Source organism: Comamonas sp. DB36 (genome assembly GCF_057914905.1).
On record NZ_CP196631.1, the window covers coordinates 3,017,694 to 3,071,164 of the forward strand.

The 53,471-nt window shown below is 60.9% G+C and carries 65 protein-coding genes, 7 tRNA genes and 1 pseudogene (2 of these 73 cut by a window edge); 27 read left to right on the plus strand and 46 right to left on the minus strand.

Annotated elements, in window-relative coordinates; translation table 11 throughout:
* From ACSVDO_RS14080 to ACSVDO_RS14165, 18 genes are all read right to left on the minus strand, one after another.
* A protein-coding gene (locus ACSVDO_RS14080; protein WP_489592895.1) for a glycine-rich domain-containing protein crosses the window boundary here: on the minus strand, positions 1-201 show its 5' portion. Its footprint begins 942 nt before the window's first position; the window shows 201 of its 1,143 coding nt (coding positions 1-201); it begins with the start codon at positions 199-201; its stop codon lies beyond the left edge, outside the window.
* Positions 198-1,133, minus strand: a complete 936-nt coding sequence (locus tag ACSVDO_RS14085; RefSeq protein WP_489592897.1) for a hypothetical protein — start codon at positions 1,131-1,133, stop codon at positions 198-200. Before ACSVDO_RS14085 ends, ACSVDO_RS14080 begins: the two co-directional genes overlap by 4 nt.
* Entirely contained in the window at positions 1,130-6,400 is a 5,271-nt protein-coding gene (locus ACSVDO_RS14090; protein WP_489592899.1) for a phage tail length tape measure family protein, read from the minus strand. Before ACSVDO_RS14090 ends, ACSVDO_RS14085 begins: the two co-directional genes overlap by 4 nt.
* A 506-nt stretch (positions 6,401-6,906) precedes the next feature.
* The gene (locus tag ACSVDO_RS14095; RefSeq protein WP_489592901.1) at positions 6,907-7,158 is read right to left on the minus strand and encodes a DUF1799 domain-containing protein; all 252 of its coding nucleotides are present in this window, start codon (positions 7,156-7,158) and stop codon (positions 6,907-6,909) included.
* Positions 7,159-7,220: 62 nt separating this feature from the next.
* Positions 7,221-7,670 (minus strand): phage tail assembly chaperone, encoded by a 450-nt coding sequence (locus tag ACSVDO_RS14100; protein WP_489592903.1) that lies wholly within the window; start codon positions 7,668-7,670, stop codon positions 7,221-7,223.
* Positions 7,671-7,767: 97 nt separating this feature from the next.
* Entirely contained in the window at positions 7,768-8,415 is a 648-nt protein-coding gene (locus tag ACSVDO_RS14105) for a phage tail protein (protein WP_489592905.1), read from the minus strand.
* Between the two features lie 99 nt (positions 8,416-8,514).
* Positions 8,515-8,871, minus strand: coding sequence for a tail completion protein gp17 (gp17, locus tag ACSVDO_RS14110; protein WP_489592907.1), 357 nt, complete (start codon positions 8,869-8,871; stop codon positions 8,515-8,517).
* Complete coding sequence (locus ACSVDO_RS14115; RefSeq protein ID WP_489592909.1) at positions 8,861-9,430, minus strand: HK97 gp10 family phage protein; 570 nt, start codon at positions 9,428-9,430, stop codon at positions 8,861-8,863. Before ACSVDO_RS14115 ends, gp17 begins: the two co-directional genes overlap by 11 nt.
* Positions 9,430-9,753 (minus strand): phage head closure protein, encoded by a 324-nt coding sequence (locus ACSVDO_RS14120; protein WP_489592911.1) that lies wholly within the window; start codon positions 9,751-9,753, stop codon positions 9,430-9,432. Before ACSVDO_RS14120 ends, ACSVDO_RS14115 begins: the two co-directional genes overlap by 1 nt.
* A 1-nt stretch (position 9,754) precedes the next feature.
* Positions 9,755-10,090, minus strand: coding sequence for a head-tail connector protein (locus ACSVDO_RS14125; protein WP_489592913.1), 336 nt, complete (start codon positions 10,088-10,090; stop codon positions 9,755-9,757).
* The gene (locus ACSVDO_RS14130; RefSeq protein ID WP_489592915.1) at positions 10,087-10,506 is read right to left on the minus strand and encodes a hypothetical protein; all 420 of its coding nucleotides are present in this window, start codon (positions 10,504-10,506) and stop codon (positions 10,087-10,089) included. Before ACSVDO_RS14130 ends, ACSVDO_RS14125 begins: the two co-directional genes overlap by 4 nt.
* Positions 10,507-10,555: 49 nt before the next feature.
* Positions 10,556-11,749 carry a phage major capsid protein gene (locus tag ACSVDO_RS14135; RefSeq protein ID WP_489592592.1) on the minus strand — a complete coding sequence of 398 codons (1,194 nt, stop codon included), beginning with the start codon at positions 11,747-11,749 and terminating at the stop codon, positions 10,556-10,558.
* A gap of 9 nt (positions 11,750-11,758) precedes the next feature.
* A complete protein-coding gene (locus tag ACSVDO_RS14140) occupies positions 11,759-12,616 on the minus strand; it encodes a head maturation protease, ClpP-related (protein ID WP_489592594.1) in 858 nt (285 codons plus the stop codon).
* A 3-nt stretch (positions 12,617-12,619) separates the two neighbouring features.
* Positions 12,620-13,915 (minus strand): phage portal protein, encoded by a 1,296-nt coding sequence (locus ACSVDO_RS14145; RefSeq protein WP_489592596.1) that lies wholly within the window; start codon positions 13,913-13,915, stop codon positions 12,620-12,622.
* Entirely contained in the window at positions 13,912-15,600 is a 1,689-nt protein-coding gene (locus ACSVDO_RS14150; RefSeq protein WP_489592917.1) for a terminase large subunit, read from the minus strand. The genes ACSVDO_RS14145 and ACSVDO_RS14150 overlap by 4 nt, the downstream gene beginning before the upstream one ends.
* Positions 15,597-15,782, minus strand: a complete 186-nt coding sequence (locus ACSVDO_RS14155; protein WP_489592919.1) for a hypothetical protein — start codon at positions 15,780-15,782, stop codon at positions 15,597-15,599. Before ACSVDO_RS14155 ends, ACSVDO_RS14150 begins: the two co-directional genes overlap by 4 nt.
* 336 nt (positions 15,783-16,118) lie before the next feature.
* Positions 16,119-16,571, minus strand: a complete 453-nt coding sequence (locus ACSVDO_RS14160; protein ID WP_489592920.1) for a hypothetical protein — start codon at positions 16,569-16,571, stop codon at positions 16,119-16,121.
* Between the two features lie 23 nt (positions 16,572-16,594).
* Positions 16,595-16,912, minus strand: a complete 318-nt coding sequence (locus tag ACSVDO_RS14165; RefSeq protein WP_489592921.1) for an HNH endonuclease — start codon at positions 16,910-16,912, stop codon at positions 16,595-16,597.
* 99 nt (positions 16,913-17,011) lie between these two features.
* Between ACSVDO_RS14165 and ACSVDO_RS14170 the strand changes: the two genes are divergently transcribed.
* Positions 17,012-17,368 (plus strand): hypothetical protein, encoded by a 357-nt coding sequence (locus ACSVDO_RS14170; RefSeq protein WP_489592922.1) that lies wholly within the window; start codon positions 17,012-17,014, stop codon positions 17,366-17,368.
* Positions 17,369-17,404: 36 nt separating this feature from the next.
* Positions 17,405-17,761, plus strand: coding sequence for a hypothetical protein (locus tag ACSVDO_RS14175; RefSeq protein ID WP_489592924.1), 357 nt, complete (start codon positions 17,405-17,407; stop codon positions 17,759-17,761).
* Positions 17,762-17,936: 175 nt separating this feature from the next.
* On the opposite strand, the gene ACSVDO_RS14180 is transcribed toward ACSVDO_RS14175, so the two are convergent.
* The 7 genes from ACSVDO_RS14180 to ACSVDO_RS14210 are packed head-to-tail and all read right to left on the minus strand — an operon-like array spanning position 17,937 to position 22,130.
* The gene (locus ACSVDO_RS14180) at positions 17,937-18,344 is read right to left on the minus strand and encodes a hypothetical protein (RefSeq protein ID WP_489592926.1); all 408 of its coding nucleotides are present in this window, start codon (positions 18,342-18,344) and stop codon (positions 17,937-17,939) included.
* A complete protein-coding gene (locus ACSVDO_RS14185) occupies positions 18,338-18,925 on the minus strand; it encodes a recombination protein NinG (RefSeq protein WP_489592928.1) in 588 nt (195 codons plus the stop codon). Before ACSVDO_RS14185 ends, ACSVDO_RS14180 begins: the two co-directional genes overlap by 7 nt.
* On the minus strand, positions 18,922-19,611 hold the full coding sequence (locus ACSVDO_RS14190) for a phage antirepressor KilAC domain-containing protein (RefSeq protein ID WP_489592930.1): 690 nt from the start codon (positions 19,609-19,611) through the stop codon (positions 18,922-18,924). Before ACSVDO_RS14190 ends, ACSVDO_RS14185 begins: the two co-directional genes overlap by 4 nt.
* Complete coding sequence (locus tag ACSVDO_RS14195; protein WP_489592931.1) at positions 19,611-20,201, minus strand: deoxynucleotide monophosphate kinase family protein; 591 nt, start codon at positions 20,199-20,201, stop codon at positions 19,611-19,613. Before ACSVDO_RS14195 ends, ACSVDO_RS14190 begins: the two co-directional genes overlap by 1 nt.
* Entirely contained in the window at positions 20,198-20,791 is a 594-nt protein-coding gene (locus tag ACSVDO_RS14200) for a hypothetical protein (RefSeq protein ID WP_489592932.1), read from the minus strand. Before ACSVDO_RS14200 ends, ACSVDO_RS14195 begins: the two co-directional genes overlap by 4 nt.
* Entirely contained in the window at positions 20,788-21,654 is an 867-nt protein-coding gene (locus ACSVDO_RS14205) for a hypothetical protein (protein ID WP_489592934.1), read from the minus strand. Before ACSVDO_RS14205 ends, ACSVDO_RS14200 begins: the two co-directional genes overlap by 4 nt.
* Positions 21,651-22,130, minus strand: coding sequence for a phage regulatory CII family protein (locus ACSVDO_RS14210; RefSeq protein WP_489592936.1), 480 nt, complete (start codon positions 22,128-22,130; stop codon positions 21,651-21,653). The genes ACSVDO_RS14205 and ACSVDO_RS14210 overlap by 4 nt, the downstream gene beginning before the upstream one ends.
* Before the next feature lie 153 nt (positions 22,131-22,283).
* Here ACSVDO_RS14210 and ACSVDO_RS14215 point away from each other — a divergent pair, with 153 nt between their 5' ends.
* A complete protein-coding gene (locus tag ACSVDO_RS14215) occupies positions 22,284-22,487 on the plus strand; it encodes a hypothetical protein (RefSeq protein ID WP_489592938.1) in 204 nt (67 codons plus the stop codon).
* A 131-nt stretch (positions 22,488-22,618) separates the two neighbouring features.
* Here the strand turns inward: ACSVDO_RS14215 and ACSVDO_RS14220 are convergent, their stop codons facing one another.
* Positions 22,619-22,876: a YdaS family helix-turn-helix protein gene (locus ACSVDO_RS14220; RefSeq protein ID WP_489592940.1), complete on the minus strand. Its 258-nt coding sequence runs from the start codon at positions 22,874-22,876 to the stop codon at positions 22,619-22,621.
* A gap of 79 nt (positions 22,877-22,955) precedes the next feature.
* Between ACSVDO_RS14220 and ACSVDO_RS14225 the strand changes: the two genes are divergently transcribed.
* The 11 genes from ACSVDO_RS14225 to ACSVDO_RS14275 all read left to right on the plus strand — a co-directional run bounded on the left by ACSVDO_RS14225 (position 22,956) and on the right by ACSVDO_RS14275 (position 29,985).
* A complete protein-coding gene (locus tag ACSVDO_RS14225) occupies positions 22,956-23,705 on the plus strand; it encodes a S24 family peptidase (protein ID WP_489592941.1) in 750 nt (249 codons plus the stop codon).
* A 22-nt stretch (positions 23,706-23,727) separates the two neighbouring features.
* On the plus strand, positions 23,728-24,132 hold the full coding sequence (locus ACSVDO_RS14230; protein ID WP_489592943.1) for a hypothetical protein: 405 nt from the start codon (positions 23,728-23,730) through the stop codon (positions 24,130-24,132).
* 4 nt (positions 24,133-24,136) lie between these two features.
* On the plus strand, positions 24,137-24,757 hold the full coding sequence (locus ACSVDO_RS14235; RefSeq protein ID WP_489592945.1) for a BRCT domain-containing protein: 621 nt from the start codon (positions 24,137-24,139) through the stop codon (positions 24,755-24,757).
* Positions 24,758-25,656: 899 nt separating this feature from the next.
* A complete protein-coding gene (locus ACSVDO_RS14240) occupies positions 25,657-26,037 on the plus strand; it encodes a hypothetical protein (RefSeq protein WP_489592947.1) in 381 nt (126 codons plus the stop codon).
* A gap of 650 nt (positions 26,038-26,687) precedes the next feature.
* The gene (locus ACSVDO_RS14245) at positions 26,688-26,852 is read left to right on the plus strand and encodes a hypothetical protein (protein ID WP_489592948.1); all 165 of its coding nucleotides are present in this window, start codon (positions 26,688-26,690) and stop codon (positions 26,850-26,852) included.
* Positions 26,853-26,894: 42 nt separating this feature from the next.
* Positions 26,895-27,794 (plus strand): ParB/RepB/Spo0J family partition protein, encoded by a 900-nt coding sequence (locus ACSVDO_RS14250; protein ID WP_489592950.1) that lies wholly within the window; start codon positions 26,895-26,897, stop codon positions 27,792-27,794.
* Between the two features lie 58 nt (positions 27,795-27,852).
* Complete coding sequence (locus tag ACSVDO_RS14255; protein WP_489592951.1) at positions 27,853-28,188, plus strand: hypothetical protein; 336 nt, start codon at positions 27,853-27,855, stop codon at positions 28,186-28,188.
* A complete protein-coding gene (locus tag ACSVDO_RS14260; protein WP_489592953.1) occupies positions 28,185-28,400 on the plus strand; it encodes a hypothetical protein in 216 nt (71 codons plus the stop codon). The genes ACSVDO_RS14255 and ACSVDO_RS14260 overlap by 4 nt, the downstream gene beginning before the upstream one ends.
* A gap of 51 nt (positions 28,401-28,451) precedes the next feature.
* On the plus strand, positions 28,452-29,387 hold the full coding sequence (locus tag ACSVDO_RS14265) for a recombination-associated protein RdgC (RefSeq protein ID WP_489592955.1): 936 nt from the start codon (positions 28,452-28,454) through the stop codon (positions 29,385-29,387).
* A complete protein-coding gene (locus tag ACSVDO_RS14270) occupies positions 29,384-29,752 on the plus strand; it encodes a hypothetical protein (RefSeq protein ID WP_489592957.1) in 369 nt (122 codons plus the stop codon). The genes ACSVDO_RS14265 and ACSVDO_RS14270 overlap by 4 nt, the downstream gene beginning before the upstream one ends.
* Entirely contained in the window at positions 29,749-29,985 is a 237-nt protein-coding gene (locus ACSVDO_RS14275) for a hypothetical protein (RefSeq protein ID WP_489592959.1), read from the plus strand. The genes ACSVDO_RS14270 and ACSVDO_RS14275 overlap by 4 nt, the downstream gene beginning before the upstream one ends.
* Positions 29,986-30,128: 143 nt before the next feature.
* On the opposite strand, the gene ACSVDO_RS14280 is transcribed toward ACSVDO_RS14275, so the two are convergent.
* Entirely contained in the window at positions 30,129-30,695 is a 567-nt protein-coding gene (locus ACSVDO_RS14280) for a hypothetical protein (RefSeq protein WP_489592961.1), read from the minus strand.
* A gap of 82 nt (positions 30,696-30,777) precedes the next feature.
* On the opposite strand from ACSVDO_RS14280, the gene ACSVDO_RS14285 reads away from it, so the two are divergent.
* The 8 genes from ACSVDO_RS14285 to ACSVDO_RS14320 all read left to right on the plus strand — a co-directional run bounded on the left by ACSVDO_RS14285 (position 30,778) and on the right by ACSVDO_RS14320 (position 36,296).
* On the plus strand, positions 30,778-32,625 hold the full coding sequence (locus ACSVDO_RS14285) for a DNA cytosine methyltransferase (protein WP_489592963.1): 1,848 nt from the start codon (positions 30,778-30,780) through the stop codon (positions 32,623-32,625).
* Positions 32,626-32,675: 50 nt separating this feature from the next.
* A complete protein-coding gene (locus ACSVDO_RS14290) occupies positions 32,676-33,560 on the plus strand; it encodes a hypothetical protein (protein ID WP_489592964.1) in 885 nt (294 codons plus the stop codon).
* Positions 33,557-34,075 carry a DUF1643 domain-containing protein gene (locus tag ACSVDO_RS14295; RefSeq protein ID WP_489592966.1) on the plus strand — a complete coding sequence of 173 codons (519 nt, stop codon included), beginning with the start codon at positions 33,557-33,559 and terminating at the stop codon, positions 34,073-34,075. The genes ACSVDO_RS14290 and ACSVDO_RS14295 overlap by 4 nt, the downstream gene beginning before the upstream one ends.
* Entirely contained in the window at positions 34,072-34,521 is a 450-nt protein-coding gene (locus ACSVDO_RS14300) for a hypothetical protein (RefSeq protein ID WP_489592968.1), read from the plus strand. The genes ACSVDO_RS14295 and ACSVDO_RS14300 overlap by 4 nt, the downstream gene beginning before the upstream one ends.
* Positions 34,518-35,123: an ASCH domain-containing protein gene (locus ACSVDO_RS14305; RefSeq protein ID WP_489592970.1), complete on the plus strand. Its 606-nt coding sequence runs from the start codon at positions 34,518-34,520 to the stop codon at positions 35,121-35,123. Before ACSVDO_RS14300 ends, ACSVDO_RS14305 begins: the two co-directional genes overlap by 4 nt.
* Entirely contained in the window at positions 35,123-35,368 is a 246-nt protein-coding gene (locus ACSVDO_RS14310; protein ID WP_489592973.1) for a hypothetical protein, read from the plus strand. Before ACSVDO_RS14305 ends, ACSVDO_RS14310 begins: the two co-directional genes overlap by 1 nt.
* Before the next feature lie 9 nt (positions 35,369-35,377).
* Positions 35,378-35,956, plus strand: coding sequence for a Lar family restriction alleviation protein (locus ACSVDO_RS14315; protein ID WP_489592975.1), 579 nt, complete (start codon positions 35,378-35,380; stop codon positions 35,954-35,956).
* 94 nt (positions 35,957-36,050) lie between these two features.
* Positions 36,051-36,296, plus strand: a complete 246-nt coding sequence (locus ACSVDO_RS14320; protein WP_489592977.1) for a helix-turn-helix transcriptional regulator — start codon at positions 36,051-36,053, stop codon at positions 36,294-36,296.
* Here ACSVDO_RS14320 and ACSVDO_RS14325 read toward each other — a convergent pair whose 3' ends face one another.
* From ACSVDO_RS14325 to tig, 12 genes are all read right to left on the minus strand, one after another.
* Positions 36,297-37,310: a tyrosine-type recombinase/integrase gene (locus tag ACSVDO_RS14325; protein WP_489592979.1), complete on the minus strand. Its 1,014-nt coding sequence runs from the start codon at positions 37,308-37,310 to the stop codon at positions 36,297-36,299. It lies immediately after the preceding gene.
* Positions 37,311-37,468: 158 nt separating this feature from the next.
* Positions 37,469-37,560 (minus strand) — tRNA-Leu (locus tag ACSVDO_RS14330).
* A 118-nt stretch (positions 37,561-37,678) separates the two neighbouring features.
* Positions 37,679-37,754 (minus strand) — tRNA-Gly (locus tag ACSVDO_RS14335).
* A 130-nt stretch (positions 37,755-37,884) separates the two neighbouring features.
* Positions 37,885-38,226, minus strand: coding sequence for a PaaI family thioesterase (locus ACSVDO_RS14340; protein ID WP_489592981.1), 342 nt, complete (start codon positions 38,224-38,226; stop codon positions 37,885-37,887).
* Between the two features lie 224 nt (positions 38,227-38,450).
* A tRNA-Cys gene (locus tag ACSVDO_RS14345) sits at positions 38,451-38,524 on the minus strand.
* Positions 38,525-38,572: 48 nt separating this feature from the next.
* Positions 38,573-38,648 (minus strand) — tRNA-Gly (locus ACSVDO_RS14350).
* 64 nt (positions 38,649-38,712) lie between these two features.
* Positions 38,713-38,788: transfer RNA gene (locus ACSVDO_RS14355), tRNA-Gly, on the minus strand.
* 66 nt (positions 38,789-38,854) lie between these two features.
* Positions 38,855-38,930: transfer RNA gene (locus tag ACSVDO_RS14360), tRNA-Gly, on the minus strand.
* 104 nt (positions 38,931-39,034) lie between these two features.
* Positions 39,035-41,452 (minus strand): endopeptidase La, encoded by a 2,418-nt coding sequence (gene lon, locus ACSVDO_RS14365; RefSeq protein WP_332549690.1) that lies wholly within the window; start codon positions 41,450-41,452, stop codon positions 39,035-39,037.
* A 144-nt stretch (positions 41,453-41,596) separates the two neighbouring features.
* Entirely contained in the window at positions 41,597-42,859 is a 1,263-nt protein-coding gene (gene clpX / locus ACSVDO_RS14370; RefSeq protein WP_332539942.1) for an ATP-dependent Clp protease ATP-binding subunit ClpX, read from the minus strand.
* Between the two features lie 101 nt (positions 42,860-42,960).
* Positions 42,961-43,569: an ATP-dependent Clp endopeptidase proteolytic subunit ClpP gene (clpP, locus tag ACSVDO_RS14375; RefSeq protein ID WP_283771304.1), complete on the minus strand. Its 609-nt coding sequence runs from the start codon at positions 43,567-43,569 to the stop codon at positions 42,961-42,963.
* A gap of 126 nt (positions 43,570-43,695) precedes the next feature.
* Positions 43,696-45,006 carry a trigger factor gene (gene tig, locus ACSVDO_RS14380; RefSeq protein ID WP_332539943.1) on the minus strand — a complete coding sequence of 437 codons (1,311 nt, stop codon included), beginning with the start codon at positions 45,004-45,006 and terminating at the stop codon, positions 43,696-43,698.
* Positions 45,007-45,428: 422 nt separating this feature from the next.
* On the opposite strand from tig, the gene ACSVDO_RS14385 reads away from it, so the two are divergent.
* A tRNA-Pro gene (locus ACSVDO_RS14385) sits at positions 45,429-45,505 on the plus strand.
* A gap of 129 nt (positions 45,506-45,634) precedes the next feature.
* Here the strand turns inward: ACSVDO_RS14385 and ACSVDO_RS14390 are convergent.
* The 3 genes from ACSVDO_RS14390 to ACSVDO_RS14400 all read right to left on the minus strand — a co-directional run bounded on the left by ACSVDO_RS14390 (position 45,635) and on the right by ACSVDO_RS14400 (position 47,239).
* Positions 45,635-46,270: a hypothetical protein gene (locus tag ACSVDO_RS14390; protein WP_489592985.1), complete on the minus strand. Its 636-nt coding sequence runs from the start codon at positions 46,268-46,270 to the stop codon at positions 45,635-45,637.
* 80 nt (positions 46,271-46,350) lie between these two features.
* Positions 46,351-46,554 (minus strand): hypothetical protein, encoded by a 204-nt coding sequence (locus tag ACSVDO_RS14395; protein ID WP_332539945.1) that lies wholly within the window; start codon positions 46,552-46,554, stop codon positions 46,351-46,353.
* A 544-nt stretch (positions 46,555-47,098) separates the two neighbouring features.
* Entirely contained in the window at positions 47,099-47,239 is a 141-nt protein-coding gene (locus tag ACSVDO_RS14400; protein ID WP_332539947.1) for a hypothetical protein, read from the minus strand.
* Positions 47,240-47,397: 158 nt separating this feature from the next.
* Between ACSVDO_RS14400 and ACSVDO_RS14405 the strand changes: the two genes are divergently transcribed.
* Positions 47,398-47,802 (plus strand): hypothetical protein, encoded by a 405-nt coding sequence (locus tag ACSVDO_RS14405; RefSeq protein WP_489592987.1) that lies wholly within the window; start codon positions 47,398-47,400, stop codon positions 47,800-47,802.
* 31 nt (positions 47,803-47,833) lie between these two features.
* Here ACSVDO_RS14405 and ACSVDO_RS14410 read toward each other — a convergent pair whose 3' ends face one another.
* Positions 47,834-48,094, minus strand: a complete 261-nt coding sequence (locus ACSVDO_RS14410; RefSeq protein ID WP_489592989.1) for a hypothetical protein — start codon at positions 48,092-48,094, stop codon at positions 47,834-47,836.
* Positions 48,095-48,193: 99 nt separating this feature from the next.
* Between ACSVDO_RS14410 and ACSVDO_RS14415 the strand changes: the two genes are divergently transcribed.
* From ACSVDO_RS14415 to ACSVDO_RS14425, 3 genes and pseudogenes are all read left to right on the plus strand, one after another.
* Positions 48,194-48,775, plus strand: coding sequence for a DUF4124 domain-containing protein (locus tag ACSVDO_RS14415; protein ID WP_489592991.1), 582 nt, complete (start codon positions 48,194-48,196; stop codon positions 48,773-48,775).
* Positions 48,776-48,972: 197 nt separating this feature from the next.
* Positions 48,973-49,756, plus strand: a pseudogene (locus tag ACSVDO_RS14420) (integrase core domain-containing protein).
* Between the two features lie 329 nt (positions 49,757-50,085).
* On the plus strand, positions 50,086-50,424 hold the full coding sequence (locus tag ACSVDO_RS14425; RefSeq protein ID WP_489592993.1) for a hypothetical protein: 339 nt from the start codon (positions 50,086-50,088) through the stop codon (positions 50,422-50,424).
* A gap of 737 nt (positions 50,425-51,161) precedes the next feature.
* Here ACSVDO_RS14425 and ACSVDO_RS14430 read toward each other — a convergent pair.
* The 3 genes from ACSVDO_RS14430 to ACSVDO_RS14440 form a co-directional block, all read right to left on the minus strand.
* A complete protein-coding gene (locus tag ACSVDO_RS14430) occupies positions 51,162-51,782 on the minus strand; it encodes a hypothetical protein (protein WP_489592995.1) in 621 nt (206 codons plus the stop codon).
* Between the two features lie 67 nt (positions 51,783-51,849).
* A complete protein-coding gene (locus tag ACSVDO_RS14435; RefSeq protein ID WP_489592997.1) occupies positions 51,850-52,431 on the minus strand; it encodes a hypothetical protein in 582 nt (193 codons plus the stop codon).
* A gap of 177 nt (positions 52,432-52,608) precedes the next feature.
* Positions 52,609-53,471, minus strand: the 3' portion of a protein-coding gene (locus ACSVDO_RS14440; protein ID WP_489593000.1) for a hypothetical protein. Its footprint extends 112 nt past the window's final position; the window shows 863 of its 975 coding nt (coding positions 113-975); the start codon falls outside the window, past its right edge — the gene reads right to left on this strand; its stop codon occupies positions 52,609-52,611.

Sequence of the window (53,471 nt, forward strand, 5' to 3'; positions counted from 1 at the left end):
GCCGGCCGCCAGCGCCGCTTCATAAGCGGCCACTGCGTTTGTGTACGCGGTCAAGGCAATCTCACGATCGCGCACCGATTGCGCGCGCGTCGAGTCGCCCCAGGCCACCACCTTCGGGTTGAACGTTCCTGCGGTGCGATCTGCGTTCGTCGGGAACTCCGTCGAATGGATGCCCGCAGGAACCGGAACGATGTCGGTCATATGTAGCCCTTGCCTGTAATTTGAAGTTTTGCCGTGCGCCAGGTGTCAGCCGTGACGTTCCCGGAGATCAGGCCGAACGTGTTGAGGTACTCGTAGCGCGGCAGGCCGCTCAGGACGATGGCCACAGGCTTCGCCAAGACCTGCGTCAGGACGTCCGCCGCCTTGTTGGCCTGATCCGCGTCAATGACGACGCTGCAATTGATGTTCGTCGCCGACGCCCGTGGCACGATCGAGGTCGAGCCGTCTTCCTCGGTTTTGATGTAGCTGTAGGTCTTGATTTCGGCTGATGCGCCGTACTCGACGCCGCCGAACTCGCCCGTCCCAAGCAGCGTTTCCCAGAAGCCGCAAACCACCATGCCAACGCCGCAGACCCCGCTGCCGGCAGCCGTGATCCGGACGGTCAACTCGGCATCGGTGCCCATTGCGAGATCGGCGGCCAGGCGCTTGGTGATCTGGCGCAGCGGCATGTAGAGGTACTCGAACAAGCCGAAAGGCTGCTCGAACATGTCGCCGATCCACTGGTAAATGATCGTGCCGCCCGGGGTGTTGCGCAGCGTGATTTCCAGCTGCTCGCCGACCAAGCCATAGAGCGCCAAGCCGTTGAAGAACCCAGGCTTGATGACCAGCTTCAGCTCGCCCGCGCCAATGCTCTTGGTGCTGAGCTTGTCGTCAAACGCCGCCATGCGATTGCTGGGCCCGGTCTCGCGCCACTTGGTCGTGTCGGTGCCCGGCTTCACGCCGGTGCTCGCGGCCACAGCGGCCCACAATTTCCCTCCGTCGTTGATCTTGGTTTCCACGCCCGTGTAGGCCGTGCCGATGCTCCATGCGACCTCGCCACGCGCAGAATCGACAACGGGCACCGAGGTGCCCGTGGTGATCATTGCCGCCGTGATTTGGTTTGGCAGGAGCAGCATTGCGCTGCCCTTTGTCATGCAAATGCCTCCGTTGCCATGGCGTTGCCGCCTGCCGTGACGTTGTCGAACTGATCGGCCAGCTTCTCGGTGGCGGCGGCAACACGATTCATGATGGATTCCAACCGCTCCACTCGCTCGCGCAGGGCACGGTTCTCGGCCACCAGCTCCGCGCTGCTGCCACCACCAAGAGCGCCAGCCAGCTGCGCCTGGTTCCAGATGCGGCTTGGCCCCGTGGCCTCGAGTTCTGGCCCGCGCTCGCCTACGATCCGGAGACCGCCGGCGTGGAAGCCACCCTCGGCAAACTGCGGCACGCTGATGCCTGCAGCCGATGACATGGCCGAAGCCAGGCCGGCGATCGCGGGGATCAGCGATGCACCGATGGCGCCGGACAGCTCAGCGGGAAGGCCTTTCAGCACCTCCACCGTCAAGCCGCCCTGGTCGATCAGCTTCTGCGTCAGCGTCGACTCGGTCTCGAAAGCAGTGGCCGACTCCACCAGCAGATCGTCAATCAGCTTCTGCGTCGCCGCGCTGACCTTGAACTGCTCTGCGGAGCTGGACGCAACCGACTCCGCCGCGGCAATCTGGCGCTCGAGCTGGCTGACCTGGCTGGATGCCGAGGCCTCCTGAATCGCCGCCGTGGCCGCCAGCTCTGCCGCGATGCGACCCGACAGGACCGAGTAGTCCTGCTGGCTGACCGCCATCTGCTGCTCCAAAGCCAGATAGCTGTTCGTAATGCCCTGCAGCTCTTGCATGGCGCCCATATCGCCTGTGTTGACCTTTGCCAACAAGCCTTGGCGCTGGGCATCCAGTGCAGCCAGGCGCTCCTTGTCGCCCAGCCCAGACGCCTCACTGAAGCCCAAAGACTTCGCGTAATCGCCCAAGCCCTGCGCCGCGCTCAGCAGCTGCTTTGCCGCGTTGACCTGCTCGCGCGCCGCATTGGCCCGCGCCGTCGCCGCTGCGGCTTCCGCCTGGCGCGCTGCCTGCTGACCATTCCAGAGCCCCTGCTCGAGGTTGATGATCTGCTGCAGCGCCGCCACGCGGCCGTCCGTGGTTGTCGCGTTGGCATAGCTGCCCTGCACGACGCCCAGCTGCTGCGACAGGCCCGAGGTGTTGCCGGTGTACTGCGCGGCCAGGCCCGCCATCGTGCCGAAGTTCGACCAGGCGCCGGACATGGACTGAGCGGCAGTCTGCGCGGCCACTTCAGCAGCGGATTTCGCCGCCGCCTCCATGTCCTCGAACATCTGCTGACCGTAGTCGGCTGTCGAGGCGAAGTCCCCGGACATCGCCAGCAGCTTGGCCGCCAGTTCAGTCTGGCCCGATGCCATCGCTTCTTCGACCGTGCTGCGGAACAGCTCCTTAGCCTTGTCGCCCTCGGCGGGATCGATGTACAGCCCCATCTCAGCCAGGGCAGCCATCTGCTGCGCACGCTGAGTCAGGGCCCGCTCACCCTCGCTGTAGAAGCCTTGGTTGAAGGCATCCACATTGCTGACAAGCGGGTCCATGCCACCAGAGGCCGTCACCAGACCCGACTGCACCTCGGCCGAGAGGCCGGAGAACATCGCCAGCACCTTGCCCAGACCCGTCCACGATGTCGCCGCGGCCGCCGCTTCTTGCGCCGCATCCTTGGCCGCTGTCGCGGTCGCGTCCAGAAGGGTTTGGCCGTAATCAGCGGTCTCCGCGAACGATGCCGACATGGCCAGGAGCTTCCCTGCCAAAGCCACCTGCCCCGAAGCCATGGCCTCTTCCACCGTCAGCCGGAACATCTCCTTTGCAGCATCGCCCTGGAAAGGATCGATGTACAGGCCCATGTCGCCCAGCGCGCCCATCTGCAACTCGCGTTGCGTTTGCGCGCGATCGCCCTCGGTGTAGAAGCTCTGGTAGAACGCCCCTGCGTTGGCGCCGAGTGCTTCGATGCCACCGGATGCGGCCAGCAATTGAGTCTGCAGCTCTCCGGAGAGGTCCGCAAACATGCCCATGGTCTTGCCCAGGCCCTCGAACACCGATTTCACGGTGGCGATCTGCTGCAGCGCCGTGTTCAGCGTGTCGATGTCGGTTGCAGTCTTCAGGATCTGGCGGCCCCAGCCCGCCATATCCATCTTCTCGATCTCGCCTTTGACGGACTGGAAGATTTCGTTCTGGTACTGCTTGAAACCCTCTTCGCCGTCAGCAAAAGTCTTTGGCGCCCACTTGCTAGAGCGAGAGTCTTCCCAGTTCACCAAAACATTGCCCAGGGCGTCTGCGATCTTGAGCGAACCCCAAGAGCCATCCTTGCTCGAGTCGTCAGCAAACGCCGTGGCCACGCTGTAACCCGCAGTCTTGCCGAAGGAGACTGCGAATGCGTCGAGCGTTTGGCCCAGGCCCTGTGCAATGCCGCTGATGCCGGCCTGCATCGCTTCGCTGTACTCGTCGCGATGGCCCATGCCGAAGGTGGACTGGTTGTAGATCTCCGCGCCCGACTGCACGCCCGTTGCTTTGCTGTAGACCGCGCCCGCGCCGCTGTGCGGTGTGCCGGAATCGTCAAAGCCCTTGATGACGCTCAACAGCGCGACCGCCCCGGCGACCCAGGGCGCCGCAGCCATAAAGCCAGACATCAACGAGCCAGTTGAGGCGGCTGCTCCCGATGCGGCAGCGCTCAGCGTGCCCGCTTCCAGCGCAACCGCCGTGCCTGCCTCCATGGCCAGGTTGGCAGCAACCGCAGCTTGCGAGGCCGAGGTCGCTACGCCCGCCCACATGCCGTTCGCAGCTGCGAGGGTTCCGATTGCATCGCCGCCCATCAGGCCGACAGCATTTGCGCCAAGCAAGCTTGCGGAGGAGGCGCCAACGGACGCGCCGTAGAGCGCTTGGTAGCCCGCGCCGATCGCGCCCGCATTGTTCAGTACCTTCGAGCCGACGTTGCCGCCAGCCAGCACCGACTGCACGGCGGAGCCCTGCTGCCCCATGCCCAGCGCACCCATGACCGAGTTCACCCCGTACTGAACCACTGGCTGCAAGATCAGCGTGGCAAACAGGCGCTTGAGGTACTGGGCCGCGTCCTTGCCGCCACCCATGATGTAGTCGCTGAGCGAGCGACCGATAAGCTCGGCCGTCTTGTCCCACTCTCTCTCTATCTCCTTGGCCGCCTTCTCATTGGCCTCGCGAACGCCCTTCTGCTGAAGCACGCCCTGCAGTTCCTTGCGGGCGCGCAGCTCGCGCTCCAGCGCGTCGATGGTGGCCTGCGATTCAGCACCAGCTCGCGCCTGGGCCAGATGGTCCTCAAGGCGGGCAATCGTGAGACGCTCCATGGCCTCGGCCAGCGTGATGTTCGCCGCCGCTGCGAGGGCGTGAGCTTCCTCTTCCTGGCGCGCCTTCAGCAGCGCATCCTCGATCGACTTGATGCCAGCCTGGCGCTTGTCGGCCACCCGATCGGCCTGCTTGATGTCGTCCTCGATGGCCTTCTGTAGGTCCTTGCGCGCCTTTTCTTCTTCCTTGGCCAGGGCAATGGCGAAAGGCTGCTTCTTGATCAGGTCCTCGACATACTTGATGTACTGGTCGCGGGTGATCTCCCCTTTGGCAAGCTGCTTTTCCCCGCGCGCCAAGTCGTCGTAATACGTGCTCGACACGCCTGCAAGCTCTGCGTACACCTTGGACTGGTCGGCAAGCTCTTTCTTCGCTGCCCTGGCCGCCGCAGCGCTACCCTTGTTGGCCTTGTTGTGCTCTTCCGTCACATAGGCAAGCACGCGCTTGGTGTCGGCCTCGGATTTGCCGGCTTCTTTGGCCTCATTTCGGGCCTTAGTCAGCTTTTCCTGAAGAGTTGCCTCCTTGTCGAGCGCCTTGGCGTACTCCTTATCAAATGCCACGCGCGCGCCCATCACCCTCGCAGACTCCGCAGACACTGCGGCAGCCATCTTTTCAGCATCGGCTTTTTCTTGTAGCGCCCAGATTTCCTTTCGCAGGCTTTCGATGCCCTTCTCGCGAGATGCGCGCATCGCAGCGTTGTCGACCGCCAGCGGCTCCGTCAATTTCCGATCGAGCTCAGCAGTCGCTTGGCTGAGACGGTCGCCAATAGTGGAGGCGCGGCCCACATTAAGCATCGAATCCCAAGCTTCAGCTGCAGCACCCTTGATGGCGTTCCACCCTCGCTCGATGTAGCCCAAGGACTCACGAATTGTCTTGCTGCGCTCACGCATCGCACCGTCGAGGGCCTCCATCGCGACCTTGGACGCATCCGCCTTGCGCCCTTGATCATCGAGCGCCTTGATCTGCTCATACACGCTCGCCGTCAGGAAGTTGGTTCCTTCGTTGAGCTTAATTACTGCAGTTAATGGATCCTTCTGCAGATCGGCAAACTGCTCCGCCGTTTTGCTAACAGCTTGACCTGTTGCCTTCTCCCACTCGATCGCAGTTTGCGTGTAGCGGCGCAACTCATCGGCACCGCGCACGCCGGCAGCAACAAAGTCAGCAAGCCCCGATGCGGCTTGAGCCTGAGTTCCGACAACGCTGTCGATCTCTCGGGCGTACTCTCGCAACTGACTCATGGTGACACCCGAGGCGTTGCCAGTGAGCACAATGGAACGAGTAAATGCATCAGCCTCTTGGCTGCCCTGGTGGTACGCAATCCCGAGTAGCGCCACCACGCCAGCAGCTACCGTCATGGGGTTGACCATACCAAGGACGTATCCGCTCATGGCTTTGGCCGCCTCCCCAGCTCCGCCGAACGAATCCTTTATTTGCGCGCCTTGCTGCAAGAAGACGGTAAGCGGCGCCTGTCCGCCCTGCAGCGAAACAAAGATGTCTGAGAACTGCGCTGGCAACTGGCGAAGGGCAGCCTGCGTCTGACCGGCAGAGACACCCATTTTTCCCAAGCCGGCAGTAGCGGCAGCTTGCGCGGCCTCGGCGGCGCGCAATTGGGCAAGGTACGGCTCGAGCACATCGCCGCCGACGCCTCGCTTATTCGCTAGGAACTCGAAATATTTCGCCGTCCCTTTCTCACCCGCCTCGGCCGCGGCAGTTGTGCGCTGAATCGACTGGATCATTGAGCGCGCAGCCTGAGAGACTTGCTCCTCCCCCTGCTTACTCTTCTCGCCAGCGCCTTTGAATCCGTCGCCGAACTTCTTCAGCCCATCTTCCGACTCTTTTCCCGCCTTTTTGACAGCCTCTCCAAGGCCTTCCATCCCCTTGGCGGCCTTTTTGCCAGACTGCTCGATGTTGGCGGCTGCTCCTGCCACATCCTGCTTTATTTCCTGCAGCGTTGACTTGGTCTGATTTTCTGCAGCGAATACAAGATTGACTTTGCGCTCTTCAGACATCGCGGCTCCAGAAACGAAAAAGGCCCGCCAAAGGCGAGCCCAAAAAAGAAAACCCGCCAAGGCGGGATTTTTTAACTACGGGGACACGCCCCATTTATCGCGAAAATCTCTTTCCATCTTTTCGCACGCGGATGCGACCAATCGCCCCGTTGCTGGGTCCAGTGACTTTCGCCCCTGCTCGCCCCAGCACGCCTTAATTGCGGATCGACTGGCCGTCCGAGACTCTCCGTCAGGCGTGTTGCCTGCGCAAGATCCGATGATCATCATCAGAACGAAACCGCCAACAGGTAATCCAAGCACCCATTTCCAGATGCTGCTTTTCTTCTGAACAGGCTGCTCCGCCCATCGGTTAACGATAGGTGCCGATGATTCAACAGGCGCCCCGCAATTTGGACACGCCGCAGCTTTGTCACTTATTTCACGGCGACACTCAGCGCACGATATAAGAGCCATACCCCTCCTTAATTAACCGGATGATGGTATCAAATGGCCCCTCGCGACTTTTGTCACTCCTGCCGCATGACGTCTAGGGCTTCGGCCTCCAAGAGTCGAATATCGGCGAAAAGCAACTCATAGTCCTCAGCGCTGAGGTTCATGCGGTCAAGCTCGTGCTGCAGAGGCACGTAGTCAAGTGCCACAGGGCCATTCATCCCCACCCGCCACTGGCTGCCCACTTTGCGCCACAAAAGGAAGGCCGGGACGTTGTCGGGCCACACGTCCAATGGCTGCTGCTCATCCTCCCAATCTCGGTAGCTCATTCCCCAGAACTTGAGCTGCTCGGCTGTTGGAGCCTTGCGATAGATGGCAGCAGCTATGGCCTTCAGTTTCCCACGCGTCCCTTGGTGCAGAGATCGCGATATCCATTCCAAAAAGCCTGCGCAGCAGCTGGCGCCTGATCGAACAGCTCAATCAGCGTTTCCTTCGTCAGCGGGGGCATGGTGTCAGGCCAGCCCATCAAGTACTCCAAGGCGTTTGCGGCATTCACCGCGTCCCCGCGCTCGAACATCCCGGCGAAAGAGAACTTGTCGCCATCGATCTTCACCGACTCGCCAGCTTCGGCGGTGATCTGGTCCCAGAGATCGCCAAACTCCTTTCGCGTGCGGTACTTGAACTGGCAAGGGATCTTGGCGTCGGTGCCGTCGGGCAGCGGGAATTCGATAGTGTCAGAGATCGATTCGGGACGCTTACCCAGGATGAAGGGAGCGGGCTCTTTGCGAGCGGCCGGAGCAGCGGGCTTGCGGGCAGTGGTCTTCTTGGCAGTAGTGGTCATGATGAGCTTTCAGCGGGTGGAGAAAAGAAGCCCGTGCGCAGCCGCCCGCCCCGCTGAAAGGAGCGAAGCGGCTGCGTCGGTGCAGAGGGTGCCGGCGTTATGCGGCGTAGCGGGTCGTGCGGCCTTGCGGCGCAAAAGCAGCGGTAACGGTGTCGACCTGCCCCTTGGTCAGGGAAGGCATTTCGTTCAGCGCCACGTAGCCGTAGAAGTAGTTCACGTTGCCGTTGGGCTTGAGCACCTTCAGCGCTACCAGCAGACGATCTTCGGACGCCTTCTTCAGCGCCTTGTAGCCTGGCAGGCTGGGGTCATCGCCGATGGGGATGGTGATGCTGGTCGCCGAGAAGCCCGTGGGGATCTGGAACGTGTTCATGCTGGCCAGCGGCGCGACTTCAGCGAACTGGGCTTCGCCGCCCGAGCTGGAAGGGTTCAGCACCTGCTGAATTTCCTGCCAGGTGGTGATGGGCAGAACGGAACCGATGCCGCCGCCAGGGGTGAAGCGGTTTTCGTTGGTGGTGTCCAGGCCATCGATGGCGAAGGTGCCCGCGGCCGTGTTTGCCACACGGAACACGCGATTGTTCGCGTCATCCCAACCAGAAGTCAGGATGAACTCCTTGCCGTTGGCCAGGCCGTGTGCCGCAGCGGACGCGACAGCAGGGTTGGCGTTGGACACCGCGGTCACGGCAATCGCTGCTGCGTACACGGTAGAGATGAACAGCTTCGAGCCGTCCGGAACGGTATATGCCATGGTGGGCCTTTCGGAAATGAAAAAACCCGCCGAAGCGGGTTGGAGATTGCGCCCAAGCGGGCAAGGAAACCGCCAGGGCGGCGGAGATTCGCGGGCGGTCTACCGATCGCCCAAAATGGTGTAGCTCTGCAGGTAGCCCGAAGCTGTGTCGGCGTCGTCGTAGGCCCCGATCGGCTCGGAAAGCGGGCGCGCGATGAGCGCGGGCATTGCCGCGCGCAGCGTGGCCTCAATGGTCTGGATCAGCTGGAATGCCTGCAGTGGTGTCGCGGCCCAGGTGTTGATCTGGATCTGCGCACTCCGCTTGTCGGCAACGGTGTTGTCCAGCCACTCCAGCGGCTCGCCGCCGATGTGCTGCCAAGTGACATAGGGCATGGTGGTGCCGAACGGCGCGGTGCCGATGTGGACACGGGGACAGGAAGTCAGCAGCTTGGCCATCAGGTCGGATTCAAGCGCCATAGTAGGCCCCCTGTTCAAACAATCGGCGCCACAACTCGGCCGCCGCAGCCTTGCTGGCCTCGTTCATGGCCGACGCTGCATTTCGGGTAAACGCCTTTCCCGGCACCTGCTTCGGCGTCGGCAGCGTCACGTAGTAGGCATCCTTCTGGGCCTGGGACGCACCGCGACCCGGGCGCCTGGCTCCATCCATGCCAGGCCGAACCATCGGCCGCACGCGACCCTGGCTGTCCTGGTAGTAGCGGTAGCGCTGCAGGTAGCCGTACTCGACCAGGTGGCCGTGAGGCGCCTTGGTGTGGTTCCAACTCACCTGATACTGCGCTCGCTGCCCATCCACGGAGTTTTCCGGGCTAAAGGCTTGGTAGATGGAGCGATCCAGGTTGCCGGTATGTCGGCCCAAAGCTTGGACATTGAGCTTCACCCGCTCATAGAGCACCTGCACGCCTGCCTGGGCGGCAGGACGAATCGCCTCTTCCGCCCCATCGCCAAGGTCATCCAGATACCCCAGCAGATCGCTGGTGTCCATGCCCATGCTGAAGGTGCTGTCCCCTTTCAAAGCCATCACGTCACCTTTGTGCAGACAAGATCCACATAGTCCCGGGCAGGACCGGGCAGCACGGCCTTGATGTCGTAGACCCCGGCGCCGAACAGCACGCGCATGCCGGCGTCAACGTCAGTGCGGCGCCGGATGCGGATCGACGCTCGGACGATGGAAACATCTGCGTCAGCCTTGATGGCACCCAGACCTGACGGATGCTTCACATCGGCCCAAGCCTTTGCGAGCTCCTCCCAGGCTTCAGAGCCAGGAATCAGCGTGCCCCACTCGTCCTTGGCCTGCGTGTGCCGCTGGATGGTGATGCGGTCTTTCAGGGAGCCGGCCTGCATGTCACACCCCCAGTCCAACGCGGTGCGGGTACAGCAAAGAATGCGCACCCATCGGCAGCTTGTTGGCCGCCGTGGCCACCACATCCTCGCGGTTCGCATAAAGATGACCCAGGATCAGCAGAACGGCGGCGCGTACCGCTGCATTGGCCACCATAGGCATCGCCTCCACCGGCTCAGCGGCGGCTTCCATATCTGCCGGCGTGGCGTACACGCTGCGATTCAGAAAGTCGACCGCTGCAGTTTCGGCAGCTTCGATGTACAGCCCGATAAGCGCATCCTCCGCATCGTCATCGACCCGCAAATGCAGCTTTGCTGTATCCAGGTCGATGAGGCTCACTTTCTGCCTCGCGCGGGCTTAGCCGGCGTGGGCGGCTCGTTTTCCTGGGGCGCGGTAGATTCTGCGTGCGACTCGGGCTGCGAGATTTCAGGGGCATCTGCGACCGCTGCAGGCTCGACGGGAGTCACTTGCGGCGCCAAGACCACTTCGCGCACCTTGGCCTCGTCGGCATCCGTGAACACCGCTCCAAAGTGGTTACGCATCGCGCGCGCCACATAGTCGGGATCGTCGTTGCCACCGGGCAACTGGCGAAGTGCAATATCCAGCGCCGCGCGCGCATCTGCGAAACGCGCGCCATCGGCACCCTCCGGCACAGCGTCGGCTGAGCCAGCATCGATCAACTGCTGACCGCGGCTGCTATCCATGCGAGCCGTTATGCCGGCGCGCGGGTCCGGCTTTTTGAATTTGATGAGCATGAGATTCTCCCGATGGAGATGGGCAGGCCCGCCGAAGCAGGCCCAGCCATCAGGTCACGTTGCCGAAGTCGCCGTAGATGAACGCTTCAGGGCGATACACAGCCAGCGCCAGCCGCTCTTCGGCCAGGATCGTGACCATGTTCTTCACAAAGTCGTCTTCGTTCTCGGTGGCGACTTCGACTCGCGCTTGCCAACGGTCAAAGACCTGAGCACCCATCTTGAAAGCGCCGGTCAGAAACTTGTCCACCGGGATGGCCTGGGTTTCAACCACCGGCAGATTCCAAAGGGTGGCGCCGATGCTGCCTTGCGGATTGCCGATGATGTAGCGGCCCGTCGTGTCCTTGAGCAGTTCGATGCGCGCCCAGTCGACCGGATTCATCACGTGCCCCGTCGCCGGGTACTCGGCCAAGAAGGCCTGCAGCATTGCCAGGCGGATCATGTCGATATTGGTTTCCGTGCCGGCAGGATCGAACGGAGCGGAATAAGCGGTCGCCTGGGGAATGATGCCCAGCAGGTTCTGGCCGGTGCCATCGCCATTGAGCAGCTGCTGCTCTTCCTTGAATGCCAAGCCGTAGCGCAGGCGTCCGTCGATCAGGCTGGCCAGTTGCGAAGCATCGCTCAGGATCTGGCGGGACGCCTTCACGTAGTGCGCAATGACCTTGGCAGTGGTGCTGATCAGGTCGTACTTCAGCGAGGACTCGGGCTTCTTGGCGCCTTCGGCCACCATGCCCGCGTTGTTCGTGAAGCCGGTTTCCTTGACGTACTCGAGCGCATTGCCGTCCATATTGCCGGGAGTGATCAGGTCACGCACGGTCATGCGGCGCTGCGGCATGGAGACGATGCCAGGCACTCGGGTGGTCTGCACCAGATCGCCGGCAGAGCCGTCGGCGTCGGTGGTCAGCGACGTGATGGCCGACTTGACCGTCATGTCCACACGCCCGCGCGGCGTTGTCTTGCCGGCGAAGGCCTTGAACTCTTCGGTGTTCACGAACTGTTGGCCCAGCGACTGGTGCTGCACGTCGCCGCCAGCCCCGTTAGCTTCCAGCTTTGCCAGCACCTGCTCGGCGTTCTTGAGGTTCGCCTGCAGCTCGCCGTGCTTCATGAGCAGGTCATCGACCTTGGCGCGGGTTTCCGTACCGAGTTCGGCGTTCTTGGCCGCCGTCTCGGCGTGGGTCTTGAGCTGATCGCCCACCGTCTTCAGGCTGGCGTTGATCTGCTGGATGTCTTGTTCGATTTGCGGCATGTGATGCTTTCAAAGGATGGAAGTGAGGGATGCGGCCAAGGCCGCGGTCTTGCTGATGTCGGCCAGCGGGCCATGCTCGGCGGGATCTCCCTCGCCGCTGCCAGCGGGATCACCCGCGCTGGACTTGAATTCGCTGATGAGGCGCATTGCCTCGCTCTTGGGCATGCCGCTGTTGCGCAACGCGGCCTCGAGACGGCGCACGGCAGAGGCGCTTGCGTTGGCCGCGCCCTTCCCCACCTGGTCGGAGGCCAGCAGTTCGTCGGCGAAGCCCTGCTCGACCGCGGCGGCGCCGCCAATCCAGGATTCGGAGTCCATGAGCTTGGCAATGGCCTTGGGCTCAAGGCCGGTTCGCACCGCGTAGATGTCGCCCATCGCAGCATCGAAAGGCTCAAGCCAGGCCGCCAGTTCGCGCAGGTCGTTGCGGTTGCCCATGGCCACGACCCACGCGTTGTGGATCATCAGGAAGCCGGCGCGCGCGATCTGCACTGTGTCGCCAGCCATCGCGATGACCGAGCCTGCAGAAGCCGCCAGGCCAAGCACCTTTACGTTTACCTCGCCTTCGTGCTCACGCAGCAGGTTGTAGATGGCGAGGCCCTCGAACATGTCGCCGCCCGGGCTGTTGATGTTCACGGTCACCGGCCCTTTCCCCAGGCTGCGCAGGGCGCCGGCGACCCGCTTGGCTGTTACGCCCTCGCCCGTCCACGGGTCGTAACCGATAGCGTCGTAAATGCTGATCGAACGGTCGTCATCGCGATCCGCTGCCCGAACCTCGGGGCTCCAGCGCTCCATCGCGCGCGGCAGGATTTCGCAGCGCAGGCTAGCGCTCGGCCGACCCATCGGGGCCGCCGGCAAATTCTTCATGCTCATGGTTCAGCCTTTCTGCGGCTCTTCGTTGAATCCCAACAGCGCCCGGAGGGCTGCGCGGGCTTGATTGGTTTGCGAGGCAGAGGCATCCGCCCCCAGCGCATCCAAAGTGGTCATCGCCGACTGCACCGTCAGCACAGCGGCGTTTCCGCCCATCGGCTCCCGGTCTTCCAGCTCGCGAACCTCGTCACGCGTCAAGATGCCGTTGTTGACCATCGCCGCATAGAAGGCGGCGCGGCCAGCGCTGTCAGCGCGCAGCAGTCCCTCGACCGCGAACTTTGCGTAAAAGCGCGTGCGATCGGTCGGCGTCAGCAGATCCTTGTTGATCGCCTGCTCAATCCGGCGCAGCCACGGGGTCAGGGTGAAGGTCAGGAACCCGATCATTTGCTGCTCGATGCCTGTCCCCCAGCTGGTGGACTTCTCCGTGTGCCCCACCATCCAGGGCGGCACGCGGAACCAGCGGCAAATGGACTCGACAGAAAAGCCTCGCGACTCAAGTAGCTGGGCATCGGAAGGCTTGATGCCAACCGAGCCAACATCCGTACCACCCTCCAGAACAGGGGCCTCGCCGCGTTCGACCGAGCCCTGAATCTCTGCCTTGAACATCCGCCGCTGCTCCGGCTTCAGGAAGGCCGCGACCTTGTAATAGACCGTTGGCAACATCCCATTGCGGAACGTCCGCGCCGCTGACCGCTCGGCCGCCATGGCAGCGCCGAAAACCTTGGCCCCGTAAGCAATCACCGAGACACCTGTTTCGCCATCCAGCGTGAAGCCGGGAATCGTCCAGATCCTGGCGGCAGGAATCTGCCGCGGCGTTCCGTCTGGTCGTGGATATTGGTAAATCTTGCGGCCGTTGATGTCTCGCGTGATCACCAGCTTGTTCGGATCCAGGAAAGAGAGGCCCACAAGCTTGTCGCCGATGTAGAGCTTTTCGGCACGGCCATTACCGCGCAGCAGCATTGAAGCTACCAGCGCCTCCCAGAACACCGATGCGGTCGAATCAGCGTTGGGCTGATCGTGGATCACAAAGTGCAGAGGATGCTGGCTGGCCAGGCGCTTTCCTGCCGAAGTGCGCTCATGGATCGAGAGAGGCAACGTCGCTATGGTTTCGGAGATCAGGCGCACGCAGCTCCAAACCGCATCCACCTGCATAACCGCCTTGGGCGTCACATCCACACCGGCCTCGCTGTCCATCTCGCGATCGGTGTAGAGGTCCTTGTCCCGGAGGCTGAAAGACCGCACCCAGCCGTCGATGGCCGCGCGCACGCGGCCCGCAAGGCTCGGTTTCTTTTGTAGTTTCATGCCTTGCCCGTCCGTATTGGGTCGCTGAGCCAGTCGTCCATGCCGCCCGCGGCTTCTGGACTCAGGGCCATAAGCGACACTGAATTCAGCATCGCCATCAGGGGGTCAATCTTTCCGGTGCCAGAGGCCTGCTTGGTGATGTTCACCGCATTGCCTGCTGGCACCACCTTTGCATTTCCAACACAGAAAGCCATGAGCGGCTGCGCGGCGTGGGTCATATCCCCGGCAGCCAGGGCACGCTCAGCGACACTGATCGCGCCGGTGAGCTTCCACCCCTGGGAGATGCCAATAATCAGTTCCTCCGGGATGCCCGCATCCTGAAGCGCCTTTTTCACGACCTTGTGTGTCCGCTCAGGGTCGAGCCCCACCTGCGACAGCAAGCCTGATTCGTAAACTTGCAGCACAAGCTGGGCTAACTGATCAACGTCCTCCGGTATCTCCTTGATGATTACCAGATCGCCCTCCTTTTCGAAGTCGCGATATTGAGACTCCAGCGATTTGCGGCGCTCCAGTCCAATTGGATGCAGCCAAGCTTTATTCCACTGGAGCCAGTGGTTAGAGCCACGAACCCTGCCAGTGACCGAAAAACCCAAAAGATCATCCAGCCCGCCACCGTCCACCCCGGCAGTCACCACCTCGCATTCCTGCAGGATGTACTCGAGAGTCACCTTCTTGTCGCCGTTTCGCTCCCAGAAGTCAGCGCCGGTCCAGCGGTCGCCCGCCATGCTCAGGCCGACTTGCACATTCAAGTGCTTGGCGCGAATGTCGCGAACCGCGTGCTCCCCCGCATCCGCAGCCTCCTGCAGCTTTTGGGCAATCACATCCTCATCAACTGAGATGCCCCAATTGGGGTTCGTGATGTACGCGTTGTCCAGGTCTTCATATGCCTTCTCCTCAAGCATCTTCTTGGGGAATTCATAGATGACGGGCAGAAAGCGCGGGTCGCTCACCTGGCCATCGCGCACCTTTCTGGCATACGCCAGCTTGTCTTTAAATACTCCAGCTGGTGGGTTTTCCGACTGCGTGGTGCAGTAGAAAACAAACCCCTCGGGCCGCGACGTAATGCCGCCAGTGGCTTCGGTAAGCATTGCAGCCGCCTTGGCACTCTTGCCAAATTCATGCAACTCATCCACGAATACGCCGGTAGCCTTTTTACCGGTCACCGTGGCCGAGTCGGCTGCGACGACCTTCAACGTGGCGCGCGAGAGCCGGCACGTCACGGTCTTGAAATACTGCTGCTCCTGAAAGCGGGCCGATAGCTCATCGTCGGCCAAGATCATTTCGCGGATGGGCTTGTAGGCGTTGTCGGCCGCTTCCTTCGTTGGAGCCAGGATAAGGAATTCAGCCCCCGGCCTGGTGTTCAAAATGAGCGCGGTGAGCATCACGCCTGCCGCGATCATGGATTTCCCATTCTTCTTGGAGACCATCAGGAAGTAATTTGTGATCAGCCGGCGTCGGCGCTCCGGGTCATATGCCCCGAACAGCGCTCTCACCAAATCCATCACCCAAGGCAGGCAAGCCTCTTCCATCGTCGGACTGCCGTCGGCATCCATCATCCGTAGAGCGCCAAACACATCCATGGCGTCTGCCGCCACATCCGGGAACAGAGGTGACACAGGAACCAAAGATTCGCGCGCCACAATCCGTCGCTCCCAGTCAGGGCAGCTGGTGGTCCATTTCTTCATTTCACAGCCCTCAAGCCGAAGCGACCTCCGCCAGCCAGCTTGGCGGCATCCGCCTGTTGCTCTTTTTTGCCGCCCTCGCCCTTCTTGGCGTGGGTGTACTGGACTGCAGCGATGGCCGCCCGAACCTGGGTGTTCGAAGCGTCCCTCAAGCCGAGGGCAATTTCTTGCAGCAGCGTCAACATGTCAGTGCCCGCAGGCGCCGGCACCGGGACAGCCTTCTTCCTCTTCAGCGCGCCGCCATGTCCTTGAGGCTCCAGCGCTACTTGCACAGCACCATTTGCTGATTCGCTTGCAGCCTTGGGCTTACGGCCAGCACCGGGGCGAGCGCCGCCAGCATTGGCGCGCGGGCCTCCGCTGCGACCTTTTACGCCTGCCATTTGCTGATTCCTAAATCAAAAAGGGGGGAGATTTTGCGCGCGTGAGGAACAGTGCGGTCTAGGGCCGGAAGGCCTCCAGGGTTTGACCCACCCCCTCCCTTTTGGACGGACTCGACCCGCTGCCGATGCCCCTGGCGCGCGTCAGGAGGGCGCAGGCTCGGCCGCGAAGGCAAGGGCTGCGGAAATGAACTCCCGCCACGCAGCCGCTCCAGAGTCCTGCTGCGGAAACGTGATGGACTCAAGCTGCACATTGCCATCCCACAATCCACATGTCGAAACAGGCGGCTGCACGGACCCCCACCATGCGCCTCGAATGGATGATCCCCAGTCCAGTCGTTCGGCGAAGAACGGCATATTGATCAGAAGCACGTACCAACGATAGCGATCCGGGTCGCCGATGTACTCGAACGTGGAGCCTTCGGAGATTGCAGAACAAACGTCCAAGGCCTTTCGTGCGAGCAATTCGCTCATTTCGGGGTCGTACGTGGTGAAGTTAAAGATGCTGTCAGACAGATAGCAAAGCCTGGTCAGCGTGCCTTCGCAATGCACCGATTCCATTCGGTAGCTGTCTTCGAGAAGTTTGGCGTAGTCCATGGTTTGTCCTTTGCAGATGGACTCTAGCCCAACCGAGCTTCAGCCTTTTGCTTGTCTCTGCTGTGATGGGTGGCGCAAAGGCTTTGCCAGTTGGATCGCTCCCAGAACAGCGCCTGATCGCCGCGGTGCGGGATCTTGTGGTCGACTACCGTGGCCGCTGTCACGCGGTCCTCGGCCTCGCACATCACGCACAGGGGGTGCGAGCGTAAGAAGCCCTCGCGCGCCTTCTGCCACTTGTAGCCATAGCCGCGCTGTGCCGCCGTCTGGTCGCTGGTGCGCCAGCTGCCCGCCTGCATCGTCGGGACCCGGCGGGTATCGAGCATGGGCAGGGTGGTCTTCATAGTGTGTAGTGGTGACATAGTCAGTATTTTTATAATTATTTTGAATAATTTTTTTATTACATCGCTAAAATGCGAGCAACGTAGCCACCGGAGTACCTCATGAGCATCCCGCCCAAACTGCAACCCCTGCCTCAAGCCGATCTCGCGCAACAGCTGAGTGACTTAGCCACCAATCTTGCAAATGATCCAACTGTTGATCGCTTCAGCGTCAAAGTGAACAAAGGCAACGGCATCGCAACAGTTACTGCCACGAACATCAGTGGCCAGACTATTACTCGTCAGATGGTTGGGCCAGGCTTGAGCGTCACGACTGCTCACGCGCCCTCCGATCGAAACGCTCGAGACCAAAACATCCACGCCCTTCGAGCTTTGGGCATGACACAAACTGACATCGGGAATCGACTCGGCGTGTCTCAGTCGACGGTTCAAAAGGTGTTGGCGCCGACAAAAACTTGACCTGCAATCGCAACAACCACTCATCACCGAAGCATCATGACCAAGCAACTCACACCCTCGGGCCTTCAGAAATTTGCACCTTTCAGAGCCCTGTTCCAAGCTATCGATGAAGGCATGAAGAATGCCGATTGCCCTGCCATTGAACCAGGCGACAAGCTCAACGATCCGGCCATCATTCCTACTATTCCGACTCAGGTCCAAGTGAATGTGGACCAGTTGGTGCAGCGAGTCGACGCCTACAGCACAACCCATCACGATCCAAGCTTGAGCGTTCTCCCTCAAGCGAAGGCTGCGATGACGCGGGCTGGCGGCAGTTGCAAACCAATCCGCGATGGGAAATACATCGTTGGTCATGTCATCACAACTCCTGACGGGCACAAACTCGTGGCCTAGCACCTATGCGCGCCCATGGAAATGCCGCTTCCAAATATGGCCGTCCCGGAACTGCCAATGAAACGAAAAAGCCCGCAGGGTGTGAACCTTGCGGGCTTTGGTATCAGCGCAGACGCAAAAAACCCGGCGCAAACCGGGTTCGTTCTGTGCAATTGCTAACGATGGTGCTACGTTATCACACATCCATCGAGTTTGCAAGCCGCTCCATGCGGTTGGCCAGCATCGTGCGGCCTTCTCGGATCAGCTCGGCGAGACGCTCCTTCGACACTGCCGCAGCGCGCGCGGCGCCAAGCGGGTTGCCTTGGAACACGTACACCCAGCGGATAGCGTGGCGGTGCTTCTCAGGCAACGCGGCCACGGCCTTTTCGATGAGGTGCCCGTCCAGCGAGTTCACTGGCGGCGCGTAAGCTGCACCGCGCTCGCGCTCTTCCTTCTCTTTCAGGTGGCGCCACATCGGGTGCGCCGTCCAACTGCGACCGCTGTCGCGCACCCAGCGCCTCCAGTTGTTCAAGCGCTCATGGATGGCGTTGTGCTCGGGCTTCACTTCGTTGAAGTCGATGTAGTCGCGGGTCTTCATCAGCATGTGGCTTCTTTCTTCAGTTCTTTGGTCTTGGTGCGGTAGGTGTCTCGGATGTTGCGCAGGTCGATGGCAGACCACTTCGGCGATGACTTGTCAGCCTCGAGCGCTTCCACTCGGGCCAGGCCGATGCGGGCGACCAGCGCCATGCGGTAATCGACGGCGTTGCCCGCCAGATACTGGTTGTCGTGCTTGGACTGGGCGTGGCAGTTGTCTTCGTTGAAGCGCAGATGCGGCGCGGCGCCCGTGGAACGGTAGTGCCCGGCATCGACTTGGTTGCCCGACCAGTCCAGCTGGCGGCCAGAGCTGATGCAGGCATGGCCCGCCTGACGGTCGCGCTCGCGGATGAAAGCGTTGAAGGCCTGCTGCGCTTCCTTGAGGTAGTCGCTGCGGGTCTTCAGCGCTTCCTTGCGCTTGCGGATGTCAGCCTTCTCGACCTTGGCAGCTTCTCGCATGGCCTTGGCTTTGGCGCGATCAGCCTTCGCGGCCTGGGCGTCGGCGAAAGCGTCGATGCAGCCGGTGTGAATGCGCTGGTTGCTCTCCAACTTGCCCTTGCAGTGCGGGCAACGTGTGCGGCGAAACGTCATGCGGCCGAGCTTTCCAGAGCCAGCTTGTGCTTTGCGAGCTCGCCCGCCGTCCACTGGATGCCCTTGGGTGTGAACTTCACAGCGGTGAAGGCGTGCGCGTTGTGAGTGGACACTCCCGCTCGCACCACGAACCTGCCTGCGTCGATATGGCACTGGTATGGTGTCATGCGACCAGCCAGGCGATACATCACCTTGTGGTCTTGCAGGAACTGGCTGAACTCGGCTTCGTTGACCTTGAGCAGCTTCGCCACCTCACGGAAGCCCTTGGCGCCATCGGCCAGGACGTAGCGGTCTACGAAATCGACCTTGGGGGCTGCCAGCGCCAGCGCAGCCTGCTGCTGCTCCATCTGCTCAGCCTGCTCAGCAGCCAGGCGCAGGGCCTGGGCCATGGTCTGCGGAACGGCCGGCGCCAGCTGGGCCTCAAGCTCCTGCCAGCGGTCGACCACCTTGGCCGTGAACTCGGGCGACAGGCGGGCCACCACCACCAGGGTGTCGCGCTTGCCCAGCAAGTACCGCGACTCGCGCACGCCATTGCCACCAGGCATCCCAGCCTCAATTTGAGGATTGGATATCAGGCCAGCATCGTGCAGGTCGGCAATCGTGCGCTTCACGTTGTCGTGACGCTTGTCGGTCAGGTCCGCAATCTCGCGGCTGCTCATCGTCGCTGTGGCAAGGGTCATGTGCATCACAGGCCCTCCAGCTTCATGTGCAGGTCTTCGAGCGTCCCATCATTCAGGATCACGCGGTCCGGGTTGAACTGGCTGCCATCGTTGTCGCTGGCGTGCCCTGTCGCGCCGGCCGTGACTCCCGGGCGGACGACCTGCCAGATATCACCGCCGAGCTGGCGCACCATGGCTACTTCATTATTGAAGCGGCAATCGGTGATGACCAGCATCGAGTCGAGGGAGACGGGGGGCATCGCGCGAAGGGTGGCCTTGACGAAATAGTGCGGGTCTTGCGCGCGGCGGTAGTCACCCCACCATTGCAGGATCTGGCGGGGGCTACGGGGCTTGCCGGAGTCCCTGTCGTCGCAGAGAACGCCCCTGCCCTCCAGGTACGCCTCGAATGCACCACCGTCCAAGGTGTCGCAGAGGCGGAGCACGGACTGGGGCCTCTCTTTATTGCCCCGGTCCTTGAGCCAGTCCACAGGAACGCCGAAAGCCGCCGCCACCTCGGCATACAGCGCATCGGCAAACGCCAGCTTGCGCGCGGGCAGCATGTCCGCAACCGTGTCTTTGCCAGCGCCAGCAGCGCCACACAGTGCTATCAATTTCATTCCAAGCCTCCCGCTTCTTGAACCGAGGTATTGCTGACGTTCTGCGCCGGCACTCGGCCAGGCACTTTGCCCAGCGCGGCGCGTGCATGCTCCAGCACGCCACGGGTGATCAGCCGGTCACCAGCCTGGGCGCGGGCCAGGATCTTCCGGGCCCAGTCGCAGCCATCGTGCCGAGCCTCGATCGTCACCGCGATGGGTTGGAGCACGGGCGCGGCCAGACGCGGCAACCCCTGCTCTTGCGCGAAGTCCTGACGCGGTGTCGCCGCCTCGCAGACTGCCTCGAGCTCGCCCAGGTTGAACGGGAACTTCGGGTTGTCCTTGACCAGGCGGCGCGCAGCAAGCTCCACCACATCGCCGGCAAAGCGGCTGAGGGCCGAGTCCCACACCAGCATTGCGGCGCGCGTCCCGAGGTCTTCGCCGTCAGTGTTGACCTTGCCCGTCGCGAACTTCCCCGCGAACTGGTTGCCGTAGGCGCCATGCAGCATCACGAACAGCTTGCGCACCAGCGGCGAGGCAATGCGGGGGCCGGGCTGCTGCTGCGTGGCCTGCTCGGTTGCGCGTGCTGCCAGGGTTGCGATATTGCGCATCACAGGTTCACTCCCTCGAAGATGGCGGCATGGGCGCCGGCATGCTTGTTCTGGCCGCCCTGCTGCGCGCCGTGGTAAGCGGCCCTCGGCAGGTTGGCGCGGCGAATCCAGTTGCGCCAGGTGGCCTCCCAGTCGGCCTTACGCCCGTCCTTGCCCGTCGCGGCGTGCCAGTGGTCGGCGAACATCTCGGCTTGGCGGCGGATTTCCTCCGCGCTCATCTCCGGGCGCTCGGCAATGGCCCACTGACCCCAGCGATTTGGCAGCTTCCAGTCGGCATGCAGCCGTGTGCCGGTGGTCGAGGTACGGCCCTTTGGTTCGGGCTGGGCTGGCGAAGCCGAAGGCGCAGCAGCAGCGTGACGCGAACCAACAACTTCTAGTTCTTCTACTGTCTCTTCTTTATCTATATCTATATCTGTATCTGTACGCGTGACATTCGTACCCGTCACGCGTGACATATCCGTGATTGGTACGGAATCATCCGTGACAGGGTTGCTGGCGGCGGCTTTTGCCTCTCGCAGCGCCTTGGCCCGCTCACGCTGACGCAGCTTGCGTTCTGCGGCTGTGGGGTCCACATCGCTGCGCATCTGCAGCGTGGCCCACTTCGTCGGCTGCAGCGTGTCTTGGTGGATCAGGCCCACTTCGGCAAGACGGCGTGCCACCTCCTCCAGGCTGCGCACGTCCAGGCCCAGCTTCACGGCAACCTTGCGCATCAGCATGGAAGGCGCATCACCCTTGTCCAGCAGGCCCTCGCCCTTCAGGCAAAGCAGCGCGATGAAGTGCCAGCGGTCTTCAAACGCCAGCAGCTTGAGCTTGTCGTCGTCAACGGTGCGCGTGTACAAGCGCAGCCAGGGCAGTTGCTTGCTCATTGCGGGCTCCTTGCGTTGTCGGCAGCGTGCTCAGCCTCAAGGGCGGCATACACCTCCTGCAAAGCCGTCACGGTGTGGCCAATCTCGCGCATGACCTCGGCGCGGTCGTTGTCGCTGACGTTGCCGTCCGCCTTGGACTTGGTGACGGCCAGCAGCACATCGGCGACTTCATGGACCGCCGTGGCCGTGGCGCGGGTCAAGCAACGCGCGCCACCACCCACAGGAGAGGCTGGCAGCGCCAGCATGCCCGCGTGAAACGAAAACACAGTGCCCAGGGCGTGCGCGTCAGGGCTGCCAGCCTCGCGGCACATGGTCGCGATTTCTTCAGCATCTGCCAGGCCCATCTTGTGGTGCGCAGACGAGCCGCTCAGCTCCTTGCGCAGCACTTCGTCGGACTTGTTCAAGCGCACAGCCAAGGCGGGACGGCCACCGGGGTAGCCAGCGACCATGCGGCGCAAAGCATCAAGGGAGTTCATGTCCGGTCTCCTGAGAAAAGGACGTTGCGGGCAACGCCGCGGAAAACGAAACTCGTCGCATGAAAACCAAAACAACGAGAGGAAAAGGTGCCCGCCGCACCCTGGGCTATGCTGGGAGTTCTCACACAACCCAAAGCCTCAAGGAGGGCGGACATGAAACAGGAACTGATCGGACCGACTGCATCGCTAGCGGCTGCGCTTCTCTCGAAAGTGCAGAACCAGCACGAGGAGTTCACGCCGGGCATCGTCGCGAGCGCGTTCGAGGATGCGTACTTCATGCTTCTAGCGGGCATGGAGCGGGTGGACAAGGAGATCCATCTGCGGGAGAAGCTGAAGGACGCGCCGCGGCAGCTGTAGCAGCACGCTCCTCGTCAAATGCCTCGCCGCGGCGACGCTTCAAGTTCGCGCAGAACTGGGAGCTTCGGTACTCGCGGCGTCTCTTCATCCGCGTCACGGACTCAGGAATGGGGCCGCCAAAGCGGTATGGCTCAGCCATGGGTGACCTCCTGGGTGGGCTGGACAGCAGGTGCGGTAAGCAGCGACCAGTTCACGCGGTCATTCAGGGACGCGCATGGGACGCCAGTGGCAGCGAACACATCGGGGCAGCGTTCGGCGGAAACGCGACCAACTTTGAGCCAGTGCTCAACATGCTGGCGAAGCACACCGTTGCCGACAGCATCAGCAAGGCGAGCCGGGCTTCCTCCGAATTTGTCCACCGCCTCTTGGATGCCTGTTCTCTGTTCCATAGGAGTCCTGATTTTGCAAAGTAGTTTGCAGTTTATCAGGCAAACAGGATTGCCAGCAAGTGACGCAAAATTGTTTGCAATGAAACAGACAATTGCCGATCAGGTCCGCGCCTTCATGGCGGCACAGGATGAGGGCTTCACTCCAGCAAAACTTGCCGAAGAAGTGGCAAAGCGCCAGCGCGACCTCCCTGAGTCAATGCGGTGCAAGCGCCAAAATATCGAGCAATTGCTGGAGCGAGATTTCCGCACAGTGCGCTATATCACTGCACTGGCTGCCGCAATGGGGACCACCGCAGAGGTGCTTGCCGCTGGGAAATTCGATCCGGCCGCGCCATCTCTTGCCAGCGCCCCCGGCGCGATAGATGCACCGGGCAGCGACATCGTGGACATGTCCAGCGAGGACTCGGTACGCATCCCGCTGCTGGCCAATCGCGGCAGCATGGGCCCAGGCAATGATGTGCTGGACGCGGACTATGTGGTCGGCGACATGACGCTATCGGCCCACTGGATCAACAAGCAGATCCGGCCAGCAAACATCCAGGAACTCCGCTTCATGCATGCCCACGGTGAGTCTATGGCGCCAACATTCAGCGATGGTGATGTGCTGTTGGTTGATGCAGGCGCTCGCGATCCGTCAAGCATGGAGGGCATCTATGTGCTGGAGGTGCATAGCAAGACGTACATCAAGCGCGTGCGCATGCGCATGGATGGATCGCTAGAGGTCAGCAGTGACAACGCAAACATCAAAACTGTGGACGTGCTGAACGGCGACCACGAAGTCCGGGTCATTGGCCGGGTCGTATGGGCCTGGAACGGGCGAAAGCTTTGACTTTCACACCGCGCAGTCGGCCTTGCCAAATTTCAAAAGCAACGGGGAATACATGCTAGTAACAGCGTCAGCCGCAAACCCACCGCCCATAAGCGATGACTTCGCCGCTCGCGTCAACGGGCCTGACAAAGGCCTCATCAATGCGTGGCTCGTAGGGCTTGAAAAGCGCGCCTTAGATCCTGCGCTCTCAAACAGAGCCCTGGAGGGCGAGTTGCCGCCCCTGCCATATAAGGGCGGAGTGGAAAAGCAAGTCAAAACTCGCAAAAAAATGGGATCCCTTTGGTACGTCGCCGCATGGCATGGTCTGCGCGGCGAAGACCTCAAGCTTGATACCGAGCAAGAGCTTCGGCTGATCTGCACCAAAACTCTCGTCCCTGTCACCTACACGTTCGATTCAGGCAAGCTGTTTAGTAGCCCAACGGAGTAAAACGATGTCCGAAGCCATCGCAAAAACCCTTGACAACCGAGCCCTCACCAAGGCGTCTCAGGTTCTCACCGGCATCGTTACAGGTATCGTCGCGGACGGCCAACTGCACGACATGGAAATCCAGATGCTCAGCGCTTGGATTGCGGCAAACAAAGCTGTCACGAACAGTTGGCCCGGTAGCGCCATCGCTGCGTTGGTAACCCAAGTCCTTGCTGATGGGCACGTCACCGAAGAAGAACGGCAGCACTTGCTTGGGAATCTGCAATCCCTGGTCGGCAGCGATTTTTCAGAAACCGGCTCAGCCTCCCCAGAAGTATGCGCACTCCCCTTCGACGCCGGATTGCCCAACTTCCAGCCGGGACACAGGCTGTGCTTTACAGGACAATTCCTGTATGGGACTCGAAATGCCTGTGAGCAATTGGCCCTCAAAGCTGGGCTAGAAACCGCTCCATCGGTGTCAAAAAAGCTCTATGCCTTAGTTGTCGGCAGCCACATTTCGCCCGACTGGGTCAACACGTCCTACGGACTAAAGATCGCTCGCGCAATGGCTCTTCGCGATGAAGGGTGCAGCATCCTGATCATTCATGAACGCGATTGGATACAGGCCCTCGCCCCTTCCCAGTGACATAGGGGGCCACTAGGGCTCGACCATCTACCTTCAACTCCATTGGCCACCTACGGGTGGCTTTTTTGTTTCCCATGCGCTGGCAGCGCCATTCAACTGCAATCAAAGCAAACTGATTTGCAAATATCGCTTGCCCGCAAGCAAACTTGTTTGCATAATTCATCCATCGCAGCACAAACAGCGACCGGCCCACCGGGCCCAGCTCCCAAGGAGCGCAGCAGGTTTGTGCACCACGCGATGGGTGGCACGGCATCGAACGACCCCCTCGGCCCTTTAACAAGATGGTGTGATTGAGGGAGGCGGGCGCGCGGGCATCGGTGCGTATGCCGTCAGCGCAGGAAATAGGAGGGCCTGGCCCTCAACCTTGGTCCGTCGAGTCGGAGACTACCTACTGCATCACTGGGGCCGCGCACACCCCGCCCCCCTCAATCACACCAGCCACATAGAGACAGCAATAGCCGGGCGCAGTGATCAGCAGCGCGCGGCGCGGGTTAAACCCGTCCCCCATCCTGCGTTATGCAGCCAAGGGCAAGCCGAAGGCCTACGGGCAGGAAGCACGCGGAAAGAAGTGCAACGCGTGAGACCAGAGCACTGCCGATTCGATGCCGGCGAAAGCATCCCAACAAGCAGCCTGCGCTGCGAAGGAGCACACATGCGAGATCAATAGGCCGGCAGACCCGGCCCAGCCTCTGCCAGTCACAGGCAGGCGTAGAAAGCCGCACGACAGCCGGCACGGGATCAAAGTTGGCCGATGGTTTGAGGAGTCACCCGCCCTCTTACACCAGATGACGCCGCCACAGACAGATAACCGCAGCCGCGGCGCCGCGCCCTGAGCGACATCAGGGCGAAAACACAAGCAGCTTCTTAGGAGGCTGTTTCTGTTTTCAAAGGAGCAAGACATGAGCGAAGCAAAGCACACGCCGGGCCGGCTGCGCGTCAGCAGTGGATGGCTGATCACCGCAGACGGCAGCATCCCGATTGCTGAGGAGTCGCCACACCATTCGCGCACCGAGAACGACGCGAACATGGCGCGGCTTGCGGCCTGCTGGAATGCCTGCGAGGGGTTGCCCATTTATGCGCTCGAGGCGGGCCGCATGTCGCCGGATGCATTCCAACTCAATGAATCGCGTGCGGATCAGGCCGAACGCCAACGCGACGAGTTGCTGGCGGCGCTGAAGGTCGTAGTCAGTGACTGGACCGCGCAATTCGAGCGCCAGGGTCACATGGCGCCCGCCTGGTGCAAGCAAGCCCGCGCCGCCATCGCCAAGGCAACCAGTTGACAGCACCCCGGAATCACCGCGTATAGGCGCGCGGCCTGGCACGGGCAAATGCCAGGGGCCATATCCAGAGGGAAGCTGCCTCAAGCCGAACAGCACACGGATGCAGATAGTGATCTGCGAACCCCTGCCAGGTGGGGCCATCACGCAGGCGTCTTGCCGCAGGGCATCTGCGTGATGGCGTGACCGGGTCAGCTCCGGCAAAGGGTGAAAGTCCCGGGCGCAAGCCCACCACAACCCTCGACGCTGCTTCAAGCGAAGCCATCTTCAACAAAAACTGTTTGCGCAAATCCGCAAGCTGTATAAAATCACACCACTGTTTAAATAAACACCATTTACAGACACCGTCCCGGCTGGATAGATGCCGGGGCCATCATTGAAGTGGCGGCGTGGATGGACACGCGGGACCGTAGAGCGAAGCGATGCACAAACGCGACGCGCGGCGCCAAGAGCTGGAATCAAGCCCAGCCCGCTTCAATGATGGTCAAGCCAGCTCGCGTAAGTACGCGCCGCACTGGTCAGGCTGGGCAGATGAGGGCCCGCCGCCATCTACCTTTTGCCCGCTTTTGGGTTTCTCGTTTTCAGCCGCGCCCGGCTCCTCCGTCCTCCCTCCTCCTCTCTTTCCGGGCATCACGCGGCTCTTTCTTCGCACCATGACCTACTACCACCCCGCCATCGCGCAGCGGGTGCTCTGCAAATCTGCGGAAGCCCTCGGGCTCCCAGCGCCAGCAGCCCTGCCGCCCCTTTCACCCGACGAGCTGCGCCAGCTGCTCAACAACCACCCCGCGCAGCCTGAGTGCAGCGCAGACGCAATCTAAGAAGCCGCCCTACGAGGCGGTTTTCTCTTTCTGGAGCACCAAATGTCCAACTCCAACCGCAAGATGTTCGACAGCGGCGAGGCCAAGCGCGCCGATGCCGTGCAGGTCCGCTTCGAAAGCATCCACGTCGAGCCCGGTTTCAACCTGCGCCAGCACGACGCGGCTTTCGAGGAAAGCATCGAGGCGCTGACACGGCACATCATGGCTGCCGGGAAATATCCTCCGCTTGAGGTGCGCATCCGACCTGAGGGCGGCGTGTGGATTGTGGATGGCCACCGGCGCTATGCGGCCTACGGGCGCGCCCTGGAGCGCGGCGCAGAGCTGCGCTGCCCCAAAGATGGTGGGGCGTGGATCCACGTCGTCTACTTCGAGGGCAACGACGCAGACCGCACCGCGCGCATCATCACCAGCGCCGCCAACAAGCCACTGACTGCGGTGGAGGTCGCCGAGGGCTACAAGCGACTGCGGGCGTTCGGCTGGGAGCCGGCCCACATTGCGGCGAAGGTCGGCAAGTCAACGGAGCATGTGCGCCAGCTGCTGGCCCTGGGCGACGCCAACAGTGATGTGCGCCAGATGGTCAACGCCGGCAAGGTCTCCGCCACGATCGCCGCCAAGACGGCGCGCCAGCACGGCGAGCAGGCCGGGGCGTTGCTGGGCCAGCAGCTTGAGGCTGCGACTGCCCAAGGCGAAGCCCGCATCACCGAATCCACCATCGCGGGCCCACGGGTCAAGAAAGCAGAGCTGCGCAAGGAAGCCGAGCGCCTGGAATTCCTGCTCTCGCACTTCGCCATCGTGCGCTGTGGCGGAAAGCTGGATCTGGTCTCTGACATCCCAAGCGAGCCCGGCTACTGGCTCGAGTACCCGCTGGAACACGCCAGCCAGGCCGGCGTCTTTGCCAGCGCCCGCGAGGCCATCGATTCGGCCATCTCGTCCAAACAGTAATTCCTCTCACCAAACCATCGCCGGCCCGCTTCTGCGGGCATTTTCTTTGGAGCGCGCCATGACCACCCGCATGCCCTTCCCCGCTGACGTGAACCCCGAGCCAGACGCGGAGTATCCGCGCAGCATGGCCCAGGCCTTCCCCTTTGATCCGCATCTCACCCCGCAGCCCAGCCGCCTTGAGCTCTTGAATCACCCCGGCCTCTGGATTTCCATCCTGCTGCTCGCTCTGGCCTGCCTGGTATTGACCGGCTGCAGCAGCGCCGAGGCCCAGGAGCCCAGCGTCAGCGCGGCAGATCAGCGACACGCTGCCAGCAGCTCGCGCGCCTGCCCACCTGGCCAGCATGTCGATTGGGAGGACGCAACCACGATGCGATGCCTCAAGCACCTCCCGTGACCGACCCCATCGCCAAGCGCCAGCGCGCCAAGCAGGCATGCCCCATCACCGGGGACCACGCCTGGCACTGGGCCGAGAACGTTCAGCAGCCCGCAACCAAGGCCAAGCGCCTGACGGTCACCACCAAAGGCTTCTACCAGTGCGCGTGCGGCGCGACCCAGATGGGCCCCAAGCAGCGCCAGCCGGCGAAGGCGAAGAAGAAGCCTCGCTGAATCCACCTCACCAACGCCCGCCATGCCGGGGGCATCTGCATTCTGATCACCATGTTCCAAAAACTCATCATCTACCGCATCGCCTCCACCTGGCAGGCCGATCTGGCCGCCGTCGAAGAAGCCCTGGCGCGCACGCCCTTCACCCCTTGCGGCCCCACGCAGGAGCGCTCTGCAGGCTGGGTGCCGCCGCGTGGCGAGGAAGAAGGCCTGTTTGCCGAGTCCATCGGCGGTCAATGGGTCCTGCGCTTCATGAGCGAGGCCAAGATGCTGCCCGCCAGCGTGCTCAACCGCAAGGTGCAAGAGAAGGCCGACGCCATCGAGCGCGAAACGGGCCGCAAGCCGGGCAAGAAGGAAAAGCAAGGGCTCAAGGACGAGGCCAAGCTCGACCTGCTCCCCATGGCTTTCACAAAGCAAGGGGGCATGTGGATCTGGATCGACCCCGCCGCGCGATTCTTGGTGCTCGACACCAGCAGCCAGACGCGCGCCGATGAAGTCGTGACGCTGCTGGTCGACGCACTGCCCGGCTTTGCCGTTGCCCTGCTCGACACGCAGACCAGCCCGCAAGCCGCCATGGCGCACTGGCTCACCAGCCAAGAGCCGCCAGTGGGCTTCACCGTTGATCAGGAGTGCGAGCTGAAGGCCGCGAGCGAGATGAAGTCGGTCGTGCGCTACGGCCGCCACCCGCTCGACATCGATGAGGTCAAGGCGCACATCGAGGCCGGCAAGCTGCCAACCAAGCTCGCGCTCACCTGGGATGACCGGGTTTCGCTGCTGCTGACCGAGAGCCTGCAGGTCAAGAAGCTCACGTTCCTCGAGACCGTGCTCGACGGCAAGGACGAAGGCGGATTCGACGCCGATGTGGCGATCGCCACGGGCGAGCTCAGCAAGCTGCTGCCCGACCTGATCGAAGCCCTAGGCGGTGAAGGCCGCACGGCGCTGGGCGAAGGCCTGCCCGCCGCACTGCAGCAACCAAAGGAGTCCCCATGAAAGTCATTCAAGCCCACGTGCTGCTCGCCATCCACATCACCGATCTCCCTCACATGGAAGACCTCTCGGTTTTGATCGAGGCCGGCGAACAGACCCTCTACCCCGCACAGCTCATCGTGCGCGCCAGCTCACGCACCTGGAATGCGCCCCTGTTCTGCAGCGAGGAAGACCCCGTCGTCCACCTGTCACGAATGACAGAAGGCCGTTTGCGCGATGCCCTCGAATTCAGCCGCCCATTCAGCCAGCGTGATGCACAGCAAGTCCGTGGCATGACCTCTGAGCTGGCGAAGGTGGTTCCTGCGGCCGTCCGGATGCATCTCGAGCGCATGCAACCAGCGCCAGCAGCACAGGAGGCTTGCCGATGAGTTGCCAGCCCAAAGGCTCCATGTGCATGGCCTGCAGCAACGGCAGCGCCGCTTGCGGCAAGCTCGAGTTCGACGCCATGCCAGTGATTCAGGTCTACCCCGATGGCGTCAAGGCTGTGAAGTGCAGCGGGCACCGCGCGAGCCAGCCGGCGCCAGCCAAGCGCTGTATCAGTTGCGGCGCCGTTGCACCCGATCAGCTCGAAGAAGGCCAGGGCCTGCCCTGCGGGCACTGAGTCGGCCGCCGAATTGGAAGACCTGGGCAGGCGGCACCACGTACCTCATTCCCACGGATTGCCCCGGCATCAGGTCGATCACGATCCGCAACTCGCACACGCTCGCCGATGAGCGGCCGATCCAGCACTAGAAATCGTTCGCTTCAGCGCGCGCCAGATGACCGAAAGAATAAATATGTTCGTTCCAGTATTCCCGGCTCGGGAAGATTGAGCTTTTTCACCTCTTCAGCAGTCAGGGCGCAGAAATGGTCAAGAAGTCTCAACATCTCAGCGGTAGTGAGTTCGTTTTGGCGGTTTTCCAGTTTCTGAACAGCCTCCTGTAGTTGCGCAATATAAGAGCGAAGCGATATGACACTTCTGGATTTTTGCCAAGAAAGATGCTCGATACGCGCAGCCACCCCCAGTTGAGCGATATCACCCATCGCAATTCTTCCAAAGAAAACAACGCCCCAGTTGTTCGCCGACACGCCGATTTTTAAACCGACCAAACACTCGTTAAACCCCTGAGCAAATGCTCTAGCGTTTATCAACGAGTGCCGCCGCTCTGCTCGCATGGGACTTCCTGATAACCACATGGCAATTGCCAATGCAGCCAGAGCTCCTATTGCTTGCATCCAGCCAGACCATTCGGCTTTAGTCATACACGACCACCAACTTTGAATTTGCCACTCTCCCCAAAGCAAGCAAATTTCTACGTTTTCAGCTGCCATAGCCCTCTCACCTCCTTGTAGTTGGCAGAGGGTACACGACCCGCCAGGCCCCTTAGGTGGGTCTTTTCATTTAAGGATACCCATGAAGCGTGACGCATTCACCCTGCCGCTGGCCTTCCCGGGCGAGCTCATCATCGACAACTTCGCCGGCGGCGGTGGCACCAGCACCGGCCTCGAAGCCGCTTTCGGGCGCCCGGTCGACATCGCGATCAACCACAACGCCGAGGCACTGGCGATGCACGCCGCCAACCACCCGCACACTCGCCACCTGTGCGAAAGCGTTTGGGATGTCGACCCCATCGAAGTCACGCAGAACCAGCCCGTGGGCCTGGTGTGGCTGTCACCCGACTGCAAGCACTTCAGCAAGGCCAAGGGCGGCAAGCCCGTGGAAAAGGAGATCCGCGGCCTGGCATGGATCGGCGTTCGCTGGGTCATCCGCACCAAGCCGCGCGGCTTCATGCTGGAGAACGTCGAAGAATTCCAGACCTGGGGGCCGCTGCTGATAGATGCGGATGGCCACGCCCGACCAGACCCCGCCAAGAAGGGACAGACCTTCCGGGTGTTCAAGCAGATGCTCACCACCGGCGTGCCGCTTTCGGAACGCGAAGGCAACGAATCCATTGAAGACGCGCGCGCCGCGCTGTGCACCGGACCATTGGCGCTGACCGAAGACGAGTTCGCGCGCCTGCTGGACGGCATGCACTACTCGGTCGAATGCGCCGAGCTGAAAGCCTGCGACTATGGCGCCCCCACCATCCGCAAACGCTTCTTCATGGTCGGCCGTCGCGACGGACTTCCTACCATCGCACGCCCACTCATAACGCATGCAGCACCAGGCAGCGAGCTGGCGCGCACCGGCAAGCTGAAGCCCTGGCGCACGGCCGCTGAGTGCATCGACTGGTCGATCCCCTGCCCTTCCATCTTCGAGCGCACCCGCCCCCTGGCTGATGCAACGCTGCGGCGCATTGCGAAGGGGATCATGCGGTACGTGGTGAATGCCGAACGTCCGTTCATCGTGCCTGGCGAGAGCGCCGGCACCGCCCCGTTCATGACGGAGCACGCCAACAGCTCGACGCAGCGAGTGTTTTCGGTTGAAGACCCAATGCGAACCCAGTGCGCGCAGGTCAAGGGCGGTCACTTCGCGCTTGTCTCGCCCACGCTGGTGCAGACCGGCTATGGCGAGCGAGAGGGCCAAGCGCCGCGCGCGCTGGACATCGGCAAGCCGCTGGGCACCGTGGTGGGCGGCGCTGCCAAGCATGCGCTGGTTGCGGCCTTCCTCGCCAAGCACTACACCGGCGTGATCGGCAGCGACCTGAACGACAGTATGGGCACGGTCACGGCGGTGGATCACCACAGCCTGGTGTCGGCACACCTCACCAAGTTTCGGACGGGCAGCACTGGCAGCCCATTGGACGAGCCCATCCATACCGTAACAGCCGGGGGTGACGCGGCACGGCCAAGCACAGGCAACGTCATGGGCATTGTCACCAGCAGCCTCATCAAGCTGCGAGGCACCAGCAGCACCGCGGCGACCGACGAGCCACTGCACACCGTCAGCGCTGGCGGCCAGCACCATGCCGAGGTCCGCGCGTTCCTGCTCAGCTACTACAGCACCGACCAGGACCCGAAGATCGGCGGCCCGCTGCCCACAGCTACTACGAAGGATCGCTTCGGCCTGGTGACGATCCACGGCCAGGACTACCAGATCGTGGACATCGGCCTGCGCATGCTGACGCCGCGCGAGCTGTTCAAGGCCCAAGGCTTCCCTGACACCTACGTCATCGGCGACGACGAAAGCCAGGGGCTGAAGCTCACCAAAAGCGCCCAGGTCCGCATGTGCGGCAACAGCGTTTGCCCGCCACTGGCCGAAGCCCTGGCCCGCGCCAACTTCGCCCATGAGGCGCAGATCTACGGCATGGCATCGGCGTGAGCCAGCCGAGCCAACCAAATTATTGCCATCGAATAAACGGAGATAAAACGATGACCGACAAGACACAACCCACCGCGCATGCGGAGATTACGGCGCCAATCTCCGCAGATTTGCGGGGAATAAACGGCGGAGCGCTGCCAGCGCCCATCACATACATGACTGAGGATCGCGCCTGCAAATGGGCGTGGGATCAGGTCCAACAAGACGTTGGCACCAAAGGCTGGACCGCAGGCGATTCTGGCAATTTCTTCGGCTTCTTCCTGTGGGGCTGGAACTACCGCGGACAGTATGAAACGCAACGCCCAGCCGCCCCACCAGCGCCCGCAGCCGTGGCAGTGCCGGAAGGCGTGAACGTTGATGCGTGGCGCAAGGGCGCACGCTTCGCCCTGGAAGCGGTGTCCAAGGTCGATCCCATTTGCTGGCTGACCGACAGCATGCGTGAGATATGCATCAAGCAGGCCGCAGACGAGGTGATCGCAGAGCGTGACCGCCTGCTTGCCGCTGCCCCGGCGCAGGAGCATGCAACCCAACTTGCGGGCCAGGGGCAGCACCCTGATGACGTGGCCGTCGATGCGCTTGCCGCCGCGATGAAAGCCAAGCTGGCCCGCCAGCGCGCCAAGGGCTACAGCGGCTGGAACAGCCAAGCATGCACGCAGCAACGTCTGTCCGAAATGCTGCGCGCTCATGTCGATAAGGGCGACCCCGTGGATGTGGCGAACTTCTGCGCCTTCTTGGATGCGCGCGGCGAAGGGATTGCGCCCGCCCAGGCGCAGGAGGATGCGCGCGATGCGGTGGAGCGAGCTGAGCGATACGAGGAAGCACTGCGGCACATCGCGGAGAACGCATTCGCTAATAAAGACTGGACATTCGCCCAACTGGTCTTGAATGGGCGCACCGTCGCCGCAGCCCGCGCTGCGCAAGGGGGTGCAGCATGAGCGCCATCCTGTCCCCCTGCGGCAAGTACCGCTACCGCCTGGAGCGCAACGTGTTTGCCGGTGGCCATGCCCTTGGTAAGACCGTCGCCTTCTTCGGCGTGAATCCATCGACCGCCGATGCCACCCTGGACGACGCAACCGTGCGCAAGTGGCGCGGCTTCGCGAAGCGCCTGGGCGGATATCGTTTCATAGTTGGCAACGTGTTCGCCTACCGCGCCACGGATGTGCGCGATCTGGCTCGGTCAGACAACCCCATCGGCCTCGAAAACAATCCTCACTTGTTGCGCATAGCTGCAGAGGCGGACATTCTGGTGCCCTGCTGGGGCAGCCGCAACAAGGTGCCGCGCGACCTTCGTGCACGCTTCGATGACGTGCTGGCCATGCTGATCGCGACAGATAAGCCGGTGCTGCACTTCGGCCTGACCGCGAGCGGCGACCCGAAACACCCGCTGATGCTGGGCTATGACACCCCGCTGACGCCATGGCGCGCAGCAGCGCAGAAAGGCGGTGCATGATGGCTGAAAACGTCGTGGAACTGGGCAACTACCGCTTCACCCACAAGCGGCGCCATCGATACCCGAAGCCCGAGTGCGAGCACAAGCGCGTCGAGCTCGACGACAACGGCGACATCGTGATGTGCTTGGACTGCGGCAAGCAGGTCAGCGCCTACTACGCCCTGCGCATGCTCACCGAGCACTGGGGCGAAGTGCAAAGCAAGATCGCCGCGAAGCAGGCCCGGACTGATGAGGCCCGCGAAAAGGTCATCCACCTTCTGGCAGCTCGGAAAGTGGAAGAAGCATGGCGTAGCCGGACCATGGTTCCGTTCTGCCCCCATTGCGGCGAAGGCATCAGCGCAACAGATGGCTTCGGTAGCGGACTCATCAACAAGGAAATCGACAACGCTCGGCGCGCCCGGAAGGCTGCACAGCGCGCCGCGGCGCAGCAAGGAACCACCCCATGAAAGAAACCGGACTGATGTTCAAGGCGCCACTGGTGCGCTCCATCCTCGATGGCTCCAAGACGCAGACACGGCGCCTGGTGAAGCCAGCGCCTGCGCGCGACCAGGTGCTGCGGCTCATCACGCCGCCCAGCGGCACCCCCTACGCCTTCTCGAACGAGCGCATTGACAGCCAGAATCTGCGCCGCATCCGCTGGGACTGCCAGGTGGGCGGCCCCGGCGACCGCATCTATGTGCGCGAGACGTTCGCGCACGGCATTCATGCAATGGCCGCGGCGCGCGAGGAAGACGGCCCATTCGTCTACGCGGCGGATGGCACCACCGAAGGCCGGCTCGGCAACAAATGGACGCCTTGCCTGCTGATGCCCAAGTACGTGGCCCGCATCTGGCTGGACATCACCGGCGTGCGCGTCGAGCGCCTGCAGGACATCTCCGAAGCCGACGCGAAGGCCGAGGGCGTGGACGCTGGAAAGTACCTCGGCCTTGACCGCGCCTATGCCAGGGCATTCAGCGAACTCTGGGAATCTACCGGAGGCGACTGGGCCGCCAACCCCTGGGTGTGGGTGATCGACTTCAAGCGCGACCTGGCGCAAAAAGGACAGTGATGGATGGCAAGCGCATCGTAATCGTGGGCGTCATTGGAAGCGGGCGCGCAGCGCGCATGGCGATCGCCCTGCAAGTGGCCGGCATGGCCATCCTCGCCCATGAGGATGTCCGCACCGTGGATCGCCCGCCCTCTGTGCCCGAACCACGGAGAGGATCCCACGACATCGCCCAGCACTGGGATGGCGACAACCGCAAGCGCGCCCAGTGGAAGAACGAAACCAACAAGCGCGGTCGAAACCGCTGAAAGTAAGCCATGACCACAGCACAAGACCAAAAGAGCCGCGAGCTGCTGCCCTGCCCGTTCTGCGGCCGCGAGGCGATGATGAGCCATTCGCGCGACGGCGAGGTATGCAATGTCCGCTGCGCCGGCTGGAGTGTCGGCAACTGCCTGGGCGCGGGTCCGAACTGCTACACAGAAGCCGCCGCGGTCGCTGGCTGGAACAGCCGCGCGCCAGCAGTACAAGCAGCGCGCGCACTGCCTGCGACTTCCTCCGTTTCGAACGCGCTCAGTGGCGTGGAGCCGGTGGCGTGGCTGCATGTCAACCGCCTGGGTACATCGCAAACGTTTACTAGCGAACCGCCCCCTGGATTCAAAGCGCAGTGCGCGCCGCTCTACACCGCAGCCCAGGTGCAGGCCATGGGCCGCGTGCCGCCAGGCTGGCAGGCCGTGCCGGCGGAGCTTTCGCCGGCAATGAAGCGGGAGGCCATGGATCTGCTCATGGATGGCGTCGACCTGTACACGCGGGGCGAGACGGTGGTGGTTGAAACGGCCGCGCCATCGCGCCTCTGGCGCGCCATGCTCGCCGCGGCCCGGCGACCGCCCGCCCCATGAGTCTCCGCAAACGAACGCAGCGCGACAAGCGCGCACCCATCCCCGACTTTGACCAGCCCGCCCAGCAAGCGGGCTTTTTTACGAATGGATCACCATGAGCGAAGCAGCACTCCTACAGAAAATCGATGCCCTCACATCAGGGCTGGACGCCCTCACCTCGGCCGTGCTGCTCATGGCCCAGCAAAAGGGCGCGCGCCTGACCTCCGCCCAGGTAGTGGAGCGCGTAGGCCGCACCCGCCAAACCATCACCAGCATGGTGCGCCGCGGCGACTTCCCCGAGCCCTGCGCCGACGGCAAATGGTTGCTGTCCGATATCCTGGAATGGGAGGCCGGGAAGTGATCACCCCAGGCGCGCGGCAATGTCGCCCGCCTTGGGGTTGTAGTAGACCAGCGCCTGGTCCATTCGCGACCAGCCGAACATCTTGCACAGGTCCATCACGGCCTGTTGCGCCGGAATGCTGCCGCTGCGCAGACGGCCAGCAATCATCGTCGCTGCCGTGTGTCGGCTGTCGTGGAATGTGAATCCCGACAGTCCGGCCCGCGCCCGGTATTTGCGGAACATGGCATCCAGCGACTGGCTTGTCAGCCCGAACACCTTCTCATCATCCCATCCCCGCATGCGGTCAATGATTACCCGTGCGCGCGTCGAAAGCGGCACCTCGCGGCGCTTGCCGTTCTTGGTGATGTGCAGGATCACGTGATCCTCGCGCACGTCATCCCACTTCAGCCCGCAAATCTCCCCCGCCCGCATTCCCGTCAGCAACGCGATGGCAAACGCCATGCCCACGGCTTGCTGCACCGAGCGCACTGGAGCACTCCCGTAATTGAGCGCGCGCATCATCGCGACGATCTGTCGCCGCGATATGACCACCTCACGATGATCTGGCTCAGCAGGCCGGCGCACGTCGCTCATCGGATTAGCGGCGATCCACCGCCACTCCCTGCGCGTCGTCGTCATGATGGACGACAGCAGGTTCATGTCGCGCAGCACCGAGCCACGGGCGCGGATCTTCAGGCGCGCGTCACGCCATGCGGCGAAATGATCCGGCGTCAGGTCCGAGAGTTTCGCCTTTGCCGGAAACTGGTCATGCGCCAGCAGTGCATTGATGCGTATGACTTCCTTGGCGCCGCCCCGCTTGTCGGGCGAAACCTCGGCGGCATAGCGCTGCATCGCCTGGGCCAGAGTTTTAATCTGCCCGGTGGTGCCTTTGGCCGCAGACTTCATCTCCAGCCGCTTGCGCGCCATCCACTCCTCAGCTTCGCGCTTTGTGTCGAATGTGCCGCCGACACGCTCGCCGCTGATCTGCATCTGCACCCGCCATGTGCCTTCGGCGGTTTTTTTTGGCGCTGCCATCGTTGCTCCCGTGAATTTCCCCGGGAGATTCCCGTGAAGCCAGCTTCACGGACTATCAATCCCGGGTGTTGAAACGGGATGAATCGTATCCGTGAACTCACGGAATTGCACGGATTTCACTCTGTGCGCGTGGTTTCAGATGAAACCACAGAACCTATTGGTGCCCCGAGCCGGGATCGAACCGGCACGCCCCTTAACGGAAAGCGGCGGATTTTAAGTCCGCAGTGTCTACCAATTTCACCATCGGGGCGATGTGCATGACCGGCGTTGCGCCGGGCAGCAGGAAATTCTATCGCATTCAACCGGCAACAGGCCTATGCGCTGCGCCATGAAAAAAGGGAAGCTGCAAAGCTTCCCTTTTCATAATTTGGAGCGGGAAAACGGGTTCGAACCGTCGACCTATACCTTGGCAAGGTATCGCTCTACCAACTGAGCTATTCCCGCATATTTCTGCAGCTTGGTGTCTTGCAGAACAAGCAAGAATTATAGCCAGAAATTTCTCGCGTTTTGGAAACTCACGGCTTTTTCATGAAATTTTCATCCCGCTCCATCCAACCCAGCCCTCTTCGCCCGCTCAAGCCGGGCTCTTGACGATGGGCAGGATGCCGCTGGCGCGCACCATGTCGCGGCCGCCGACACGCAGCACGCATTCGGCGAAGCACAGGCGCCCGCCGGACTTGGTCAGGCGCACATGGGATTCGAGCCAGTCCTCGAGCTCCACCGCCTCGAGAAAATCGATGGACAGATGCGCCGTGACCACGCCTTGCTGACGTGCGCGCGCGATGTTGTAGCCCAGCGCGTTGTCGATCAGCACGGAAAGCATGCCGCCATGGGCCTTGCCGTGCAGGTTCAGATGGTGGCTGGCGATGCGCAGGCCGAAGACCACCATGCCCTGCTCGTCCTCACGCTGGTACATGGGCCCGAGGTGGGCTATGTAGGGACTGACCGTCTGGTAGGGTGCAAATCCCGGTGGAACTGCCACGGTGGCAGGGCGGTGGCTGGCGCGGAGACTGGATTCGGACATCATTCGTTGCTTGTTTCGTGGGGCATCTCATGGGAACCGCTGGACACGGCAAGCTGCCGCGCCAGAATGCAAAAAAGCCAGAATTCAGGTGAATTCTGGCTTCTTGCTATGAAATCTGGAGGCGCGAACCAGAGTCGAACTGGTCTAACCGGATTTGCAATCCGGGGCATAACCGCTTTGCTATCGCGCCAAAACTCACACTTAGAAAAATGGGAAGCATGTGCTTCCCATTCTAATTTGGAGCGGGAAAACGGGTTCGAACCGTCGACCTATACCTTGGCAAGGTATCGCTCTACCAACTGAGCTATTCCCGCAAAAACCTGAGAAACTTTCATCTCTCCGGAATTTCGCCAGCCACCGAAGCGACCGACTAAAAACTGGAGCGGGAAAACGGGTTCGAACCGTCGACCTATACCTTGGCAAGGTATCGCTCTACCAACTGAGCTATTCCCGCAAAACCTCAAAAAACTTTCATTTCTCGAGGCCTGCGCCAGCTGCCAAAAGCAACCGGCTAAAAACCTGGAGCGGGAAAACGGGTTCGAACCGTCGACCTATACCTTGGCAAGGTATCGCTCTACCAACTGAGCTATTCCCGCATTTCCTCTGCAGCCTCACATTCTACAATGTTTCGTTGCTGCGATGGAATGAATTGTAGCGTACTTTTTTGCCCGCTATTCGCAAGCACCAAATTTTTTCAAATTCAGTGCTGCACCGCAGCCGCGGAACCCGCGGCCTTGGCGTTCGCGACCATGGCTGCGACCTCCTCGTCGGTCAGCGGCTCGGGCATGCGTTCGAGCGCATGCTTGAGCACCTGGTCGACCCAGCGCACGGGAACGATCTCGAGGCCGCTTTTCACGTTCTCGGGAATGTCCTGCAGATCCTTGACGTTTTCCTCGGGAATCAGCACGGTCTTGATGCCGCCGCGCAGCGCAGCGAGCAGCTTTTCCTTCAGACCGCCAATGCCCGTGACTTCACCGCGCAGGGTGATTTCACCGGTCATTGCCACATCGGCGCGCACCGGAATGCCCGTGAGCGCGGACACGAAGGCCGTGCACATGGCCGCGCCGGCGCTGGGGCCGTCCTTGGGCGTCGCGCCGTCGGGCACGTGCACATGGATGTCGCGCTTTTCAAAGGCTTCGTCCTTGATGCCCAGCAGACGCGCGCGGCTGCGGATCACGGTGCGTGCGGCCTCGACCGATTCCTTCATCACGTCGCCCAGCGAGCCGGTGCGCGTGATCACGCCCTTGCCCGGCATGGTCGCGGCTTCGATGGTCAACAGATCGCCGCCCACTTCGGTCCACGCCAGACCAACCACCTGACCGACCTGGTTCTGCTGCTCGGCGCGGCCATAGGTGTACTTCTGCACGCCCAGGAACTCAGACAGGTTGTCCGCGGAGACCACCACCGGAGCGGTCATCTTCGCCAGCTGCACGGCCTTGACCACCTTGCGGCAGATCTTGGACAGTTCGCGCTCGAGCGAGCGCACGCCGGCTTCACGCGTGTAGTAGCGCACCACATCGCGAATTGCCGATTCCTGCACTTCGAGCTCGCCTTCCTTGAGGCCGTTGTTGGTCAGCTGCTTGGGCAGCAGGTAGCGCATTGCAATATTGACCTTCTCGTCCTCGGTGTAACCCGACAGGCGGATGACTTCCATCCGGTCGAGCAGCGCCGGCGGAATGTTCATCGAGTTCGAGGTGGCGACAAACATCACGTCGCTCAGGTCGAAGTCGAGTTCCACATAGTGGTCGCCAAACGCATGGTTCTGCTCGGGGTCGAGCACTTCCAGCAGCGCGCTCGAAGGGTCGCCGCGGAAGTCCATGCCCAGCTTGTCGATTTCGTCGAGCAGGAACAGCGGATTGCGCGTGCCGACCTTCTCCAGGCTCTGCAGCACCTTGCCCGGCATGGCGCCGATATAGGTGCGGCGGTGGCCGCGGATCTCGGCTTCGTCGCGCATGCCTCCCAGCGCCATGCGCACGTACTTGCGGCCCGTGGCCTTGGCAATCGACTGACCCAGCGAGGTCTTGCCCACGCCCGGTGGGCCGACCAGGCACAGGATGGGCGCCTTGACCTTGTCGACGCGCTGCTGCACGGCGAGGTATTCCATGATCCGGTCCTTGACCTTGTCGAGGCCGTAATGGTCCTCGTTGAGCACCTCTTCGGCGTTCACCAGGTCATGCTTGATCTTGGTCTTCTTGCTCCAGGGCAGGCCGGTGAGCACGTCGATGTAGTTGCGCACCACGGTGGCCTCGGCCGACATGGGCGACATCAGCTTGAGCTTCTTGAGCTCGGCTTCGGCCTTCTTGCGCGCGTCCGCGGGCATCTTGGCCAGGCGGATGCGCTTTTCGATCTCTTCGAGGTCGGCGCCCTCTTCGCCTTCGCCCAGTTCCTTCTGGATGGCCTTGACCTGCTCGTTCAGATAGAAGTCGCGCTGGCTCTTCTCCATCTGGCGCTTGACGCGGCCACGGATCTTCTTGTCGACGTTGAGGATGTCGACTTCGCGGTCGAGCTGCTCGAACAGGTTCTCGAGTCGGGCCTTGACGTCCGCCAGGTCGAGCACGGCCTGCTTGGCCTCGAGCTTGAGCGGCAGATGCGCGGCAATGGTGTCGGCCAGGCGGCCGGCATCGTCGATGCTCGAGATCGAGGTCAGGATTTCTGCCGGGATCTTCTTGTTGAGCTTGACGTACTGGTCGAACTGCTGCGTCACCGCACGGCGCAAGGCCTCGATTTCGCTGGGCTTGTGGGCCGCGTCATCGACTTCGACCGGAGCCACCGTCGACAGGAAGTGGGTTTCGTGGTCGATGATGGCCTCGACACGCGCGCGCTGCTGGCCTTCGACCAGCACCTTGACGGTGCCATCGGGCAGCTTGAGCATCTGCAGGATGGTGCAGACGCAACCTACCTCGAACATGTCCGACACGGCGGGCTCGTCCTTGGAAGCGGTCTTCTGCGCCACCAGCATGATGCGGCGGTCGCCTTCCATCGCCAGTTCCAGCGCCTTGATGCTTTTGGCACGGCCCACGAACAGCGGGATCACCATGTGCGGGAACACCACCACATCGCGCAACGGCAGCAGCGGCAAATCGAGAGAGGAGGAAGGCAAGAGCTTGGATCCTGACATGGAATTCCTTGGTAACTGTGCGGAATATGATCCGCTTGCGGCGTTTTTCAACCCCATGACCCTGCCCATTTGAAAGGCATGGCACCTGGAGCCGGCGCAATCCGGCCTGGGGCCGGATTGCGCCAACGCCCTGCATGGCGAAGATCAGGCTTTTTTGGCGGCTTCGCGGTAGACGAGCAGCGGCGGCTTGCCATCTTCAATGGTGGACTCGTCGAGCACCACTTTTTCCACGTTGTCGGTATTGGGCAGTTCGAACATCGTGTCGATCAGCGACAGCTCGAGCAGCGAGCGCAGTCCGCGCGCGCCGGTCTTGCGGGCCAGCGCCTTGCGGGCAATGGCGCGCAGGGCCGCGGGACGGATCTCGAGCTCCACGCCTTCCATCGCCAGCAGCTTGCTGTACTGCTTGACCAGAGCGTTCTTGGGCTCGGTCAGGATCTGCACCAGCGCGTCTTCACTGAGTTCGGCCAACGCCGTGACCACGGGCATCCGGCCCACGAGCTCGGGGATGATGCCGAACTTGATCAGATCTTCGGGCTCGATTTCCTGGAACATGTCCGAAACCGAACGCTGCTTCTTGCTCTTGACGACAGCGCCAAAGCCAATGCCCGACGCTTCGGTGCGGTTCTCGATCACTTTTTCGAGACCCGCAAACGCGCCGCCGCAGATGAACAGGATGTTGGTCGTGTCAACCTGCAGAAAATCCTGGTTCGGATGCTTGCGACCACCCTGGGGCGGAATGCTGGCCATCGTGCCTTCGATCAGCTTGAGCAGCGCCTGCTGCACGCCTTCGCCGGACACGTCGCGCGTGATGCTGGGGTTGTCCGACTTGCGCGAAATCTTGTCGATCTCGTCAATGTAGACAATGCCGCGCTGCGCGCGCTCGACTTCGTAGTTGCAGCTTTGCAGCAGCTTCTGGACGATGTTCTCCACGTCTTCGCCCACATAACCGGCTTCGGTCAGCGTGGTCGCATCGGCCATGACGAACGGTACGTCGAGCATGCGCGCGAGAGTCTGCGCCAGCAACGTCTTGCCCGAGCCTGTGGGGCCGATCAGCAGGATGTTGCTCTTGGCGAGTTCGACATCGTCCTTGCCGGCCTTTTCCTTGTGGCGCAGGCGCTTGTAGTGGTTGTAGACCGCTACCGACAGCGTGCGCTTGGCGACCTCTTGGCCGATCACATAGCTGTCCAGATTCGCCTTGATCTCGGCCGGCGTGGGCAGATCGCCACGCGCGTCGCGTGCTTCATCGGCGGGCTTCTCGTCCCGGATGATTTCGTTGCACAGATCAATACACTCGTCGCAGATAAAGACCGACGGACCGGCGATCAGCTTCTTCACTTCATGCTGGCTTTTGCCGCAGAAAGTGCAGTAGAGGTTTTTTTCGCTGGAAGTGCCTTTTTTCTCGGCCATGGGAGCGGTGCCTTGTTACAAAAGTGTGGAAAACGATGATACCGAAATAAAAAACGGCGCCTCCCTCCAGGGGAAACGCCGCCGGCCGGAGGAACGCAGGCTCAGGCGCGCTTGCTGATCACTTGATCGATCAGACCATAGTCCTTGGCTTCGTCCGCCGACAGGAAGTAGTCGCGTTCGGTATCGCGCTGGATCTTCTCCAGCGGCTGACCGGTCTGCTCCGCCAACACGCGGTTGAGCTGCTCACGGGTCTTGAGGATTTCACGTGCGTGAATCTCGATTTCCGTGGCCTGGCCCTGCATGCCGCCCAGTGGCTGGTGGATCATGACCTTGGAGTTAGGCAAAGCATAACGCTTGCCCTTTGCCCCTGCCGACAGCAGGAATGCGCCCATGCTCGCGGCCATGCCGGTGCACAGTGTCGATACTTCGGGCTTGATGAAGTTCATGGTGTCGAAGATCGCCATGCCCGCGCTCACCGAGCCGCCAGGAGAGTTGATGTAGAACGAAATGTCCTTTTCAGGGTTTTCGCTCTCCAGAAACAGCAGCTGGGCGACAACCAGGTTGGCCGTCTGGTCATTGACCGGGCCGACCAAAAAGATCACGCGCTCCTTGAGCAGGCGCGAGTAAATGTCGTAAGACCGTTCGCCACGACCCGATTGCTCGATGACCATCGGGACCATGCCAAGGCCTTGTGTATCCAGTGCGCTCATGTTTTCTCCATTCAATGGGGGTACTGTACCCAGAAAAGAAATGGGGCCTGTGCACGAAAGCACAAGCCCCAAACTAGGGTTTTCCCACAAAAGCGCAGCGCTTTCATGGGAAACAGGGCACCTGGCTTACGCTTGACCCATCAGTTCGTCGAACGACACCGACTTGTCGCTGATCTTGGCCTTGCCCAGCACGAATTCGGTGACGTTGTTTTCAACGACCACGGCTTCGACTTCGGCCAGACGCTGGCGATCGCCAAAGTACCAGCGCACGACTTCTTCGGGCTTCTCGTAGCTCGCGGCCAGCTCTTCGACATGGGCCTTGAGCTGCTCGGGCGTGGCGTGCAGTTCATTGGCGCGCACCAGCTCGGCGACCACCAGGCCCAGGCGCACGCGGCGCTCGGCCTGGGGACGGAACACGTCTTCAGGGATTTCTGCCTTTTCGGCGTCCTTGATGCCGCGCTGCTTGAGTTCGGCACGTGCGCCTTCGAGCAGACGGGCGACTTCGGCTTGCACGCTGGCGTTGGGCAGATCGAGTTCCGCCTTGGCAACCAGTGCATCCATCACGGCTTGCTTGTTGCGCGCCTGCAGGCGGAACTTGACTTCGCGCTCGAGGTTCTTCTTGATGTCTGCGCGCAGGCCGTCGACGGTGCCGTCGGCGATGCCCAGCGACTTGGCCAGGGCTTCGTTGACTTCGGGCAGGTTGGCGGCTTCGACCTTCTTGAGGGTCACGAGGAAGTCAGCGGTCTTGCCGGCAACGTCCTTGCCATGGTAGTCCTCGGGGAAGGCCAGGGGGAAAGTCTTGCTTTCGCCGGTCTTCATGCCGCGCACTGCGTCTTCGAATTCCTTGAGCATCTGGCCTTCGCCGACCAGGAACTGGAAGTCTTCGGCCTTGCCGCCAGCGAAGGTTTCGCCGTCGATCTTGCCTTCGAAGTCCACGGTCACGCGGTCGCCATCGGCAGCCGCTTCGTCTTGCGCGCGCTGGGCGAACGTGCGACGCTGCTTGCGCAGGATGTCGATGGTCTTGTCGATCGCGGCGTCGTCGACTTCAGCCGACAGCTTGTCGACTTCGGCGGTCGACAGATCTTCGATCTTGACTTCGGGCAGCACTTCGAACACGGCGTCGAACTGGGCTTCGCCTTCGGGTGCGCCTTCCTTTTCAGTGATGCGGGGCTGGCCGGCAACGCGCAGCTTGGCTTCGCTCACGGCCTGGGCGAAAGCTTCGCCGACCTTGTCGTTCAGCACTTCGTACTGCAGCGAGTAGCCGTAGCGCTGTGCCACGACGTTCATGGGGACCTTGCCGGGACGGAAGCCGTCCATCTTGACCGTGCGCGCAACACGCTTGAGGCGCGTTTCGACTTCGGACTGGATTGCGGACAAAGGCAAGCTCAGCGTGATCTTGCGCTCGAGCTTTTCGAGGGTTTCAACAGTAACGGCCATGGTTCTTCCTAATCAGGGATATGTGGACCGTGCCGGCTGCAGTGCAGCCTGCACCGTGTTCCGCAAAGTCTCACATGGATGGTGCGCGGAGACTTCCGCACACCAAGAAAATCAATAGCTTAGGCAGCGGGCGTCCAATCCACACAGGATGAAAGCGCTTCGCGCACTAAAAATCGAATCTGCAATTATAGCGAGCGGGCAAACCTCCCTGGCGCAAGGCTGGCAAGGGAAACCCTGCGACCGCTGCCCAGCGGGCTGTATCGCCCCCGCCGCAGCGCCGATTCGCGCCGCGCACGCCCTGCCCCGCAGCCTGATTTTGCCGCCGGAAACCGTCGCTCAACGGCTGCGCAGGCCGCTGTTTGTGAAAAAAGCAGCGATTTGCCAAAAGCAGTGGATTGTTTGTCATACAATAGCATTCTCGTCGGCGTGTAGCGCAGCCTGGTAGCGCACTTGCATGGGGTGCAAGGGGTCGAAGGTTCGAATCCTTTCTCGCCGACCATTGATTCAAAAAAGGACTTGGCTTTGCCAAGTCCTTTTTTCGTTTCAGCGGCACGCAACTTCGAGCCGCGAGGAAAAAATGCCCGGGCAACCACCATCGCCCAGGCATCTGAAGAAAATCCCCTGCTGCTTACTTGCTCTTGCCGGAGCCCTCCTTGTCCGCACCCTTGCCGCGGCTCTCCTCCTCGGGGCGCGAGCGCCCCGACCTCCACTGACTGAATTCATCGGCGAACTTCTGGTAGCGCTCGCCGCGCCAGGCGCGGTAATCGTCATCCAGCGCATTCAATTGTTCGTCGCGCCACTGGTGGTAGTCGGAATCGAACTGCCGCGACTTATCGCGCCCTTCGCGCTCCTGCGCGCCATATCGGGCGGGATCTTCATGACCGGTCTCCCCGCGCTGGCCGTAGGCAGCCGGAAAACTGCGCTGGCGGTATGCCGGCGCGTCGTCATAAGGCGCCGCGCTGCGCCGGGATGCGCCAGCATGGCGCCCGGCTTCGTAGCCCGGGTCGCCGCCGTAATTGCCGCGGCCTTCATAACCGCGATAGACATCGCCACCACCACGCCAAGGCTGGTCGATATCACGATATCCATAGTCCGCACGTTGCGGATAGCGCTCCTGCGGCCCGGCATTTTCACGGCCGTAAACAGGCGGCGGGTAGGCGTAATCGTCGTCATCACGACCTCCCCGCCACAGGTGATTGGGTTCATTGCGTACATTCGGCGGCCCTCGCCGATAATCACTTTCCTCATAGCTACGTGAAACCATTTGAATATCTCCAGAATTTCATTTCACCACCAAGAAAGAATTCAACCTTCACATAATGATCCGGTTGAATTCAGGGCCTCTTAGCCGTCGCTTTTCTGACCCTGACGGCCAGAAGACTTGTCGTCATTCTTGTGGCTCTGGCGGCCGGCTTCTGCATGCTGCTCGCTGGTTCCTCCGCGCGTTCCGGCGGAGCTTCCCGACGTCGTGCGCTTGCTCGGATCCGCATTCTCCGTCTTCTTCTTGTCGGTATATTGATTATGACCATGGGGGTTATTGACAGCCATTTTCATCTCCTTGAAAGTTAAGTGCAAAGAACGATATGCACGGTTAAATTCTATAAACCGCTTAATTTCGATAATGTCGTCAAGCACCTACTTTCTTGCCAGACAAAAGCTCCAGCAATTGGCAGATCGAATCAAACTCCATGCAAGTTAATTCTGGCAGGGAAAATACCAATAACTCACTGAATACCAGTATATGCACGCGGAAAAATCGCTTCAGCGAGTGGAACGAACCGACAGTGAATATCGGGCGGCAGGACAGGCATGCCGCAGCGCTCGGGAAAACGGCTCCGCCCTGAGCATGCAGGCAAGACGTCGAAAGGTTGCGCGAAAAGGGAAAGCGCGGCGATCACCGCACGGTGGCAGCGACGATCAGCCGCAGGCGTGGCAAGGCGCAATGCGAACGCGGGAAAAACTCAGCAGGTGCACGCCTGCCGCGCCGGGATGCACGCTGCGGACAGCGTGTCGGCAGCGTTGTGAGACCGTGGCCGCCACGCGCCGGCGAAACCGGCAGGCATGGTCCACGGGAAGCAAGCCGACCTGCTTCTTACTTGTTCTTGTCCTTGCCGCGCGGGATCACCGAGGTGACGGGCGCCATGGGGCGGTCGGAAGGGCTGCCGGTCTTGGGAGCCGAAGTGTCCTTCTTGGGTTTCTTGGACAACTTCTCGTTGCGCTGTTCTTTGGCCATAAATTCTCCCGATATCGTCTTGAAATAAGACTCGTGGAGGCGATGGTAAGCGACAAAAGCGCGCGACGGAATGACACCCGGCGACACCCGTGCGCGCAGCCATGCATGGCGTGAGTGATTTCGGCGCCGGCCCCCCTACCTTGCGCTAAGGTAGGCGCATGACCACCAAACAAAGTTCTTCGCGCTGGACTGCGCAAATGCTGCGGCAAGCGGCCAGCGCCGGCTCCCACACAGGATGCGCAGCCTGCAGTGCACTGCGCTGCCCAGGCTGGGAAGCGCTGCCTTCGACTTTTGAAGAAAAGGCTCTGGCGCAGGTGGGCACGCTGCGCGAGACCGATGGGGCTGCCGTTGAACCCACGCTCGACGAGTACCACCCGCAGCGCAGCAACTATTGGTCCGAGGATGCGCCCATTGCCGTCAGCTACCACCCCTACAACCGCTGCGACATCTGGGCCTGCAAGTCCTGCGCGCGCGTCTTTCTGCGCTACACAGAATACGGCGGCTACTACGTCGAACCCCGGATCCGCGCCGTGGCGGGCGATCTGGTGGTGGACCCGGAATGAACCGCCGCTGGAAAAAACTGCATGAACCGCATCAATAGCCGTCCATGTCACGAGACAGGGTCGCGATCCCCCAGATGATCAAACCCACCAGCACGACAAAGATGCCGATACCAATAATCCATGCGACCATTTTTGCCCTGTATTTTTCTTTAGGCACTGTAGGCGCATGATCGGCTCTTGGGTGTGAAGCGCGAACATTTTTTTTACTATCCGTTACTTTGACGCAAATGGGCGAGCGCAGGCAGGCCACGCCGACACCCTTACCCGCAGCCAGAACCGAAGCCACCGGCAAGGGAAGCACTCTGCACAGCGATGTCACCGCGGTGCGACTGGCTGCGGACTGCCATGGCGCCATGTGCTAAAAACACTACAGTCACCGCCGGAGCAACCCATGAAGTCAAGTCAACTGGTCAACATCGCTTTATTGATATTGATGGCCGCCACACCGGCCTGGGCAGTCTATAAATGCCAGGACGCAAGCGGGCGCACCACCTTTCAGGAAATCCCTTGCGCCGGCGCAAACCAGGGAGGAAAGCACGATGTTCACCCTGCGTCGGGCAATGCGCCGAAACCCCAGGCGCTGACGGGAGCGGGCGCTGAGCCGCTTGTTATAGGCACCGGGACACCAGCCGCAGCATCGCCGACCATCACAGAGGCCGACAGGCTGAACAACTTGTCAGCCCGCCTCGCCAAGGAAAATCGCCTTTCAACGCTCAACAACCTGGCCATTGGCGCCGCACAAGGTGAGATTCTTCGCGCCGACGCTCAATGCCAGGCTGAGATCGAATCAGTACGCAATCGCAAGACACTCGCTGACAACAGCCTGGCAGGCGCTACTTGGGAGCAATCACTCAGCGCCGAAATGCAAGCTATAGCGACCCGGTGCGACACGGAGCAACGCCGCCTGCAAGCCAACCTGGACCGACTCCTGTCGGAAAAACAGGATCTGGAGAGAGCACTTTCCAAACCGTAGGCGCAGCGCGCAGAAAAAAAGGCCGCTCCCAGAGGGGAAACGGCCTTTTCTGCTTGGAATGCGCGACTCGGTGAGAGTCGGCACTTTTCTATTCTGGTGCGCGAGGGAGAGGCGGCCCCGGAAAACTGAACACGGCGATGAGTCAGAGCTCGGTCCATTGATTTGCCCTGAAGATCGGGGCTGCAAGGAGACCAAAGATCAGAAGACCCCGCCGCAATCACTCTGCGGTTTCAAGGCCAAGGTGGCGCTGGATGCCATTCGTGGAGAGAAGACACTGGCCGAGTTGGCCAAGCAGCACGACGTGCACCCGAACCAGATCACGGACGGGAAAGACCAGTTGCTCGAGCGTGCGGCCGGCGTGTTCGGTGCAGAGCATGTTGAAGAACCCAAGGCCGATCTGAAGAAGTTGCACGCCAAGATCGGCCAGGGCGCTGGAGATTGATTTCTTGTCAGGCGCGCTCGACAAGGCCGGACTGCTGAGCGGAAAGAAATGATCAAGCCGGATCACGAACTGCACATCAAGCGCCAAGCCGAGCTGCTCAACATCTCCCGGGGCAGCGCCTGCTACGTGCCTCGGACGGCGCCTGAGGCCGATCAACGGCTGATGCGGCGCATCGACAAGTTGCATCTGGAGCACCCTTTCACGGGCGCAAGGATGCTGCGCGACATGTTCTTCAACACCGACCAGGGCAGGCAGTTCACCAGCCTCGCCTTCACCGATGCGCTCAAGAGCCGGGAGGTGGCCATCAGCATGGACGGGCGTGGGCCTGGCGCGATAACGTGTTCGTCGAACGGCTGTGGCGCACGAACAAGTACGAGGAGGTGTACCTGCACGCGTACGAGTAGGTCAGCGATGCGCGCCAGCGGATCGGTCGGTTCATCGAGTTCTACAACACGTGCCGACCCCATTGCTCGCTCGGTAAGAACACCCCAGATGAGTTCTACTTCGTGTCGCTGCCGGCGATTCAACAGGCAGATTGAGCGGACCGGTTCCACTTATCATTTAGCGATTTGTGTTCCAACAAACGGGGCCACCTCTCAGGCACGCGCACAACTGCATGGGTCACTGGCCAAGACACCGGATGTCCCCCTTGATGCCGAGACGGCAGCGTTCTTCCAGGGTGTTCACCCCAAAACCATGGAATGGTGGCGAACCGAAAAGCGCCCACCTCATCCCACGGCAAAGAATGCAGAGGTACGGTCAGGGGTTCAGGTGCGGTATTCGGGTCGGGGAGTTACTGGACTTCATCCGCCAATCACAGACACCGGCAGAACCCACTGGGGCGAGCCCTTTTTTGTCACACACGGTTGTGAACGGCAAGCAGCAAAAGCCATTCTCAATGGCCTGGGCCATAGGGGAGATGGTCGAGGTGGAGGCGCTGGACGAACCGTTCTTCATGACCGCAGACGGCCTGGTGATGTCGCACGGCTGGGATGAGGAACTGACCTCCATTGCAGAACGCTTGGCGTCCGGCAAGAGCAGCATTCGATGGATGTCGTGGGACAAGGCCCTGGCAGCGGTCTGGCAGGATGACCGACTGCGCCTCGCCTGGCTGGGCCATGCAGATTTAGTGTCACCAAGGCTGCGGGCTGTTGTTGAGGCGAACCGACAGTCTGCATTGTTAAGGGTGAAATTTGAGCAGAAATAATGCCCCAGGGATTTTCAAATTATGCCAACTCCTCAACTGGATACCCTGATCATTTCAGTAAATTCACTTCAGGCTGGGCGCCAAATCACACTTGAGAATTTTCGCGATTTCCCAGATTCTATTTGCAATAATGGATTTTGATTGCCCCATCAAAAACGTTGCACATATGCCGCCAGCGAGGATTACCAAGACTGCAAAAAAAGCGCCGTAAGGATGCTTTTTGCGCCTATGTAACTTGAAATGACAGTTATTACCCCCAATACAGACAGCACTAAAAGTATAAATTTTGCAAAAAAGAGGTCTCGCTTTGTCATGCAACAATTGCCAAGAGTGTCCAAATCGTTGGCATCATATTGATAGAGGTTCGCCTTTCCATTCGGAATGGTTTTATAACAAAGATACCTTTTTTTAGATTTCAAATTGAAAATCGCCAAATTATTTACGGCAACTTTTTTCCATTCTGGTTCGTGCATTCGGCTCCGAGCATTAAGACTCTATGACCCACGATATAGCCTGGAATTTTTACAACCAGGTCTGGAACAGACGTGTCGCTCCATTTTATCCATGATTCATGTGAAGAGAATTCACTTGTTGTGGCGGAGTCGAGAATCTAACTCGGCACATGAGTAGCTACAGTGGTTATTTTTGTGTGGTCATAGACAACCCCCTCCATCAACGTATAGTTAACTTCGCCAGTTCCAACCTTTTGACTCAAGACATCATCACTTATCATAGAGTTAATCATAAATAATTATAAACAGCAGGCCAATAATATCCACATTCAACAAAATTCCGACTAAATTACAGCATGCCACAGCCTTAGTTGTCACCCGCCCCCCCCACCGAACCGAGCGCCTCATCAACGCGCGGAAGATGGCCGGGGCATACTGTTGCATCCCATCCAGCGTCACTTGCGCAGTACTTCCATCTGCTGCCGCGAGTGTCCGCGCATGCACATAGAAGGCTGTATCAATGTCTCGCAAACGAATGGGCGGCTTGCCCATGCCTGGAACGTTCGCCAAAACACTTTGTAGAGCACCCTGCCGAGCTGGCGTGATGTTTTTGCGGCCACGCAAGGCATGCAGGACATATGCCGCTGATACAAGCTCCCACATAGCCGCACTCTCGGGTGTATTCGCATCTTGCTCGGCGGCCATCGCGCACCACCCGGCTTCGGCACCTTGCAACGCGGCTACTACCTGCTGATAAGGCTTAGCAATCTGAGCCATCGGCGCACCAAGAATTCCGCCGCATGCTGCTCGAATGGACGAGGGCTGTGCCGACACCGAGTCCAATGCTATCGACATAAGAACTAAACAAAGACCAGCGGTTATTGCCGAGACAGTAGCTGATTTCATTGAAAAACTCTCTTCCGAGCGGGACACGCCCAGTTGATATAGCACTGGCAATCTTGGCAAGCTAATATTAAAGAATGCTTACCGATTTAAAACTCTTAACCGCGACACCTGTTGCAAGCAATTTATCTTGAAACTCCAACACGGAAGAATTAACACCATCCTGCCATTTTTTCGAGCAATAAAGCAAGACAGCTCCAAAAGCCCCGACACAGATAACCCCCTTAAAAACCAAATTCATTGTGAATATTAGAAAAAGGCCAGCACAAATACCCAAAACCATAACAACTACAAAAAAAGCGCCTGCACCATCCCTATGGTACATGGGCTGCACTACCTCTTCAATTCCTGTTGTAATATTTTTAGCGTAGATTGGGCTATTCTTTTCTGTAACTACAAATTCAACTTCATCTCCCTCTTGCATCTCTATTCCTTGGGCATCAAATTCTTTGTGCCGACCAGTTGGCAGCATGACTTTCACTGTCGTGGACTTGAAGCCATTAGATTGTATATTAACCACTTTACCGTGGTATATTGTGTTTTCCGTCGTCGCGCTGACATAATTACCTCTGTGACTTTCAACGGCTAATACCTTCCCTGTGTAGCGAATAAAGTTCTTACCTGCATCATATTTATTAAGAGGATAAGCCATATATTTTGATAATTAGAAACTTAAATATTTATTAAATACTGATTGAACTGTCAAACATCTGGAAAAACGACCACTAAAACGAGTTGACCCCATGCAAGCCAAGAGGACCAAGATGCAAACTTCTATGCCACCTTGGCACAACGACCATTGAGCAAGCCAACTCTCCTCGTGGAAAGACTAAGGGGCCAAAATTACCTGCAGGCTCTGAGTACTCATGGCCCAAGACTTTTCGCTAAATCCGCAGGGATATTGCTGTTGTGGGTTAAGCCCCTGCTGGATTAGCCAATCCGCAAGCGGCTTGTCTTCTGCGATGTACGCGTAAGCCAAAAGGTCCATCCGGTCGCACACAGATGCCAGCCCAACACCTCGCATCTGAGTGCGCTTCGCAGCCCAAGCATCCAGCTTATCCAAGTTGCGGAGCGTCGCAACGTCATTGATGCGCGAGCCCAGCACCACATTGGACAAGACCGGCATCGGCTGGCGAAGGTCGAGACCATGGTCAACGTAAAGGCGCAGCAGGTCGAAGCGGTCTGGCCGCTTTTGGTTCAAGCCCAACAGCAGCGTCCATTGGTCCTGCGGCAGCTTCTTGCCAGACGCCACGAGCTTTTGCAGGTAGGGGTAGTCACCCTCCCCTAAGTAGTCGCGGGGCTCCTTGAGCATCGCCTCCATGGTGCCCACGGATGCCTGAATGGCATCGACCTTGGGCGCCATGCTGTCCACTGTTGTACGTATGTACTGGGTGTCCTGCTGGACGCCCAGCAAGACCATCTGCACGCTGCGCACACCAGGAGCAGCGCTGGCGATGAGCCCCCCCCTATCGGCGCGCGCTTTGGAGGCTTGCCCAAGCACCAAGACGATGACGACGACGATGCCGAACACCTGCCAGCCCGGAGACTTCCACAACGGGCCGGGAGGCTCGCGCAGCCTGCCCAGAGCGCGCACGTACCAAGCATGTTCCGTGGTGCCAGAGCGCAAGGCGCACACTTCCAGCATCATGGCCAATAGCACCAAGCCAGCCAGCACATAGCTGAGCCAACTAA

Coding starts and splice junctions, on each gene's coding strand:
- ACSVDO_RS14085 (WP_489592897.1), bottom strand. CDS start 1,133: ATGACAAAGGGCAGCGCAATGCTGCTCCTGCCAAACCAAATCACGGCG.
- ACSVDO_RS14090 (WP_489592899.1), bottom strand. CDS start 6,400: ATGTCTGAAGAGCGCAAAGTCAATCTTGTATTCGCTGCAGAAAATCAG.
- ACSVDO_RS14095 (WP_489592901.1), bottom strand. CDS start 7,158: ATGAGCTACCGAGATTGGGAGGATGAGCAGCAGCCATTGGACGTGTGG.
- ACSVDO_RS14100 (WP_489592903.1), bottom strand. CDS start 7,670: ATGACCACTACTGCCAAGAAGACCACTGCCCGCAAGCCCGCTGCTCCG.
- ACSVDO_RS14105 (WP_489592905.1), bottom strand. CDS start 8,415: ATGGCATATACCGTTCCGGACGGCTCGAAGCTGTTCATCTCTACCGTG.
- gp17 (WP_489592907.1), bottom strand. CDS start 8,871: ATGGCGCTTGAATCCGACCTGATGGCCAAGCTGCTGACTTCCTGTCCC.
- ACSVDO_RS14115 (WP_489592909.1), bottom strand. CDS start 9,430: ATGGCTTTGAAAGGGGACAGCACCTTCAGCATGGGCATGGACACCAGC.
- ACSVDO_RS14120 (WP_489592911.1), bottom strand. CDS start 9,753: ATGCAGGCCGGCTCCCTGAAAGACCGCATCACCATCCAGCGGCACACG.
- ACSVDO_RS14130 (WP_489592915.1), bottom strand. CDS start 10,506: ATGCTCATCAAATTCAAAAAGCCGGACCCGCGCGCCGGCATAACGGCT.
- ACSVDO_RS14135 (WP_489592592.1), bottom strand. CDS start 11,749: ATGCCGCAAATCGAACAAGACATCCAGCAGATCAACGCCAGCCTGAAG.
- ACSVDO_RS14140 (WP_489592594.1), bottom strand. CDS start 12,616: ATGAGCATGAAGAATTTGCCGGCGGCCCCGATGGGTCGGCCGAGCGCT.
- ACSVDO_RS14145 (WP_489592596.1), bottom strand. CDS start 13,915: ATGAAACTACAAAAGAAACCGAGCCTTGCGGGCCGCGTGCGCGCGGCC.
- ACSVDO_RS14150 (WP_489592917.1), bottom strand. CDS start 15,600: ATGAAGAAATGGACCACCAGCTGCCCTGACTGGGAGCGACGGATTGTG.
- ACSVDO_RS14155 (WP_489592919.1), bottom strand. CDS start 15,782: ATGTTGACGCTGCTGCAAGAAATTGCCCTCGGCTTGAGGGACGCTTCG.
- ACSVDO_RS14160 (WP_489592920.1), bottom strand. CDS start 16,571: ATGGACTACGCCAAACTTCTCGAAGACAGCTACCGAATGGAATCGGTG.
- ACSVDO_RS14165 (WP_489592921.1), bottom strand. CDS start 16,912: ATGAAGACCACCCTGCCCATGCTCGATACCCGCCGGGTCCCGACGATG.
- ACSVDO_RS14170 (WP_489592922.1), top strand. CDS start 17,012: ATGAGCATCCCGCCCAAACTGCAACCCCTGCCTCAAGCCGATCTCGCG.
- ACSVDO_RS14175 (WP_489592924.1), top strand. CDS start 17,405: ATGACCAAGCAACTCACACCCTCGGGCCTTCAGAAATTTGCACCTTTC.
- ACSVDO_RS14180 (WP_489592926.1), bottom strand. CDS start 18,344: ATGCTGATGAAGACCCGCGACTACATCGACTTCAACGAAGTGAAGCCC.
- ACSVDO_RS14185 (WP_489592928.1), bottom strand. CDS start 18,925: ATGACGTTTCGCCGCACACGTTGCCCGCACTGCAAGGGCAAGTTGGAG.
- ACSVDO_RS14190 (WP_489592930.1), bottom strand. CDS start 19,611: ATGCACATGACCCTTGCCACAGCGACGATGAGCAGCCGCGAGATTGCG.
- ACSVDO_RS14195 (WP_489592931.1), bottom strand. CDS start 20,201: ATGAAATTGATAGCACTGTGTGGCGCTGCTGGCGCTGGCAAAGACACG.
- ACSVDO_RS14205 (WP_489592934.1), bottom strand. CDS start 21,654: ATGAGCAAGCAACTGCCCTGGCTGCGCTTGTACACGCGCACCGTTGAC.
- ACSVDO_RS14210 (WP_489592936.1), bottom strand. CDS start 22,130: ATGAACTCCCTTGATGCTTTGCGCCGCATGGTCGCTGGCTACCCCGGT.
- ACSVDO_RS14215 (WP_489592938.1), top strand. CDS start 22,284: ATGAAACAGGAACTGATCGGACCGACTGCATCGCTAGCGGCTGCGCTT.
- ACSVDO_RS14220 (WP_489592940.1), bottom strand. CDS start 22,876: ATGGAACAGAGAACAGGCATCCAAGAGGCGGTGGACAAATTCGGAGGA.
- ACSVDO_RS14225 (WP_489592941.1), top strand. CDS start 22,956: ATGAAACAGACAATTGCCGATCAGGTCCGCGCCTTCATGGCGGCACAG.
- ACSVDO_RS14235 (WP_489592945.1), top strand. CDS start 24,137: ATGTCCGAAGCCATCGCAAAAACCCTTGACAACCGAGCCCTCACCAAG.
- ACSVDO_RS14240 (WP_489592947.1), top strand. CDS start 25,657: ATGAGCGAAGCAAAGCACACGCCGGGCCGGCTGCGCGTCAGCAGTGGA.
- ACSVDO_RS14245 (WP_489592948.1), top strand. CDS start 26,688: ATGACCTACTACCACCCCGCCATCGCGCAGCGGGTGCTCTGCAAATCT.
- ACSVDO_RS14250 (WP_489592950.1), top strand. CDS start 26,895: ATGTCCAACTCCAACCGCAAGATGTTCGACAGCGGCGAGGCCAAGCGC.
- ACSVDO_RS14255 (WP_489592951.1), top strand. CDS start 27,853: ATGACCACCCGCATGCCCTTCCCCGCTGACGTGAACCCCGAGCCAGAC.
- ACSVDO_RS14265 (WP_489592955.1), top strand. CDS start 28,452: ATGTTCCAAAAACTCATCATCTACCGCATCGCCTCCACCTGGCAGGCC.
- ACSVDO_RS14270 (WP_489592957.1), top strand. CDS start 29,384: ATGAAAGTCATTCAAGCCCACGTGCTGCTCGCCATCCACATCACCGAT.
- ACSVDO_RS14275 (WP_489592959.1), top strand. CDS start 29,749: ATGAGTTGCCAGCCCAAAGGCTCCATGTGCATGGCCTGCAGCAACGGC.
- ACSVDO_RS14280 (WP_489592961.1), bottom strand. CDS start 30,695: ATGGCAGCTGAAAACGTAGAAATTTGCTTGCTTTGGGGAGAGTGGCAA.
- ACSVDO_RS14285 (WP_489592963.1), top strand. CDS start 30,778: ATGAAGCGTGACGCATTCACCCTGCCGCTGGCCTTCCCGGGCGAGCTC.
- ACSVDO_RS14290 (WP_489592964.1), top strand. CDS start 32,676: ATGACCGACAAGACACAACCCACCGCGCATGCGGAGATTACGGCGCCA.
- ACSVDO_RS14295 (WP_489592966.1), top strand. CDS start 33,557: ATGAGCGCCATCCTGTCCCCCTGCGGCAAGTACCGCTACCGCCTGGAG.
- ACSVDO_RS14300 (WP_489592968.1), top strand. CDS start 34,072: ATGATGGCTGAAAACGTCGTGGAACTGGGCAACTACCGCTTCACCCAC.
- ACSVDO_RS14305 (WP_489592970.1), top strand. CDS start 34,518: ATGAAAGAAACCGGACTGATGTTCAAGGCGCCACTGGTGCGCTCCATC.
- ACSVDO_RS14310 (WP_489592973.1), top strand. CDS start 35,123: ATGGATGGCAAGCGCATCGTAATCGTGGGCGTCATTGGAAGCGGGCGC.
- ACSVDO_RS14315 (WP_489592975.1), top strand. CDS start 35,378: ATGACCACAGCACAAGACCAAAAGAGCCGCGAGCTGCTGCCCTGCCCG.
- ACSVDO_RS14320 (WP_489592977.1), top strand. CDS start 36,051: ATGAGCGAAGCAGCACTCCTACAGAAAATCGATGCCCTCACATCAGGG.
- ACSVDO_RS14325 (WP_489592979.1), bottom strand. CDS start 37,310: ATGGCAGCGCCAAAAAAAACCGCCGAAGGCACATGGCGGGTGCAGATG.
- ACSVDO_RS14340 (WP_489592981.1), bottom strand. CDS start 38,226: ATGTACCAGCGTGAGGACGAGCAGGGCATGGTGGTCTTCGGCCTGCGC.
- lon (WP_332549690.1), bottom strand. CDS start 41,452: ATGTCAGGATCCAAGCTCTTGCCTTCCTCCTCTCTCGATTTGCCGCTG.
- clpX (WP_332539942.1), bottom strand. CDS start 42,859: ATGGCCGAGAAAAAAGGCACTTCCAGCGAAAAAAACCTCTACTGCACT.
- clpP (WP_283771304.1), bottom strand. CDS start 43,569: ATGAGCGCACTGGATACACAAGGCCTTGGCATGGTCCCGATGGTCATC.
- tig (WP_332539943.1), bottom strand. CDS start 45,006: ATGGCCGTTACTGTTGAAACCCTCGAAAAGCTCGAGCGCAAGATCACG.
- ACSVDO_RS14390 (WP_489592985.1), bottom strand. CDS start 46,270: ATGGTTTCACGTAGCTATGAGGAAAGTGATTATCGGCGAGGGCCGCCG.
- ACSVDO_RS14395 (WP_332539945.1), bottom strand. CDS start 46,554: ATGGCTGTCAATAACCCCCATGGTCATAATCAATATACCGACAAGAAG.
- ACSVDO_RS14400 (WP_332539947.1), bottom strand. CDS start 47,239: ATGGCCAAAGAACAGCGCAACGAGAAGTTGTCCAAGAAACCCAAGAAG.
- ACSVDO_RS14405 (WP_489592987.1), top strand. CDS start 47,398: ATGACCACCAAACAAAGTTCTTCGCGCTGGACTGCGCAAATGCTGCGG.
- ACSVDO_RS14415 (WP_489592991.1), top strand. CDS start 48,194: ATGAAGTCAAGTCAACTGGTCAACATCGCTTTATTGATATTGATGGCC.
- ACSVDO_RS14430 (WP_489592995.1), bottom strand. CDS start 51,782: ATGAAATCAGCTACTGTCTCGGCAATAACCGCTGGTCTTTGTTTAGTT.
- ACSVDO_RS14435 (WP_489592997.1), bottom strand. CDS start 52,431: ATGGCTTATCCTCTTAATAAATATGATGCAGGTAAGAACTTTATTCGC.